52 protein-coding genes and 1 pseudogene (1 of these 53 running past the window's edge) are annotated in these 57671 nt (G+C 58.0%); 26 read left to right on the forward strand and 27 right to left on the reverse strand.

What is annotated here, in order from left to right:
* Positions 1-524: 524 nt before the first annotated feature.
* From BJ928_RS34985 to BJ928_RS35035, 10 genes are all read right to left on the reverse strand, one after another.
* A complete protein-coding gene (locus BJ928_RS34985; protein ID WP_063769482.1) occupies positions 525-941 on the reverse strand; it encodes a DUF2493 domain-containing protein in 417 nt (138 codons plus the stop codon).
* A gap of 2 nt (positions 942-943) precedes the next feature.
* Complete coding sequence (hisE, locus tag BJ928_RS34990) at positions 944-1426, reverse strand: phosphoribosyl-ATP diphosphatase (RefSeq protein WP_183079500.1); 483 nt, start codon at positions 1424-1426, stop codon at positions 944-946.
* A 1172-nt stretch (positions 1427-2598) separates the two neighbouring features.
* The gene (locus tag BJ928_RS35000; RefSeq protein ID WP_047636209.1) at positions 2599-3360 is read right to left on the reverse strand and encodes an ABC transporter ATP-binding protein; all 762 of its coding nucleotides are present in this window, start codon (positions 3358-3360) and stop codon (positions 2599-2601) included.
* Positions 3357-4397: an iron chelate uptake ABC transporter family permease subunit gene (locus tag BJ928_RS35005; RefSeq protein WP_047636208.1), complete on the reverse strand. Its 1041-nt coding sequence runs from the start codon at positions 4395-4397 to the stop codon at positions 3357-3359. Before BJ928_RS35005 ends, BJ928_RS35000 begins: the two co-directional genes overlap by 4 nt.
* The gene (locus tag BJ928_RS35010) at positions 4394-5419 is read right to left on the reverse strand and encodes an ABC transporter substrate-binding protein (protein WP_047636207.1); all 1026 of its coding nucleotides are present in this window, start codon (positions 5417-5419) and stop codon (positions 4394-4396) included. The genes BJ928_RS35005 and BJ928_RS35010 overlap by 4 nt, the downstream gene beginning before the upstream one ends.
* Positions 5420-5613: 194 nt before the next feature.
* A complete protein-coding gene (locus BJ928_RS35015; protein WP_047636206.1) occupies positions 5614-6534 on the reverse strand; it encodes a homocysteine S-methyltransferase family protein in 921 nt (306 codons plus the stop codon).
* A 63-nt stretch (positions 6535-6597) separates the two neighbouring features.
* Entirely contained in the window at positions 6598-7287 is a 690-nt protein-coding gene (locus BJ928_RS35020; protein ID WP_047636205.1) for an ABC transporter permease, read from the reverse strand.
* Between the two features lie 11 nt (positions 7288-7298).
* Complete coding sequence (locus tag BJ928_RS35025; RefSeq protein ID WP_047636204.1) at positions 7299-8024, reverse strand: ABC transporter permease subunit; 726 nt, start codon at positions 8022-8024, stop codon at positions 7299-7301.
* A 12-nt stretch (positions 8025-8036) separates the two neighbouring features.
* Complete coding sequence (locus BJ928_RS35030; RefSeq protein ID WP_047636203.1) at positions 8037-8810, reverse strand: transporter substrate-binding domain-containing protein; 774 nt, start codon at positions 8808-8810, stop codon at positions 8037-8039.
* A 43-nt stretch (positions 8811-8853) separates the two neighbouring features.
* Positions 8854-9633 carry an ATP-binding cassette domain-containing protein gene (locus BJ928_RS35035; protein WP_047636202.1) on the reverse strand — a complete coding sequence of 260 codons (780 nt, stop codon included), beginning with the start codon at positions 9631-9633 and terminating at the stop codon, positions 8854-8856.
* A 172-nt stretch (positions 9634-9805) separates the two neighbouring features.
* Here BJ928_RS35035 and BJ928_RS35040 point away from each other — a divergent pair, with 172 nt between their 5' ends.
* Complete coding sequence (locus tag BJ928_RS35040) at positions 9806-10291, forward strand: Lrp/AsnC family transcriptional regulator (RefSeq protein ID WP_047636201.1); 486 nt, start codon at positions 9806-9808, stop codon at positions 10289-10291.
* Positions 10292-10393: 102 nt separating this feature from the next.
* On the opposite strand, the gene BJ928_RS35045 is transcribed toward BJ928_RS35040, so the two are convergent.
* The gene (locus tag BJ928_RS35045; RefSeq protein WP_047636227.1) at positions 10394-11812 is read right to left on the reverse strand and encodes a M20 family metallopeptidase; all 1419 of its coding nucleotides are present in this window, start codon (positions 11810-11812) and stop codon (positions 10394-10396) included.
* A 540-nt stretch (positions 11813-12352) separates the two neighbouring features.
* On the opposite strand from BJ928_RS35045, the gene BJ928_RS35050 reads away from it, so the two are divergent.
* The 4 genes from BJ928_RS35050 to BJ928_RS35065 all read left to right on the forward strand — a co-directional run bounded on the left by BJ928_RS35050 (position 12353) and on the right by BJ928_RS35065 (position 17434).
* Positions 12353-13699: an MFS transporter gene (locus BJ928_RS35050; protein WP_047636200.1), complete on the forward strand. Its 1347-nt coding sequence runs from the start codon at positions 12353-12355 to the stop codon at positions 13697-13699.
* Between the two features lie 84 nt (positions 13700-13783).
* Entirely contained in the window at positions 13784-15670 is a 1887-nt protein-coding gene (locus BJ928_RS35055; protein ID WP_047636199.1) for a sugar phosphate isomerase/epimerase and 4-hydroxyphenylpyruvate domain-containing protein, read from the forward strand.
* A gap of 83 nt (positions 15671-15753) precedes the next feature.
* Positions 15754-16425 (forward strand): TetR family transcriptional regulator, encoded by a 672-nt coding sequence (locus tag BJ928_RS35060; RefSeq protein WP_047636198.1) that lies wholly within the window; start codon positions 15754-15756, stop codon positions 16423-16425.
* 139 nt (positions 16426-16564) lie between these two features.
* A complete protein-coding gene (locus BJ928_RS35065) occupies positions 16565-17434 on the forward strand; it encodes a shikimate dehydrogenase (RefSeq protein WP_047636197.1) in 870 nt (289 codons plus the stop codon).
* A 702-nt stretch (positions 17435-18136) separates the two neighbouring features.
* Here BJ928_RS35065 and BJ928_RS35070 read toward each other — a convergent pair.
* The 3 genes from BJ928_RS35070 to BJ928_RS35080 form a co-directional block, all read right to left on the reverse strand.
* Complete coding sequence (locus BJ928_RS35070; RefSeq protein WP_047636196.1) at positions 18137-18754, reverse strand: outer membrane protein; 618 nt, start codon at positions 18752-18754, stop codon at positions 18137-18139.
* Between the two features lie 252 nt (positions 18755-19006).
* A complete protein-coding gene (locus tag BJ928_RS35075; protein ID WP_047636195.1) occupies positions 19007-20350 on the reverse strand; it encodes an ATP-binding protein in 1344 nt (447 codons plus the stop codon).
* Positions 20347-21090, reverse strand: a complete 744-nt coding sequence (locus BJ928_RS35080) for a response regulator transcription factor (RefSeq protein ID WP_047636194.1) — start codon at positions 21088-21090, stop codon at positions 20347-20349. Before BJ928_RS35080 ends, BJ928_RS35075 begins: the two co-directional genes overlap by 4 nt.
* A gap of 272 nt (positions 21091-21362) precedes the next feature.
* On the opposite strand from BJ928_RS35080, the gene BJ928_RS35085 reads away from it, so the two are divergent.
* Together BJ928_RS35085 and BJ928_RS35090 are read left to right on the forward strand one after the other, a co-directional pair.
* A complete protein-coding gene (locus tag BJ928_RS35085; RefSeq protein WP_047636193.1) occupies positions 21363-21842 on the forward strand; it encodes a hypothetical protein in 480 nt (159 codons plus the stop codon).
* Between the two features lie 180 nt (positions 21843-22022).
* Positions 22023-22289 carry a hypothetical protein gene (locus BJ928_RS35090; protein WP_047636192.1) on the forward strand — a complete coding sequence of 89 codons (267 nt, stop codon included), beginning with the start codon at positions 22023-22025 and terminating at the stop codon, positions 22287-22289.
* Between the two features lie 692 nt (positions 22290-22981).
* Here the strand turns inward: BJ928_RS35090 and BJ928_RS35095 are convergent.
* Entirely contained in the window at positions 22982-23344 is a 363-nt protein-coding gene (locus BJ928_RS35095) for a hypothetical protein (protein ID WP_082012010.1), read from the reverse strand.
* A gap of 593 nt (positions 23345-23937) precedes the next feature.
* Between BJ928_RS35095 and BJ928_RS35105 the strand changes: the two genes are divergently transcribed.
* The 3 genes from BJ928_RS35105 to BJ928_RS35115 are packed head-to-tail and all read left to right on the forward strand — an operon-like array spanning position 23938 to position 26599.
* Positions 23938-24525: a hypothetical protein gene (locus BJ928_RS35105; protein WP_047636189.1), complete on the forward strand. Its 588-nt coding sequence runs from the start codon at positions 23938-23940 to the stop codon at positions 24523-24525.
* A 2-nt stretch (positions 24526-24527) separates the two neighbouring features.
* Positions 24528-24968, forward strand: a complete 441-nt coding sequence (locus tag BJ928_RS35110) for a hypothetical protein (RefSeq protein WP_047636188.1) — start codon at positions 24528-24530, stop codon at positions 24966-24968.
* Complete coding sequence (locus BJ928_RS35115) at positions 24968-26599, forward strand: DEAD/DEAH box helicase (protein ID WP_047636187.1); 1632 nt, start codon at positions 24968-24970, stop codon at positions 26597-26599. The genes BJ928_RS35110 and BJ928_RS35115 overlap by 1 nt, the downstream gene beginning before the upstream one ends.
* Positions 26600-26713: 114 nt before the next feature.
* Here the strand turns inward: BJ928_RS35115 and BJ928_RS35120 are convergent, their stop codons facing one another.
* The 9 genes from BJ928_RS35120 to BJ928_RS35160 all read right to left on the reverse strand — a co-directional run bounded on the left by BJ928_RS35120 (position 26714) and on the right by BJ928_RS35160 (position 36169).
* Positions 26714-27496 (reverse strand): ABC transporter ATP-binding protein, encoded by a 783-nt coding sequence (locus BJ928_RS35120; RefSeq protein ID WP_047636186.1) that lies wholly within the window; start codon positions 27494-27496, stop codon positions 26714-26716.
* A 1-nt stretch (position 27497) separates the two neighbouring features.
* Positions 27498-28358, reverse strand: a complete 861-nt coding sequence (locus BJ928_RS35125; protein WP_047636226.1) for an ABC transporter permease — start codon at positions 28356-28358, stop codon at positions 27498-27500.
* A 23-nt stretch (positions 28359-28381) separates the two neighbouring features.
* On the reverse strand, positions 28382-29398 hold the full coding sequence (locus BJ928_RS35130; protein ID WP_047636185.1) for an ABC transporter substrate-binding protein: 1017 nt from the start codon (positions 29396-29398) through the stop codon (positions 28382-28384).
* Positions 29399-29526: 128 nt separating this feature from the next.
* Complete coding sequence (locus BJ928_RS35135) at positions 29527-30684, reverse strand: alpha-hydroxy acid oxidase (RefSeq protein WP_047636184.1); 1158 nt, start codon at positions 30682-30684, stop codon at positions 29527-29529.
* A 4-nt stretch (positions 30685-30688) separates the two neighbouring features.
* Positions 30689-31978 (reverse strand): hypothetical protein, encoded by a 1290-nt coding sequence (locus BJ928_RS35140; protein ID WP_047636183.1) that lies wholly within the window; start codon positions 31976-31978, stop codon positions 30689-30691.
* 22 nt (positions 31979-32000) lie between these two features.
* Positions 32001-32732, reverse strand: a complete 732-nt coding sequence (hutC, locus tag BJ928_RS35145) for a histidine utilization repressor (RefSeq protein ID WP_047636182.1) — start codon at positions 32730-32732, stop codon at positions 32001-32003.
* A 33-nt stretch (positions 32733-32765) separates the two neighbouring features.
* Positions 32766-33779 carry an alcohol dehydrogenase catalytic domain-containing protein gene (locus BJ928_RS35150; RefSeq protein WP_047636181.1) on the reverse strand — a complete coding sequence of 338 codons (1014 nt, stop codon included), beginning with the start codon at positions 33777-33779 and terminating at the stop codon, positions 32766-32768.
* A 4-nt stretch (positions 33780-33783) separates the two neighbouring features.
* Positions 33784-35112 carry a histidinol dehydrogenase gene (gene hisD, locus BJ928_RS35155; protein ID WP_047636180.1) on the reverse strand — a complete coding sequence of 443 codons (1329 nt, stop codon included), beginning with the start codon at positions 35110-35112 and terminating at the stop codon, positions 33784-33786.
* Positions 35113-35398: 286 nt separating this feature from the next.
* Positions 35399-36169: a glucose 1-dehydrogenase gene (locus BJ928_RS35160; RefSeq protein ID WP_047636179.1), complete on the reverse strand. Its 771-nt coding sequence runs from the start codon at positions 36167-36169 to the stop codon at positions 35399-35401.
* Between the two features lie 120 nt (positions 36170-36289).
* Between BJ928_RS35160 and hisC the strand changes: the two genes are divergently transcribed.
* The 3 genes and pseudogenes from hisC to BJ928_RS35175 all read left to right on the forward strand — a co-directional run bounded on the left by hisC (position 36290) and on the right by BJ928_RS35175 (position 39073).
* Positions 36290-37405, forward strand: a complete 1116-nt coding sequence (gene hisC, locus BJ928_RS35165; protein WP_047636178.1) for a histidinol-phosphate transaminase — start codon at positions 36290-36292, stop codon at positions 37403-37405.
* Between the two features lie 93 nt (positions 37406-37498).
* Positions 37499-38091 (forward strand): annotated as a pseudogene (locus BJ928_RS35170) (IS481 family transposase); the annotation flags it as partial.
* Between the two features lie 22 nt (positions 38092-38113).
* Positions 38114-39073: a hypothetical protein gene (locus tag BJ928_RS35175; protein ID WP_147413972.1), complete on the forward strand. Its 960-nt coding sequence runs from the start codon at positions 38114-38116 to the stop codon at positions 39071-39073.
* A gap of 259 nt (positions 39074-39332) precedes the next feature.
* Here BJ928_RS35175 and BJ928_RS35180 read toward each other — a convergent pair whose 3' ends face one another.
* From BJ928_RS35180 to BJ928_RS35190, 3 genes are read right to left on the reverse strand one after another with little or no spacing between them, the layout of a single operon-like run.
* Complete coding sequence (locus BJ928_RS35180) at positions 39333-39923, reverse strand: HD domain-containing protein (protein ID WP_047636176.1); 591 nt, start codon at positions 39921-39923, stop codon at positions 39333-39335.
* On the reverse strand, positions 39917-40666 hold the full coding sequence (locus tag BJ928_RS35185; protein WP_047636225.1) for an SDR family oxidoreductase: 750 nt from the start codon (positions 40664-40666) through the stop codon (positions 39917-39919). The genes BJ928_RS35180 and BJ928_RS35185 overlap by 7 nt, the downstream gene beginning before the upstream one ends.
* A 7-nt stretch (positions 40667-40673) precedes the next feature.
* Complete coding sequence (locus tag BJ928_RS35190; RefSeq protein WP_052227980.1) at positions 40674-41450, reverse strand: GntR family transcriptional regulator; 777 nt, start codon at positions 41448-41450, stop codon at positions 40674-40676.
* 201 nt (positions 41451-41651) lie between these two features.
* Between BJ928_RS35190 and BJ928_RS35195 the strand changes: the two genes are divergently transcribed.
* From BJ928_RS35195 to BJ928_RS35255, 13 genes are all read left to right on the forward strand, one after another.
* The gene (locus BJ928_RS35195) at positions 41652-42626 is read left to right on the forward strand and encodes a nucleoside hydrolase (RefSeq protein ID WP_047636175.1); all 975 of its coding nucleotides are present in this window, start codon (positions 41652-41654) and stop codon (positions 42624-42626) included.
* A 111-nt stretch (positions 42627-42737) separates the two neighbouring features.
* Positions 42738-43775, forward strand: a complete 1038-nt coding sequence (locus BJ928_RS35200) for a BMP family ABC transporter substrate-binding protein (RefSeq protein ID WP_052227979.1) — start codon at positions 42738-42740, stop codon at positions 43773-43775.
* A 78-nt stretch (positions 43776-43853) separates the two neighbouring features.
* Positions 43854-45464 carry an ABC transporter ATP-binding protein gene (locus BJ928_RS35205; RefSeq protein ID WP_063769480.1) on the forward strand — a complete coding sequence of 537 codons (1611 nt, stop codon included), beginning with the start codon at positions 43854-43856 and terminating at the stop codon, positions 45462-45464.
* Positions 45465-45469: 5 nt separating this feature from the next.
* The gene (locus BJ928_RS35210) at positions 45470-46564 is read left to right on the forward strand and encodes an ABC transporter permease (RefSeq protein ID WP_147413973.1); all 1095 of its coding nucleotides are present in this window, start codon (positions 45470-45472) and stop codon (positions 46562-46564) included.
* A gap of 1 nt (position 46565) precedes the next feature.
* Positions 46566-47486: an ABC transporter permease gene (locus BJ928_RS35215; protein WP_047636174.1), complete on the forward strand. Its 921-nt coding sequence runs from the start codon at positions 46566-46568 to the stop codon at positions 47484-47486.
* Positions 47487-47535: 49 nt separating this feature from the next.
* Positions 47536-48462 carry an NAD(P)-dependent oxidoreductase gene (locus BJ928_RS35220; RefSeq protein WP_047636173.1) on the forward strand — a complete coding sequence of 309 codons (927 nt, stop codon included), beginning with the start codon at positions 47536-47538 and terminating at the stop codon, positions 48460-48462.
* 11 nt (positions 48463-48473) lie between these two features.
* Positions 48474-49457, forward strand: a complete 984-nt coding sequence (locus tag BJ928_RS35225; RefSeq protein WP_047636172.1) for a nucleoside hydrolase — start codon at positions 48474-48476, stop codon at positions 49455-49457.
* Between the two features lie 35 nt (positions 49458-49492).
* Positions 49493-50782: a styrene monooxygenase/indole monooxygenase family protein gene (locus tag BJ928_RS35230; protein WP_052227977.1), complete on the forward strand. Its 1290-nt coding sequence runs from the start codon at positions 49493-49495 to the stop codon at positions 50780-50782.
* Positions 50783-50787: 5 nt separating this feature from the next.
* Entirely contained in the window at positions 50788-51321 is a 534-nt protein-coding gene (locus tag BJ928_RS35235) for a flavin reductase (protein WP_047636171.1), read from the forward strand.
* Positions 51322-52734 (forward strand): dihydropyrimidinase, encoded by a 1413-nt coding sequence (gene hydA, locus BJ928_RS35240; protein WP_047636170.1) that lies wholly within the window; start codon positions 51322-51324, stop codon positions 52732-52734.
* Complete coding sequence (locus tag BJ928_RS35245; RefSeq protein WP_052227976.1) at positions 52715-53653, forward strand: ribokinase; 939 nt, start codon at positions 52715-52717, stop codon at positions 53651-53653. The genes hydA and BJ928_RS35245 overlap by 20 nt, the downstream gene beginning before the upstream one ends.
* Positions 53654-53744: 91 nt before the next feature.
* The gene (locus BJ928_RS35250; RefSeq protein WP_047636169.1) at positions 53745-55706 is read left to right on the forward strand and encodes a pyridoxamine 5'-phosphate oxidase family protein; all 1962 of its coding nucleotides are present in this window, start codon (positions 53745-53747) and stop codon (positions 55704-55706) included.
* A gap of 1173 nt (positions 55707-56879) precedes the next feature.
* Positions 56880-57671, forward strand: the 5' portion of a protein-coding gene (locus BJ928_RS35255) for a LysR family transcriptional regulator (protein ID WP_047636168.1). Its footprint extends 96 nt past the window's final position; 792 of the gene's 888 nt are visible here — the first part of the coding sequence; it begins with the start codon at positions 56880-56882; its stop codon lies off the right edge, out of view.

Genomic DNA, 57671 nt, shown 5'->3' on the forward strand with positions numbered 1-57671 from the left:
TCTCATCTTCGCTTCCTTTGATAGAGCTACGATGAGCCGAAAATCCTCTCTTCTCAATTAAACCAATTCTGTCTCAAGGGCGCTGATGTCGGACATTCGACATAGCGGCTACCTTCTCGCGACGTTTCGAATATGCTTTTCGGACGCCGACTGGTTTTGCGTTTAGGAGCCTTGCAGGCAACAGTGATCGGTGCGGAATTTATTTGCATCATCTGAAGCTCCTATTGTTCGTTAGGCGAGGATGCTGGCCATCCTCGGTCAAGCTGAAATCGCGGTCTCAATTGCATGTTCTGTCTTGCAAGGTCTCAAGGCAGATTGGCTTGACTGCGGTGAGCAGGGGCAATGTGCATATCCGCCAAGAGCTTAGCCATGAATGCCAGCTTTGATGCGTTCTGCAGGCCGATGGCTCGGATCGGCCAACCGCAGAGGAGGAGCGGTCGAGATAATTCGACGTCTTCCCCTTTGATGGGAGAAACTTCAGCGATTGAATGCCCCGTTTCTGCTTGCGCGGTAGGTCCAGGAGATCAGACCGTCGCGTAGGCAGCGCCGAGCAGTCCGTTGAGTTGTTGCAACGCGGGAAGCGGGTGGCCGTCATGGTTGGGGATCTCCAGAACCGCGATTTTAGCCTTCATAGCTTGCTGGACGAGGTCAGCCGTATTGCGGCCTCCGGGAAAAGCCATGACCAGTGTCGATCGGCTGTCATTCAGCATGAATTGGCTACGAAGGTGCTCGGCCTTACTGCCGTATAGTTCCCAATTTGGGGGATAGCGGACCACTGGAACGCCTGCTCGACGCGCCCATCCTTCGGCGATGATACCCGTTCCGGTCATATTGCCATGTATGAGAACCGAGATGGGGCTTCTCCAGTGCAAGGCGATAAGCGCCCGCTGTACTAGTTCGGCATCCTCATAGTGACGCCCTCCACAGACTAAAAGACGCATGGTTACTTCTTCTCTGAGCGGGTTGGATTGGTCTTCGATGCGATGTCGTGTTCCCCTAAGCCGCGATAATCGGCTCGGCTTCTTGAATCACAGCTCGCTATTGCGCCGCCTTTTTTGGGCAGCTTCCCGGTGATCCCTGTCACGGCACTCCGTCGCTGCATCTCAGCCCAAACATCTTCAGGCCGAATTCCCAGGCGATGCCAAAGAACAACGAGATGGTAGAGAAGATCTACACTTTCGCTAACCGTCGTATCCGTCCGCTTTCTCACCGCTTCCAGGGCGACTTCCGCCGCCTCCTCGACGACCTTTTGCGATAGTTTACGCAAGCTGGACTGCATCAGATGGGCGGTACGAGGGTTTTGCTTTGATGTTACATGATCCAGGGCGTCATAGAGTTGATCTAGCGCAGGAACGGGAGAAGCCGCTGGGCAAGCGCTGGCGTGGGTTGCCGAGGTAGCGGGTCGCAATGTTAGAATGGCGTTCATGACGCATGTCCTTGTTGATTGATTGTCACTGCGGACGATGACAACAGGTCGTACTCGCTGGCTCATCTGTCGGACAATCGACCGCGAACTGTTCTTGAGCGATCGAGTAGCCTGGCAGCCAACGTGCGACGAGGCGTCCATCCGGCGCCTTGCTCCAGCGCATCTCGAGTTTTGAAGCCGGCGAAGTTTCGGCAGACGACAGCAAATCTCCGGCAAACCGAAGCAGTCTTGGATAAGGACGGGCGAAAATAGGCGATGCGTCTCGCCAATAGGAAGTAAGAAGAGCGGCCACGGCCACCTCCTTCGGTTCAAGCGGTTGCTCAAACCCGGGTGGCCTGTCCAAACAAGCTCAGCAGCGTCGTGCTGGCCCTGTTACGGTATCAGAACCGACCCAGGCGACGAGATAACCCAGCCAAGCATGCATCGTAGGCAGGTTACGCCTACTGTCGCCCTCGGAGGGTTCGTTTCTAGATCGCGGGTTCATTTGATCCCTTGCTGTTAACAATCCTGGTTTGGTCTACAATCAGACTAGACCGCAAGCGGCCGCCGCAACGACTTACGCTGTGCGCCGCCAACATACATATCCCCGTGGGTGTGTTGCAATTATACTGAAGTATCGCGGACGTGGTTGCTGGTGCAGAAAGCTCGCGAAAATTGAAAATTGTTGCATAAGGGTGCCTCGCTGGAAGGGAAGGCTTGATACGCTCAGGCGGGAATTTGTCACCGATCGGGACCACAGAGATCTCAAACGTCTGAAGATGGCAGCCGGCGATAGGACTAACGGGATGATAATGGAGTTTCTGAATTAATTTGTATAAGACAAGCGTCCAATGTCGGCCTTCCGTCTTGCTTGCAGCGTCTGATGTGAACGGTTCAAGAAGCCGGAAAGGCGATACAGGAGGATAGCTCGCCTAACAGCTCTAACCCGCAGTAACTTATGATTGCCGTCGAAGAATTGTCTATTTCGCCCAGCAAAACGTAGCTCCACAATGAGGCCTTGTCTCGCCCCGATAACCAAGCAGCGGTCCATATCTCATCAAGGGCTTGTTTATTGAGTGATCGGAATAGGGGCTGCTTCAGCCTAATCTCCATGTCCTGAACGAGCGCCTCCATAGGATGGCGGCCGGTCTTGCGGGTAGCGGCTGACGGATTTTGGGCTAAGCCAGCGCGGGTTATCGCAGATAGTGAATATGGGGTCGGGAGTGATAAGGAGAGGTTTCGACCCTGGCCTCAACGGAAAATACGTTCCGCAGCAGATCCTCGCTCAAAACCGCTTCCGGTGTGCCGGAGGCGACGATCCTGCCTTGCTGCATGATGATCAATTCGTCGCAGAACATCGCGGCATGGTTGAGATCGTGAAGAGCGATGATGCTGGTGACGGGCAGGCTGGCAACCAGCCGCATCAGGCTGATCTGGTGCTGGATGTCGAGATGGTTGGTGGGCTCATCGAGGATCAGTTCCTTCGGCGCCTGCGCCAGGGCGCGCGCGATATGAGTGCGTTGTTTTTCGCCGCCCGACAGGCTCTGCCATCTATCATTGCGTTTCGCCCGCATGCCGGTGCGTTCTAGGGCGTCTTCGACCGCTGCGTCATCCACTGACGTCCAGCCGGAAAACATCGATCGATGTGGAAACCGGCCGAGCTTTACGACGTCGATGACCCTGAGATTGGCATTGGTGGTGCCGTGTTGCTCCACGAAGGCAACGCGGCTTGCGATTGAGCGACGGGGTATCCGCTGTAGATCTTTCTGTTCGAGGGTGACACGACCGGAATTCGGCCGTTTCAAACCGGCAAGCAGGCGCAGGAGCGAAGTCTTGCCGGAGCCGTTGGGCCCGAGCAGGCCTAGCATCTTGCCAGCCGGCACCTCGAACGAGACCCTGTCAAGTATGATCTTCGCGCCGATTTTCCAGCTTATATCGTCGGCCCTGATGCTCATGATGCCCGCTGGAACCGGTAAAGAATGATCGAGAAGAAGGGAACGCCCACCAACGCCGTGACCACGCCGATCGGCAGAACCTGCTGGGGGACGAGGGCGCGCGAAGCGATATCCGCCAGCACCATGAAAATCGCTCCGACGATGGCGCAGGCCGGCAACAGCCGAATATGGAGCGGCCCGACGAAGAAGCGCGCCGCATGCGGCACGACGAGGCCGACAAAGCCGATCGAACCGACCATACTGACGATCGTTGCCGTCATCATCGCGGTCAGCGCGAAGAGCCCGATCCGCGCCCGCCCGACGTTGACGCCGAGAGACGAGGCGGCCTCATCGCCAAAGGCGAAGGCATCGAGCACGCGTGCATAGAGCAGGCAGGCTGCGAGCCCGAAGCCGACGATGGCCGCCACGAGCATGAATTCCGGCCAGCGAACGCCTCCGAAACTGCCGAGCAGCCAGAACATCACATCCCGCGCCTGCTGTGCGTTTCCGGACGTCGTCACGACATAAGAGGTCGCTGCGTTGAAGAGCTGGGAGGCGGCAACGCCGGCAAGGATCGTGCGATCGGCACCGCCTCGCGTACCGTTTGAAAGCAGAGCGACGAAGAAAAAGGCTGCAAATGCGCCGGCAAAGGCCCCGGCCGAAAGGGAAACTGCGCCGGCACCGATGTTAAGTATGACGACGGCGACTGCGCCCGTCGACGCGCCAGCCGAAATGCCGAGCACATAGGGTTCGGCAAGCGGGTTGCGGAGGAGCGACTGCATGATTGCTCCCGAGAGTGCCAGTCCGGCACCGCAGAAAGCTGCGACCAATGCCCGGCTTAGGCGATAGTCCCAGATCACCGTCTCGTGGATGCGGTTGAGTTCGATTACAGTCCATCCCAGCCTGTTGGTGATGGCATAGAAGGTCGTCGAAAGCGGTATCGGCAGGTCGCCGATACCGACGCTGATACCGATGGTCAGACTGATCGCCGCAAAGGAGGCAAAAAGCAGCAGGCAGATGACGGCCAGCTGCTTCAGAGGTCGATAAGTGTCGGTCACTTCGCGAGACCAAGCGCCTTGAGCTGCTGGGCGACCTGTTCGGCGCCATAGATCGTCCGTATGGTCGGGTTCATGGCCTGTCCGTCCATCACGACAATGGCCTTATTCTTGACGGCGGGGAGCTGGCTGACGGCGGGATCTGTGGTGAGAAACTTGATCTTGGCTTCCGGTTTGTCGAGCTCCCAGCGATTGCGATCGAGGCTGGCAACGACGATGACATCCGGGTTGGCCGCGATGATGCTTTCCCAGCCAAGCGTCGGCCATTCCGCTTCCGCGGTAATCGCATTATGGCCGCCAAGCAGATCGGCGATGAAGCCCGATGCACTGTTCTTGCCGCCGAGATAGGCATCGGAAGAGGGTGACTGGCTGGAAAACCAGAAGACATAGGAGAGCTGCTTGCCGTCCTTTGACACCGTTGAGCGTAGCGCTGCTTCGCGCGCCTTGAAATCTGCAATCAGGGCCTGGCCGCGATCGGGTACATTGAAGATCTGCGAGAGTTCGTCGATCTCCTTGTAGAGGAGGTCCATATTCCAAAGCTGGGAGCGGCTGCCATACTGGTCCTTGACCACGGCGGTGCTGAGGCAAGTGCTCGGCGACAGATAGGTGGGGATGCCGAGCTTTTCAAAGTCCTCGCGCTTGGCGACCTTGCTGCTCGGCCCCATCAGGCTCGGCAGTGCGGCAGCGACGAAGTCGGGGTTTTGCGAAAGAACCGATTCAAAGGTCGGGAATTCGACGGTCAGCAGCTTGACCTTGGCGTTGGCCTCGGCGAGCTGCGGCAAAACCTTGCTCGGCCAAAACGCAGTGCCGGCCATCTTGTCCTCGAGACCGAGCAAAAGGAGGATCTCGGCGCTATTCTGTCCGAGCCCGATTGCGCGCTCCGGAGCCTTCTGGAAGGTGACCTTACTGCCGCAATTGTCGATGGTAAGAGGATAACTGGTCGAAGCGGCAGAGGCAGCCGTTGTGGCAAAGCCGAGTGCTGCGCAAACAGCTGAAATGGCCAAAACTGATTTCAATATGGTCACGGAAAATATCCTGGTGGTTCAGTGAATTCCATCGCATTAAAGCGTCTGCGGCCGTATAGCCTTGCTAGTCCGTCAAAAACAAGAGAAATAAAGTCATATTATATGACGACTTGAAAATGACGTGAAGAAGTCGCAGCAGCAGCTACTTCTTCAGCCAACATCATGTGCGAAATTCCGTGGCCCGTGGAATCACGTCACATTCCGCTCCTGTGTAGAAGCGTCCTTTTCAATCGGTGAATATGTCCGGCGCCGATGCCGCAGCAGCCGCCGACCATCGTCGCGCCAGCGTCAACCCAAGAGCAGGCGAAGCGCGAATAGGCGTCGTCGTTCAGATCCTCTCGGGTTGCGTGAAGGCCCTCGTTGGCGGCCGACTCGCCTTGTTCGCCTTCGAACGCATTGGCATAGACGCCGATCTGCAAGTTATTGCCGCTGCGCTTGAAAACGTCAGCTGCGGCATTGACGGCCTCGCGCATGACTTCCGGCTTACTGCAGTTGAACAGGAGTGCGCTCGCACCCGACGAGGCGGCCCATTGCGCCGCATCCTCTACGGCTTCGCCGGAGCGAAGCCTGGGCGAAGCGCCATTCTTTTGTGCGGCATCATCCGCCAGCGTGAAGGAGATCCAGAGCGGCTTGCCGGTTTCAGCGACTGCGGTGCGAACCGCCTCTGCCTCCGCGATCAGGCTGAGGGTTTCACCAAGCCAGACGTCGACGTGAGGATCAAGGTTTTCGACCAGGACCTTGAGATAATCCTGTACTCGTGAGGGATCGAAATTCTGCGGCTCATAGGAGCCGAAGATCGGGGGCAGCGAACCGGCGACCAAGATCTTTCGATCCCCGCAGGCGTCCGCGGCATTGCGCGCCAGCTGTCCCGAAAGGGCGATGAGATCGGCTCCTTCTTTCCAGAAACGCTCCTCGCCAATGTGGAAAGGGACGAGCGCGTAGCTGTTCGTTGTGATGACGTCCGAGCCGGCGGCGATGAATTCGTCATGGACCTGCCGGACGATCTCCGGCGAATTGACGAGCGCGAGCGCCGACCATTCCGGCTGCTTCAGTTCCGCGCCGAGACGCAGCAGTTCGCGGCTCATGCCGCCATCGAGGATCAAGAGTCTGCTCATGAATGGAATCTCCAGAATGGCTCGGATCTGCGGAGAGGTTTGTTCTCTCCTTCGTGCCGTGGGTTAGCGCCGCACCGGCACCTGAGCTTCGAGAAAACGGAAGCTTCGCGCGATGATGGCTGTAAGGATGAGATAGAAAACGGTGACAACGATCAGCGGTTCGTAGACGAGCAGCGTGTCCTGGCGAACTTTGGTGGCAACGGCGTAGAGATCCATGACCGTCACGGTGAAGGCGAGCGGCGTTGCCTTCAACTGCATGACGATTTCGCCGCCGATCGTCGGCAATGCGATGCGAATGGCGCGGGGCAGCCAGATGCGCCGGGTCAGCGTGAGGGGGCGCATGCCGAATGCGCGGCCCGCTTCCAGCTCGCCTTTCGGGACGGCAAGCAAGGCGCCGCGCAGAACCTCCGCTTCGTAGGCCGCATAATTCAGCGTGAAGCTGACGGCCGCAAAGAAGAAGCCTTCGCGCAGGACAGGCCAGAACAGGCTCTGCCGGATTCCCGGGATCATCGGCAGAAGGGAACCGACACCGTAGTAAAGCAGCCAGAGTTGTATCAGCAGCGGCGTGCCGCGAAAGAAGGTGCAGTAGCCGCGGGCAAGGGTTCGAAGAAGCGGGCCGCCACTGACCTGGGAAAAGGCAAGGCCGATTGCGATGACGAAGCCGAAGACGACGGAGATCGCAAGCAGCGACAGCGTCTGCACGGCTCCCGTCAACAGCAACGGCCAATAAGATGATATCCATGAGAAGGTCATGCCGGCACTCCTCACGCGGGCTTCGGTTGGCCGCGCCGCACCCGCCGCTCGACCAGATTGAACAGGGCATTCGAGACGAGGGTGAGGGTGAGATAGATGAGGGCGGATGCCAGGAAAAAGATGAAGTAGTGCTTGGTGCTCGCACCGGCGAGACGTGTGGCGAGAGCCAGTTCCTGATAGCCGACCACCGCGACGAGAGCGCTGTCCTTCGTGACCGACATCCACAGATTGGCAAGGCCCGGCAGCGCGTTCGGCAGCAAGGCAGGCAGGATGATGCGGCGGAAACGCAGGCGCGGCCCCATGCCGAAGGCCTTTGCCGCCTCGATCTGTCCGACGGGGATCGCAAGGATCGCGCCGCGCAGCACTTCCGTCATATAGGCGCCCTGCACGAAGCCGAGCACGGCGACCGCCACAGCAAAGCCGTTCAATTCGAAGGCGGGCAGATTGAGCATGACCAGGAGCCGATTGAGGCCATCCATCCCGGCATAATAGAGCCCGACGATCAGGATCAGCTCGGGAACGGCGCGAATGGCGGTCGTATAGAGCTCGAGTAGGAGGCGGAGCGGCCTTATGTCGGAAAGCTTGCCCAAGGCACCTCCGGTACCAAGGAGAAGGCCTATCAGAAACGCGCCGGCGGAGATGGCGACCGTAGAGACGGCACCGGTCAGGAGCACGCCACCCCATCCGGGTGGATAGGGGGAGAGCAGGTCCAGAATGCCTTGTTGGGAAGTCGCCATCGCCGCGATCGTTTACTTGGCGCCGTAGATGTCGAAATCGAAGTATTTCTTGCTGATTTCGTCGTATTTGCCGCTAGCGCGAACCGCGGCGATCGCGGCGTTGAGCTTTGCCTTGAGCGCGGTGTCTTCCTTGCGAAGGCCGCCGGAAACGCCGGCTCCGAGGATTTCCTTGTCGTCGGCTACGTCACCCATCTTGGCGCAGCAATCCTTGCCGCCATCGCTCTTCAGGAAGGCGTCGAGAGCAAGGGAATCGCCAAAGACATAGTCGATGCGACCGGCGGCAAGATCCTGAAATGCTTCGTCGAGCGTCTGGTAGGTCTTTTCTTCCGCGACCTTGGCAAAGTATTTCTTGTAATATTCCGACTGGATGGTCGACACCTGAATGCCGATGGTCTTGCCCTTGACGTCGTCTGCGGTTGCGCCTGGCCTCTGGTCCTTCGGACCGATCAGCGTGCTGGGCGTGTTGTAATATTTGTCGGTGAAATCGATGACCTTCGAGCGCTCGGCGGTATTCGACATCGATGACCAGATGACATCGAACTTCTTGCTCTGGAGAGCCGGGATAAGGCCATCCCAGGAAAGCTCAACGATCGAGCACTTCTCCTTCATCTCATCACAGACAGCGTTCATCATGTCGATTTCCCAGCCCTGCCATTTGCCGGAAGCGTCCTTGGCAAAGAATGGCGGATAGGATTCATTCATGATGCCGAAGCGAATTTCCGCATGGGCTGTCATGGAGGAGAGCGTAAGGGCAAGTCCGGCAAGCAAGGTGGACATAAGTCTCATGTAAGGGATTCTCCTAACGGTATTGTCTACGAGTGGGTATGGATCAGGCCGGCAGCAGGCCGGTGAATTCGCGGCAGCGGGCGCTGAGCGGGGCGTCGAAGACCTGCGCGGGCGGCCCTTCCTCCTCGATGCCTCCCTGATGCAGGAAAAGGACGTGGTTCGAGACATCGCGGGCAAAGCGCATCTCATGCGTGACCAGCAGCATGGTTCGGCCCTCCTCGGCGAGGTCACGGATGACCTTGAGGACTTCGCCGACCAGCTCGGGATCAAGTGCCGATGTCGGCTCGTCGAAGAGCATCACGGCGGGGTCGATGCAAAGTGCGCGAGCGATCGCTGCTCTTTGCTGCTGACCACCGGAGAGAAAGGCCGGATAGATGTCTCGCTTGTCGTAGAGCCCGACTTTGTTGAGAAGTGCCTCAGCCTTCTCGATCGCCTCGTGACGGGGAATGCCCAAGACATGCACCGGGGCCTCGATGATGTTTTCGAGGACGGTCATGTGGGCCCAGAGATTGAAGCTCTGGAATACCATGCCCAGCCCGCTGCGGATGCGCTCGATCTGCCGCCAGCTTTTCGGCTGCATCTGTCCATGACGTCCCCGCCTCAGGGCGACTTCCTCGCCATTGACGACGATGCGGCCGCGATCAGGCATCTCGAGCAGGTTTATGCACCGCAGAAACGTGCTTTTCCCGGAGCCGGACGAGCCGATGATGGAAATCACGTCCCCTTGATTGGCGGTGGTTGAAACGCCCTTGAGGACCTGATGTGACCCAAAGCTCTTGTGGAGATCTTCCACACAAAGCGCCTGGGAGGACAGCGCTGTCATATATAATTCCGATGAAAAACAATTTGCGGAGAATATCGCGAAGGTGAGCCGAATTTGCGCGCAATTTCAGATCATTTTGCACAAAAGATGCAAAAATATATTCCATACGCCTCTTTTGTGATAGAAAGGAGATGTCGTCAGGTGATTTCACCGGCCGGTCGAAGGAGTGGGAATGGAAAACCTGGATCGTTTTGATCGCGATATTCTCGATATCGTCCAGCGCAATTGCCAACTCACGGCCGAAGCCATCGCCGAGGAGGTCGGCCTTTCGACCTCCGCCGTGCAGCGGCGCGTGAAACGGCTGCGCGAGGATGGCATCATCAAGGCGGAAATTGCGGTCATCGACCGCAAGGCGAGCGGGACGCCGATGGTATTCATCGTCGGCATGGAGATCGAACGCGACAATTACGATGCGCTTGCCAAGTTTCGCGTTTGGGCGGAAAAGCAGGATCATGTCCAGCAGGTCTATTATGTCACGGGCGCAGTCGACCTCATTGCGATCGTAACCGCGCGGGATGTCGAACATTACGATGACATCGCCGCCGTGATCATGGCCGAGAATCCACAGATCCGGCGCATGCATACGAATGTGGTGCTGCGCGACGTCAAGCTTGGACTATTCGTGCCGCTGGCAGACGGGAACGATAGGAGTCGGTAAGGCGCCTGTCGCGGATCGCGCTCATGCTAATGATAAGTAGAGAAATAATTGACGGGCACGTCGCGCCCGTCTGCCATTCCTATGGGCGAAAGCGAAAGGGCGCTATCCCTTGGACATGTCCAGGGGTGGCATTACATCCGCGTTCAACGGGCTGACATAGGGGGTGCGGGCTGTCTGTTCGGACAAGGCGGCTTTTGCACTTTCCATCAGTATTGGATCGGTTATCGCAGCAAGTCCCGTTGCCGCCATTGCCTTTGCGGCATGCACCATCGCTTTATGCGCGGCCGGCATCTTGCCCTGAGTCACCACCTGCCACGTATGAAACGGCGTACCGATCGCAACCGTCGGCGCGTGAACCTGAACCGTCGGGACGACCCAGCTGACATCACCAATGTCCGTCGATCCGATCAATGGCTTGCGGTTCGTGTCTTGCGGCGTCAGGAAGGTCGCGAGCGGCTCGTCAGTTGCCGGCATTCCGATAGCCCGATATACAGCCGCGATATCGGCATCGGACAATGTGTCCTGAATTTTCCTCGCAAATGCCCGGTCTCCGTCGTCGAAAGACGGTACACCCAGTTCGTCCATCGCATTGTAAAGAGCCTGTTCGAGCGGTTTGTTGCCCAAGGTGTTGGAGACTGCGCTGACGATCTTCATCTCGACGCTGGTCTCGGTCATCAGGGCGGCTCCCTGGGCAATCTTGTGGACCCGTTGAACCAACTCGAGCATGTCCTGCAGTTCCATCGCGCGTATCGAGTAGCGGACGCGCGCATTGGCCTGGACTACGTTGGGAGCGATGCCGCCAGCGTCCAGTATGGCCGAATGAACGCGGGCATCGGAAGGCATATGTTCGCGCATGTAGTTCACGCCGACGCTCATCAGTTCGACGGCATCCAATGCGCTACGACCCAGATGCGGGGTGGCTGCTGCATGTGAGGCCCGCCCTTTAAAGATGAAATCGGCGCGCGTATTGGCCAATGACAATGGTGGCGCCACCTCCCAGAAGCTGTATGGATGCCAGGAGATAGCCACATCGACATCATCGAAAGCGCCCTCGCGCACCATGAAGGCCTTGGCCGCGCCGCCTTCCTCCGCCGGGCATCCATAGTAGCGCACGCGGGCCGTAATACCTTTTTCCTTCAAGAAGGCGGCCAACCCGACCGCTGCGAGCATGGCGCCGGAACCGAGCAGGTTATGACCGCAACCATGACCGTGTCCACCTGCCTCGACAGGCTTGTGCTCGGCAATTCCCGCCTCCTGGCTGAGGCCAGGCAACGCATCATATTCTCCGAGGAATGCAATGACAGGCCCGCTCTCGCCAATTTCTCCGACGAGGGATGTTGGAATTCCGGCCAAGCCTTCTTTCACGCGAAAGCCTTGATGCAGGAGCTCGGCCTTGTGTTCCGCGGCGGAACGCAGCTCGGTATAGCAAACCTCCGGCATCCCCCAAACGCGATCACTCAATTCGATGAGCCGCTGTTTGGCTCCATCGATTTTCGACCAAAGCTCCTGACGGTCATTCACACTCATTTGCAGCTCCGATTTTGTCAGTCCTCCGGATTGCCTGGCATCACGAAGGTACAGTTCGCGTAGCATCTTATGCTCGCGAGATTTTCGACATGCAATCGTTTTGAGCCGCTGGCTCCGGGCGGGTGGTGAGAATGCTTCCGTGGCAAAGGCCCCCTGGTTGCGAGATGCCGGCTTTCTCGACCGATCGGGTTTACCTTGCCAGACGCCGTCAATATCGAGCAAGCCGCGACGCAGTCTGCGGAGATGCGCATCGCCCAATCGCGAGTTCTTCACGTCATCGAGGGGCGTTGAGACAAGCGGGGCCGCACACATTGTTTCGGGTGCTCGCAACAATGCATCGCGTGAAGGCAAGTCGGTGGCGCTTTACAAAACGAACTAGTTCGTACATTATTGACAGTGAGGAGTGACGGGTGCTGCATCGTGCGGCATCGATGACTGTCGGGATGATCACGGATGCCTTGTAAGCGGGTGCAGGCGGAGGCCGGACGCATCTGGTTTCGGCACTCCTTTGACATTCGAATGCTCTGGGGAGGAATGACCATGAAAACACAAATCGAACATAAGACACCCAAGCGCGCGGCTCTTGCGAGCTGGTTGGGAAGTGCCGTCGAGTATTATGATTTCTTCGTATACGGCACGGCGGCGGCGCTCATTTTCCCAAAAATCTTCTTTTCGGCGGAAGACCCGCAAACGGCGGCGATCGCCTCCTTCGCGACCTTTGGCGTTGCCTATATCATGCGGCCGCTGGGCGCCGTCGTTCTCGGCCATGTCGGCGACAAGTTCGGCCGCAAGAAGGTGCTGACCTTCACGCTGCTTCTCATGGGATTTTCGACCTTCATCATCGGTTGCCTGCCGACCTATGATCAGGCCGGCATTCTGGCGCCGATCCTCCTGGTTCTGGCGCGATTGCTGCAGGGCATCTCGGCGGCCGGCGAGCAGGCCGGAGCTAGCTCGATGACGCTGGAGCATGCGCCTGAAAATCGGCGCGCCTTTTTTACCAGCTTCACATTGAGCGGGACGCAGGCGGGGCTGATCCTCGCAACATTGGTCTTCATCCCGCTTGGAAAGCTCGATGAAGCCGCGTTGATGTCGTGGGGCTGGCGCATTCCGTTCTTTCTGAGCTTTGTGGTTGTCATTGTCGGGTTCTGGGTTCGCCGCACGCTCGCCGAGACACCGGCTTTCCTGGAGGAGACAAAGAAGGGCGAGGTGGCAAAACTGCCGCTCGTCTCGCTTCTCACCAATTACTGGGCCGATGTCCTGCGCATCATCTTTGCAGCGTTGATTTCGGTTGTCAGCACGATCTTCAGCGTTTTCACGCTGTCCTATGCCGTCAACACCATGCACATCGATCGCTCGACGATGCTGACCGTTCTGGTGCTTGCCAATATCGTGGCGCTCGGCGCCATCCCGGCATGGGCGATCCTTGCGGATCGCATCGGCCGCAAGCCTGTGTTCATCTTCGGCGCCATCGGCTGCGCCGTGCTGATCTGGCCCTATATCTGGGCCATCAGCCAGAATAACCTCTTGCTCGTCTTCGTCCTCGGCATTCTGCTCTCGGGCGTGGTCTACAGCGCATCGAACGGCATCTGGCCGGCACTCTATGCGGAAATGTTCGATACCCGCGTGCGCCTGTCCGGCATGGCGGTAGGCACCCAGATCGGCTTTGCGCTGGGTGGTTTCGCACCGACGATCAGTGCGGCCGTGATGGGCACCGGCCCTATGGGATGGGTGCCGGTTGCCGTGTTTACCTCGATCACAGCCCTGATTGCTGCAGTTTCTGCGGCAACCGCAACGGAGACATACCAGACGCCGATCGATCGACTCGGCAGGGATGAGCGACGCTTGGCGGCGTCTGTTCGCCACGCTGATCGGACGGTCTAGCTGTCGCGTCTGATCTTGATGTCGATAACATGTCGTGATCGCGGATGAGTTTGTTGAAAATCGCCAAGTGGATGGGATAAAACGATGAAAGCCTCGATTGCGACTGTTTCGATCAGCGGCGACCTCAAGGAAAAGCTTCAGGCCATCGCCAATGCAGGCTTCGATGGCGTCGAGATCTTCGAGAATGATTTCCTCGCCTTTGATGAATCGCCGCGTCAGGTGGGTCGGATGGTCAGGGATCATGGGCTGGAGATCACGCTCTTTCAGCCCTTCCGGGACTTCGAAGGCATGCCTGAACCCTTGCGCGGTCGGACCTTCGATCGCGCCGAACGCAAGTTCGACCTGATGCAGGAGATGGGGACCGATCTCGTTCTCGTTTGTTCGAATGTTTCGGCCGTGGCGATGGGCGGGATCGACCGTGCCGCGGCCGATTTCTTCGAGCTCGGCGAAAGAGCGGCCCGGCGCGGCCTGCGTGTGGGCTATGAGGCGCTTGCCTGGGGACGACACATTCACGATCATCGCGACGCCTGGGAAATCGTCCGCCGTGCCGATCACCCGAATATCGGCCTCATTCTCGACAGCTTTCATACGCTTTCGCGCAAGATCGACGTCAATTCGATCCGGTCTATCCCGAAAGAGAAGATCTTCATCATCCAGCTTGCAGATGCTCCGTTGATCGACATGGACCTCCTCTATTGGAGCCGCCATTTCCGCAACATGCCGGGGGAGGGCGATCTTCCCATGCTCGAATTCATGAAGGCCGTGGCGGCGACCGGTTACGACGGCTATCTGTCGCTGGAGATTTTCAACGACCAGTTTCGTGGCGGCTCGCCGACCGCGATTGCCGTCGATGGCAGGCGTTCACTCATTTATCTCGGCGATCAGGTGCGTCGCGCGGAAAGCAGCAGCCTTACCTTACCGCCTATGCCTGCCCGCGCAGAAGTGGACGGTATTGCCTTCGTCGAATTTTCCGTCGACGAGGCGGAAACATCCGTTCTTTCCGATCGGTTGCGGTCCTTGGGCTTTCGCCATGTCTGGCGTCATAAGAGCAAGCGTGTCGATGTCTTCCGGCAAGGTGACATCAATCTCGTCGTTAATACCGATCCGGATGGGTTTGCGGCTGCCGCCTATGCTTTGCATGGGCAATCGGCCTATGCGATGGGATTATGGGTGGATGATGCCGAAGCGGCGGTTGCGCGGGCCGTGGCGCTCGGGGCTGAACGCTTTGAGCAAGCGCTCAATCCCGGCGAGATCGAAATGCCTGGTGTCAGGGGCGTTGGCGGCGGCATTCTGTATTTCCTAGATCATAAGAGCGCGCTCGCACGCATATGGGAGATAGAATTCGATCCGGTCAACGACGATGCAGATCTGCAGCTCGTCGCACTGACGGGCATAGATCACGTCGCGCAGACGATGAGATATGAGGAGTTGCTGACCTGGCTACTCTTCTACACGTCGATCTTGAACACGCATAAGACGCCGATGGTCGACATTATCGATCCCGCCGGTGTCGTTCGCAGCCAGGTCGTTGAAAGCGAAAGCGGCAGCTTGCGTATAACGCTGAACGGTGCGGAAAACCGCAATACCCTGGCCGGGCATTTCATCGCCGAGACTTTCGGCTCCGGCATTCAGCACTTGGCCTTTGCGACCGATGACATCTTTGCGGCTGCGTCCGCCTTGTCGGCGAACGGCTTCGCCACTTTGATGATCTCACCCAACTATTACGACGATCTGGAGGCGAGATTCGGCCTTGAGCCAGCATTCACGGATCGCCTGAAGGCGCACAACATTCTTTATGATCGCGACGACCATGGCGAATATTTCCAGCTTTACAGCCCGACCTACGGGGAAGGCTTCTTCTTTGAAATTGTCCAGCGCAGCGGCTATCGCGGCTATGGTGCGTCCAACGCCATCTTTCGCATAGCGGCGCTGCGACGGCATCTTAGGCCGATTGGCCTGCCGAAACTTTAGGCCCTCCCCATTGGCGTGAAGCCTGTGTTAAAGCTTTGATCTTCAATATTGGGTACGGACAGACCCAGGAAGACGGGCAAGGCATGACCAAAGCGCAAGCGGCAAAGATCGAGCGTCTTACGCGTAAGAACGATCCAGACGCGACCAAGGAAAATATTCTCAAAATCGCCACCGAGGAATTTGTCGCAGCCGGGTTTTCCGGTGCGCGCGTGGACGAGATTGCCGAACGTACCAAGACGTCGAAGCGGATGATCTACTATTATTTCGGCAGCAAGGAGGGGCTCTATCTTGCCGTTCTTGAGCAAGCCTATACGAAGATCCGCACGCTTGAGAGCGAGCTCGCCCTTGAAAACATGCCGCCCATTCAGGCGATGGCGCAATTGATCGCCAGTACCTTCGATCATGACGATCAAAACCCGGATTTCGTCCGCCTGGTCAGCATCGAGAACATCCATCGTGCCGAGAATATGAAACGTTCGGTTGTCCTGTCGCAGATGAACATCGCAGTCATCGACATCATCAAGGAAATCCTCGAACGAGGTTATGCCGATGGCAGCTTTGTGCGTCAGGTCGACCCGGTCGACCTACACATGATGATCAGCGCTCAGTGCTTCTTTCGCGTTTCCAACCGGCACACCTTCGGCGCGATCTTCGAGCGCGACCTTTCTTCAGAGGAATTGAAGAAGCGGCACAAGTCTTTGATAGTCGACGCCATTCTCGCCTTTCTAAGAAGCCCGCCATCCGAGATGCTCTGATCTTCCGTAAGACCCTCTGAATGTCGGCGGCGATTTGCGGTGGTACGAAAGCACGCTCCATATTGACTTTACGTACTAGTTAGTACATTCTTTTTGAAGGTCTGCGGCGTGGCTTTGTTTTGCCGCTCGGGAGGAAAAATTGAACACTCAAGCCGCCATTGTTCCTCGTCAACTTCATGTCGGATTGATCGGCGCGGGCATAGGCCGTTCGCTGACGCCGGCCATGCATATGCGTGAAGGCGAACACTGCGGGCTGTCTTATCGCTACGATCTTATCGATCTGGAGGTTCGAGGTCTTTCCGCGTTGGACCTTCCGGCTCTTGTCGATGAAGCCGAGACGCGGGGTTTTGCCGGCCTCAATATCACTCACCCCTGCAAGCAGGCGGCTGTTGCGCTGGTGGACGAGCTGTCGCCTGATGCGCAAACGCTGCGCTCGATCAATACAATCGTTTTTCAAGGGAAGCGCAGGATCGGCCACAATACCGATTGGTGGGGGTTTGCTGAAAGCTTCCGGCGCGGCTTGCCGGCTGTTTCGCTTGATCATGTCGTGCAACTGGGAGCCGGTGGCGCCGGCGTTGCCGTTGCCCATGCGGTGGCTGAGATGGGCGCGCAATCTATAGAGATATTCGACCTCGACTCCACGCGCGCCGAGGCGCTCGTCGATCAACTTCAACCGGCACACGGCTCCTGTCATTTCTCTATTGGTCATGATCTTGCGGCAGCGCTCGATGCGGCTGACGGTCTGGTGCACGCAACGCCGACCGGTATGGCTGCACATCCAGGGCTCCCACTCGATGCGCAACTTCTATCTGATCGCCTCTGGGTCGCCGAAATCGTCTATTTCCCGATCGAGACCGAATTGGTGAAACTTGCGAAGGCAAGAGGATGCCGCGTTCTCGATGGCGGCGGCATGGCGGTGTTTCAGGCGGTGAAGGCTTTCGAACTATTCACCGGCATCCGGCCGACGGCCGAGCGTATGATGCAACACTTCAATTCACTGCGTTCCTAGGCGCCGGACTGTGATTGAATAACCCAAGCTTCGGCACCGAACTCTATCCTCGGTGCCTGATATGTCATGGGCAGCGTCAGACCGGTTGCTCGATCACCATTACGTCGAAGCCAGTGAGTTCAGCCGAACCCTATAGCGCTATGCCGGTTAGCAGGTCGATACCTGTGCAGGCAGATTGACGATCCTTATTTCATGCTCCGTATTGAGCGCGGAGAACAGCTTGATGCCACTACCTTCGCGCAATGATACCCCAAATCATCAGTCCGATCCTGTACCAGCGGCAGCGCAACACCATCGCCGACACGAAGCTCGCAAACGACCTCTCTAAGCGGCGCAGTCGACGAGGCTTGTATCAATCGCGCTAAGGTCGGACAGCCCGTCACGATCGCGAGCGACGCGTTTTCGAGCAGAACGATTATGTGTCAATCGGCAAGGCGTTATCACACCACCCGGACTACAAGCCGTTGAAACTATGTTGGTGGTGGGGCGTCGTACGACGAAGCCGATTCACAAGCACGGATAAATGCGTGACGAGCGTAGGATGCGCTCGGACATTTTCCGGCAGCAAGGCCCGCCACTTGCTTGCTTACGTCGAATCTGGCCTTCTCGGCTTTGTCAAAGCAACGACCGGCCGGTGACGAGGGTTGTCAGCCGGCCGGTCCTGATCACAGGATTGGCGCTCCTGCCTGATCGCTTTGCAGATCAGAACTTGTAGCTTGCGCCGAGTACGACCTTGCTCTGCGTGGCGCTGAAATCGCCGATTTCAGAGCCGAAGTCTTTCTTGCCGAAATCCGAGTAGCGATATTCGCCACGCACAAGAATAGTGTCGGTAATGGCATGTTCGAGACCACCGCCGGCGGTCCAGCCGATGAGGATATCGTCCTTCTTGCCGACGCCGGCGATATTTACCTTTCCACCGGCCGCAGCAACGCCGGCTGTCGCGAAGATGAGCGTTCGGTCGAGTGCGTAACCGACACGCGCCCGCCCGGACGCGTCCCATTCCAGATTTGCTTCTTTCTTATTCTCGAAATTATAGTTGAAGTCGTTCTCGATGCCGTAGACGATGTTTCCCGACTGGAAATTATAGCCTGCATGTATGCCGGCCGCCCCGCTGTTGATATTCTTGTCCGATCCGAGATAGCTGCCCTGGTTCCAGGCATAGCCTCCTTGCGCGCCAATATAGAAGCCGGACCAGTTAAACGAGGAGGGGATTTTTTCAACGACCGGCGGTGCCGGTTCTTGATAGGTCAGGTCGGCGCAAAGGGCCGGCACTGCGGATGAAAGGGCAATAGCGGCAATCGCCAACAGTCTGATCTGCATAGTTGTTCCTTGTGGTTCATGTGTGTTGGAATCAAGTCAGCTGATCGGTTCGAACCCGATCCGCTTGCGACGTCGACCATGGCAGACGTCGGTGTTGCATGGTGTGTTTTCAGATTGCGATTTGTTGCGAGCGTGCCAATGTCGCATGCGTCGAAAGCGACGCACAATTGGCGGAGTCCTGCCTGGTGAGATGCCGCTCGACGGGGTGATCGGCGGCGAAGGCATATGTGACTTGTTACCAAGTTCAGGGGATTACGTTTGCGAGCTTTGCGGCCCTTGTTCGCGTACGATTGGGGGCGGTAGACGCATGATTATTGTAAGCCCATGCGGATTGCTGTTCCGAAGCTCGAATGTGCCGCCGTGGCCTTTGGTGACGATACCCCGAGCGATCGATAAGCCGAGCCCAAAACCGCCACCGCTTGTTGCGGATCTTGCTTTGTCCATCTTGAAGAACGGTTCCAAGACCCTGGACTTCAATTCTTCGCTGATGCCGGGGCCGTCGTCGGCCACTGAAATGATGATGGCGCCGTCCGGTGCCTGCTCAAGCTGTATCGCGATGTGAGACGCGTGTCGTGATGCATTGTCGATAAGATTTGAGACCACGCGCGATATGGCGCGGGGCTTGCAGTCGTAGATGAGCCGTCTCGGTCCCGTGAACTCGACCTCGACGCCGACATCCAGATAATCGGACGTCACCGTCTGCAGAAGGCTCGACAATTCGACCTTCTTGGTCGCTTCCAGGGTTCCATCCAGATAGGCAAGGCTCTCGTCGATCATCCCGCCGAGAATCTCGATATCCTTGAGCATTTTCTGACGCAGATCATCGTCTTCGCAGCGCTCGGCGCGCATGCGCAGCCGGGTCAGTGGCGTACGCAGGTCATGGCTGATCGACGTCAACATGGCGGTACGCCCATCCATAAGCTCCCGGACACGGCTTCTCATCACATTCAACGATCCTGCGAGGCTGCGCAATTCCGCCGTTCCATCGGACCGAAAAGGTTCGTCGAGGGCTTCATCTAGGGCAATGCGCTCTGCTGCGGCGGCAAATCTGACAATCGGGCGGCCTATGAGCCAGGCACTGATGAACGCAAGGACAACTGCGGGCACAACAATAAGCACCATGGTGCCGATGACGGCAGGGAGTACCCATCTTGAGGCGGCAAACAACGGAAGCTGGAAGGCCAGTCCCCGATCTCTGGAAACGGCAACGATCAGCTTGGCCCCATTCCGCACGCGGAAGAAATCGCCTGGCTCAAGGAAAAGATTGGGATCGAGGCGCTTGCGGATCGCGTCGGGTAGTTCAGCCTTTAGGAGCGGATCGTTGCGAAGCTGGTCAACACTTGCGCGCTCCACGTCGAGGCCACTGGCCTTGGCTTTGGCGACGACTTCATCCTCCTGGGCGCTGGTCTTTGCGTCGCGGAAGGCATCGACGACCAAGTCGATGCGCGCAGCAAGCCGACCGATCTCGATTCCCTTATCAAATCGTCCACGGAACAATGGCTCAGTGATTGCGCCGATCGAGGTCACGACGATAGCAAGAGCAATGGTCAGGACTGCGACCTGTGTTCGCACCGACGCTTGCAGGAATGCCTTCACGGCAGCTCTTCCACTTTTGCAGCGAACATGTAGCCGCCAAGTCTCACCGTCTTGATAAAGGAGGGCTCCTTGAGGTTCGGTTCGATCTTCTGGCGCAGGCGGCTTATATGGGCGTCAACGCTGCGCTCTATGGGGCCTGCCGAACCGGCGTGGGTCATCGCAAGCAGCTGTTCACGCGCGAGGATTCTGTTCGGATTCCGGCAGAAGGCCAGAAGAAGATCGAATTCAGCTGTTGTCATGAGAACCTCGGCGCCCTCCGGGTCGAGCACCTGTCTTGCCTTGGGGTCGATGATCCAGTCTGCGAATGTTAGCCGGGTGTTCGGGTCACCCGCGTCCGGTGTGTTTCCGTAGGAGGCCCTGCGTAGCAACGCCTTGACCCGTGCGATCAATTCGCGAGAGTTGAACGGCTTCGTCACATAGTCGTCAGCACCAAGCTCGAGGCCGATGATCCGATCGACATCCTCGCGAAGCGCAGTCAGCATCAAGATCGGCATTGGTCCTGCGGCGCGCAGGCGCCGGCATATGCTGAAACCGTCTTCACCAGGAAGCATCCCATCAAGTATGACCAGATCGAAGCGGCGTTGTCTGAGGGCTTTGTCCATGGCGCCACCGCTACCAACCGGCATCGCCTCAAAGCCGTTGTCACGAGCGAGCTCGACGAGCATCAAAGCAATTTCTACATCGTCTTCGACGATGAGAATGTGCGGACAGGCGGCGATCGCCCCACCTTGAATGGCCATGCCTGCGTCCTTTTGAGCTGTTGACGTTACGCCCAATTCTAACCTGCCCTTCATCTGCGGTACACGGCCTCGATCATGCGCAAGGCACAATCGAAACGCCGATATCAAAGGACAGTATGAAGTTGTGTGTGATTATATTGCAATATGTTGCGTCTTGTCGCTTACGGCGCGCGATGTGTTGGCATCACTCGCAACAAAAAGACATAAAACCGAACACACCGAAAGGCGTGCGAGGGCTAGCGTTCGTCATCAGCGTGATGAGGAAAATTGCAATGTCTCTCGAAATTACGGATACGAAAATACTCGTGTTTCTGCCGCCACCAGCTGCGGAGAAGGTCGTCGGCCACCTGTCGGGGCTTGGCTATGCCGCGATCGCCGCGTCGACATTCGCCGAAGCATTCGATGCGCTTCGATCGAACGAATTCTCCTTTGCAATCGCTACACGCCCGGACATCAGCCTTCTCAGACATATCCGCACGATACCCGTCATCAATATGGAAATTTTCTTCCATGCCGATCCCGCCTTCAAGACCATCGAGGCTGCGCCAAGGCACTTCGACAGCAAGGCATTCATGGCGCGTGTCGAGTTCCTGAGCCGTCCAGTTTCGTCGCGATTGAATGGCCATGAGGCCGACGGCGTTAAGGGGCTCCCTCCGGGCGATGACAGGATGACGTCGCGATGGTGGAACAAGGCCGCGACGTTTTGGCGGTTACGCCCAAAGCGCAAGGCCCAGTTCGATGTCCAGGGCTGACGAGCGGGCAGCGTCATGTTGGGGCGGAACTGGACACGCTCTCGCGGCAATCCGCGAGATGCTATCCCGCAGCAGCATCCAATCCGGATCTGTTGCCAGAGCAACAAGCAACTCGACTTGGATCGGGCTCTGCGAAATGCTGTTACACTGCCGGAGCTGCTGTTTCTTGGAGCAGGTCTGATGGCGTTCTGGTTGATGAATGCCGCATCGGTCGCGGGCTATGTCCTGTTGAGCCTCTTCGTCTTGATTACACTCGTACGTGCTCTTAGAAGCGCCATCGGCTCTCTTGCCGCGCAGTTGCCGCGGCGATCACAGCTTCGACGTTACCTTCTGTTTGGGACGTCGGCTGTGTTCTTCTGCCTTCTTGCGATGCGGGGCTGTTATATTGCCGCCGTGATTGTCGACACCCAGTTTCGTGCCGATCCGCTCAGGGCCGAGTCCTATTGACAAGGAAGGGCCAGCCTCGACATGCGACGGCGCCGAAGCTGCGCTGCAACATTTCGGAACAAATCCGAAAGAGGGACGAGCAAGCCAGCATTCCCGCCGAGATGAGAGGCTCATCCGATCCGCTCTGTAAGGCGATTTGCCTGCGGACAAGGGATGATAGCGGCGAGGCGGAGATTCTCCCTGTTGGCAACCTTAGCGATGGTTGTAGTGGCGTTCCAAACAGGCACATCGAAGCTGGTGAGGCCGCCCCGTCAGGCTGCACAGAGAGACTTTCGAGGAGGCAGGTGTCATCGGGCAGGGCCCAGCCGGGAGTGTCGGGATAGTCTCCGATGGCATGGTGAAATACGGGCGCTATCGGGTTTGTGACATCGCGGCCTATCTCCTGAGCGTCGAAGAGATGGCTCTCGAATTCCCCGAAAGGAGTAGTTGGAAACGGGGGTGTTTGCCAGCTGCCATGGCGAGCCGGAGATCTCCAAGGGAGCCATGCGCCAGGTTTTCGACACAGTGTTTGCCCCAAGCGCCCGCCGTGGGAAGCCTTCGATCTGCTTTAGTGCAATTCATCACCTTTTAAGGCCACTCTGGTGCGGAACAATAGACCAAGATGGTCCGGTCGCCTTCGTCGCGGGTCGATCCAAATTTGACGTGACGATCCGCTCGATTTTTGCGGCGGGATCGGATGCTCTCGGGCGGGATCAGTCATGCTCGTGGACCACGCCCATGATCTCCCCTTGCCGCGATACGCTGACGAGGAGGTTGTCGTCATCCCGGCGCGCATGCACAAGGAAACGGGGACCGACATCATCGACAGACCTGACCTCGTATCCCCGCCTTTCCAGGAGACGGATGGCGTCTCGTGGCCCGAAATTATCCTCCCACTCGCCATTAACCTCGTGGCGCTGGTTCCATCTGTGCAGGAACCGGCGTTCATCGCTTGCCGAATTCGACGTGTAAGATTGCTCCTGATCATCATTGAGGACGACTTGCGCTCTTGCATCGGTCACGGCAGTCAGGTTCAGGGCAAGAAGACATGCCGCCAACACAACATGTGCTTTCATCGTTTTTTCCTTTTCGATATGTGGTTGAAAGTCGACGACCTCGATCGTTGGAGGATACAAATTCAAAGATTGCCGTGTATTGTGACTTGTGAAGAAATATGAACGTGCATCATCCGTTGGCCGATAACCTCGAAGCCCCGCTGTCTGCCGGCGAAAATATGATTGCGACGAGGTGCGCGAGAATGGTCAGGCGTTGAGCGGCCCCGCAGGCGATGAGCTCGATTGGTGGGTTTCGAGCCGACAGAAGACCAAGGCGCAACTCCGGGCGCAGTCTCTACTTTCGAGGGTGACAAAGAACGCGCCGATGGCTGTCACTAAACTGTCAGAGGTCGTACTTATTGTCGTGATATGAAGTTTGCAGGTGCGATTTCGATGCGTTCTTCGTGTTCTCTTCCAGTATTTTTCTCTTGACCTGTAATGATAGCGATTGCGTGTCACTGTAATAGTCAGCCGCTTGCGTAGATTCTGGCTGGCATAGGCAAGATCGTCGATACGCATATGCTTTTAACCGCGCGAGGTCGCGAGGCTTGAAGGCTCGAAAATCCCTTGAAATGTGGTAGTTTTACTTGGATGGGTTAGGCTCAGGGGTTCACATGAAATTCGAAGCTGAAATTGACGACGCGCAGATCGATGCACTCGTCGCCTCCATCGGCGATCAGTTGAAGGGCGATCCTACCAAGCGAACGCTGCTGGCGGCCTTCGCCTTGGAACAGGTGCTTGGTTGGATGTCCGGCCGCGCTGTTCACCAGTCACTGACCGAGCAGCATACGGATTGGCTGACCGAGCTTTTACCGATCTTCTATCCCGACGATATTCCCTCGACCGTAAGGATCTTCAACAACTTCAAGGTTCCTTACGGTCGAGCCGCCTATATCTCGCGCGTGCTGCTCGAAAAGCAGCAGACGTCCTGGCGGCAAAAGGGCAGGGCAAACCTTTTGGCAGCTCTGAAGCTCAAGCAGGCCGAAGCACAAGGCAATATCGGCAAGGGCGATGCGTTGAAATATGTGCCTGTCTCGCTGGACAATATCAGCTATCGCGAGTTGACGGTCATTGTCGAAGAGCTGTTCCGCGACGACCCAACCCTGGCGCCGCCCGTCAACAAATCGGTGTCGCCGGGGCGTCGTACAATCGACATCCCCTCTCAACTTTTTCCGAAGCTCATCGCCAAGCTGGGAGCCTAGAAATGGAACCGACCACCCTCATATCCCTTTCAGGTTCGCTTATGGGCTTGTTCGGCCTGCTCGTCAGTCTGTTCTCCATCCATCTCGGAAACTGGCTTTCCAAGCTGCAGGGGCTGCGGACCAAATGGGATATCAACAACGGTTCGGATGACAAGGAGATCGCCGCCCGGCGCGAGTGCCGCTACACGATGGCCGAGGTCTATAACTGGCAGCCATTCGTGATGACCGTCATCATATTGGCTTTCGGAGCAGCTGTCTTGTACTTCTTCAACGATGTCCGCCACGCCAACACGGTCGTCTTTCCGAGCATCTTCGTCTATCTCTACAACGGCTTCTTCGGCATCATGTTCGTCCTTCAGGCATTCCTGCTCCTCAATGGCTGGTCTGTCGGTCAGGGTCTGAAGAATGACATCGACACCCAGTTTCCTAAGCCGAAGCGCTGATGCTGAAGAAGCCGGCGGCCCGGACATTCCTGGAAAGCGCGCTTAGGCGCGGCGCCGAAAACAACGCCTACGATGTTCGCTCCTACCAGATCACCGCGGCGACCAAGGCGGCCAACGAACTGCTTGCCGGCAGGAACGCGGTGTTGACCCTGCCGACGGGTACCGGCAAGACCGTCGTCTGCGGCATGACGGCAGCCCTCGTCATGGCAGAACAACCCGATGCACGCACATTGTTTACGGCTCCGCGACGTACCTTGCTCAGTCAGTTGTTCAACAGGTCTCGCTGGATCAATCCGACCGTCCCTTCCGTCGCGCTTGGATCCGACCCTCGTGAAACCGACCAGCATGTCTATGCCGCCGTTCACTACGGCCGATTGATCTTCGGCATGCCGGAATTCCTCGGTAATCGGCTTTTGAGCGACCTGCTGCCCAATGATCTGATCGCGCAACTCCGCTTTCTGATCATTGACGAGTTCGATCATTTTCTCACATTGCGATATAGAGCTCGCGATGTGACAGCCAGCTTCCATGATGCGCTCGAGACCCTTCTCACCTGCCTCGGTCCATCCTGCCGCCTGCTATTGGTCAGCGCGACAACACCCGAATTGCCGGCCGCCACCAAACCCGCCGAGGTCGAAGCTCAGGTGGATGCCACTGCCCAGGCCGCCTTCCGTCGCTTCCTAGACGCACGCCTGTCACCGAGCTACGTTTCGATTCCTCCACGCTACTATGCCGACTTCATCCCTCATGCCCGGATTATCGCCGTTGCCGTCGAGGACGGGCACGTGCAGGCGCTCGACTTTGCGATCGATGAAGAAATAGGCCTGATGCTCAACTGGATTTCCGGAACACTCGGCTTTCCCATCGATCCGGTTTACGTTCTTCCACGACTGAGCCAGATTCTCTCGGGACATCTTTCACTGGCGCCAGGCCTGCCGCGGAGCTTCCTGGCGGATGTCGCTGGCCTGCTCGGTCGCCTCCAATGGCTGAGCCATCTGTCGGATTTCGTCTACGAGGACATGGCACGCAACACTGATTGGCGCTTTGAGGATACCTTTCGCTACGACCGTGACCTGAAACGCCGCCTGCCAGCGCAGGTTCGCCGCATCAACGATCCGCCGGAGGAGGACGGACAGAAGGTGATGTATCCTGCCTTTCGAGGAAAGGCCGACGGCCTGCTTCAGATCCTCGCGCGCCACCGCGACGAAAAGGGTGTCATCTTCTTCCGTAACGTCCGGATTCTCGAACTCTTCGCATCACGATTGCGCGAGGAGGGCCGGTCGATTGCAATTGTCCACGGCGCCCAGCCGGCAAGCGACAACGACGCGGCGCTGGCAAGTTTTCGTGCCCGGGAAAATCTGCTGCTCTTGATTACGCGCGACACAGGAAAGAGAGGTCTCGATCTGCCGGAGGCGGATTTCGCCGTCTTCTACAGTCCGAAGTCGCGGGAGGACGTCACGTGGCAAGAGGTAAGCCGAATTCGCAGCACACTGCGTGACAGAAAGAATACCTACATTTTGTTTTATGCCGGGACGGGCGAAGCGGCGAAGATGGCAATGATGATCGCTGCCCTTGAGAAAACGACGCACTCCAAAGAGATTACCATCACGCATCTGGTCGCTTGTTCATGATAATCGTCTCTGTTCGAACCTTAAGCGAGCCCGCCGCGCCTCTCCGCCTGCCCTCGGGCATACCGATCAGAATCAATTCGCCTCGATCAGCTCCAACAGCGTCGCTTCCGTAGGTCAATGTTCCATTTCGCCCTGTGATCCCGCGCGTATGGCCGCCAGAACGTCCTTCTGAAGAGACATGAACTCTGAAGTGGCAATCATGTCCTGATTGCGAGGGCGGGCAAGGCCGACATGGAACGTCGCATTGATGCGACCGGGATTGATGCTCATCGCCACGATCCGGTCTGAGAGATATACGGCCTCTTCGACATCGTGTGTGACGAATAAGACGGTCAGTCGATGCTCTTCCCAGATTTGTGTCAGGAGTTCCTGCATCTGATGGCGTGTCAGGGCGTCGAGCGCGCCGAAGGGTTCGTCCATCAAGAGCATTCTTGGGCGATAGGAAAGGGCGCGTGCGATCGCAACGCGCTGCTTCATGCCGCCGGATAGTTGTGATGGGAACGCATCCGCAAACTTGGTGAGTTTGACGAGCTCTATATGGTGGCGCGCGACATCCCGGCATTCGGCCTTTGACAGTCCCGCAGCCTGAAGCGCAAATTCGACATTCTGCTGGGCGGTCAGCCAAGGAAGAAGCGTGTAGGATTGGAAAACGACACCGCGATCGAGGCCAGGCCCGACGATCGGTGCGCCATCCGTGAGCAGCACGCCATCGTCGAAACCCTGCAGGCCGGCAACGATCGACAGCAACGTGCTCTTGCCACAACCGGATGCCCCGACGAGCGAGACGAACTCGTTGTCCTGAAGTTCAAGATCGATGTTGCTCAGCGCATGCACACGGCTCTTTCTGCCGCGGTACCATTTATTGAGGCCCTCGATTTTGAGTTTGGATTCACTCATGTCAATGCCTCGAAGCATAGCGGAAGAAGACGCGCTCAAGAGCCTTCATGCTCTGGTCGGTGATGAGACCAAGCAAACCCAGAAGCAGGATGTAGCCGATGATTGTCTGCGTCTGGAAGTAGCGCTGGGAAACGACGATACGATAACCCAGGCCCGAGGTCGCAGCCACGAGCTCCGCCAGGACGAGCCAGGTCCAGGCCCAGCCGAGACTGATGCGCAGCGTGTCCCAGATTCCAGGCAGCGCAGAGGGCAGCACGATGCGACGGAGTATCCTGGTCTCAGACATACCAAGTGTCCGGCCGAGGCCGACGAAGTCAGACGGTACTCGCTTCACGCTATCCATCACCATCAGCACCTGCTGGAAGAAAGTCCCGATGAAAATAATGACGAATTTTTGCACATCGCTCGTTCCGGCCCACAGAATGGTCAGCGGCACGAATGCGACAACCGGCATATAGCGAACGAAATCGACGAAGGGTTCGATCGCCGCCTCCCAGGTCTTGAAGCAGCCGATCATGATGCCGATCGGGATCGCCAGCGCCGATGCAATGAGGAAGCCGACAAGCATGCGATAGATGCTGATCCCAGCATCCGTCCATAGCGTGCCATCCATGGCAAGTTCGACCATCTTGCTCCACACGGCTGTGGGTGAGGGCAGGAAGATCGGCTTCACCCAGCCGGTGGCGGTCGAAAGCCACCAAATCGCGAAGAGCACCAGGAAAACCGCAACGGCGATCAGAAAAAAGGTCTGGCCGCTCATCGGATCGCCGATGCGAAAGGCACTTGGCGGCCTGCCCACTCCCGCGCGCGTTGGCGCGCGGGATCTCTGTTTCGTTGTCGAGGACAAGTCGGAGCTAGACATCATAGTCCCATCGGAGCCTGAGATCACTTGTTGGCGGCATCGACGAAGGATGCGTCGATCATGCTGTCGGCGGAAACATCCTGGGTGACGAGGCCGGCTTGCTTGGCAGCCTTCAGCACATCGGCGAATGTCTTGGTCTTGAAGTCGCCGGCAAAGGCCTTGGAGGCTTCGGCAGAACTATAGTACTGAACGCCGTCGAAGGCGGTCTTCAGATCATCCGGGGTGGCCCCCACCGCCTTTGCGATGATGGCGCGGTCCGCGTCCGTGTTGGTCTTATAGTCGGCAAGTGCTGCATCCCAGGCCTTGATCATCGCGAGGACCTGTCCCGGCTTCTGCTTCAGCACGTCTTCGCGCACGACGAGGACGTCGGATACGAGACCCGGGTCTTTGCCGGCTTCAAACAGGAGCTTGATGTCCTTGTTCTGCGCAAGGGCGGTCGAAATATAAGGCTCATAGGTGACTGCGACCGGAACGCGGCCGGCAATCAATGCCGTTCCAGCGTCGGCTGCTGGCATCGGGACCTTGACGATGTCGTTGATGGTCATGCCATTGCTGGAGAGCGCGTAGTTCAAAAGAATATCGCTGGTGGTGCCTTCTTCGAAGGCGATGTTCTTGCCCTTCAGGTCAGCCACGCTCTTGACGTCGGTGCCTGCGAGGATCGCGTCGGCCTTGAGGCTGAAGTCGAGAAGGGAGATGATCTTCACCGGCAAGCCGGCGGCAACCATGCCCATGGCCGTATGTGTGGCGATGTTGGCGGCATCAAGCTGGCCACTTGCAAGAGCGGCGTTGATATCCTTGTCCTCGCTAAAATTGACAAGCTGGACGTCATCGAGCCCGAGCTTCTTGAAGAAGCCCTTGTCGGCGGCGACATGCCATTGACCATAGCCGAGCCAGGGCTCGATGCCGATCTTGAAGGCGCCTGCCTCGGGCTTGGACGGAATCTGCTCCTGGGCGTTTGCCTGGGTTGCGGCAAGGACGCCGACGATACCGAGCGCGAGTGCTGCGCGGGAAAACTGCTTGCTGATGGATTTGTAGTTCATTGGAACCCCTCATTTTGATTGTTCAGCGAATGGTTTAGCGTTGCATCATTCCAAGTTTCACGCCCGAGCATCAAGCTCTGCATTGGGCGCATCCGTCGTGGCCAGAACGTTTCGTAGCCGATTTCCTCTTATTCCGGTGTTCTCATTTTGGTGACGAAGTGCGGGCCTCTTCTTTTGAGTTCCTCGATCGATCCGCATCCCATGAGGGTAAGGGCAATCGAGATCTCTCGGCGAAGCGTGTCGATCGCCTGAGCGACGCCAGCCTGACCGGCTGCCGCCAGACCATAGGTATATGCGCGACCGAGCATGACACCGTCTGCGCCCGATCCGAGCGCCTTGATGATGTCGCTGCCCCTTCTAATGCCACCGTCGAGCATGAGCGAAAAGTCCGGCCCGACTGCAGCCCTTATCCCCGGCAGCGCCGATATGGTGCTCATCGCACCGTCGAGTTGCCGCCCACCGTGGTTTGAAATCACCACGCCGTCGACGCCGATGGCTTTCGCCTTTTCTGCATCGTCAGGCGACAAGATGCCCTTGATGACGAGCTTCCTTTTCCAGCGATCACGAAGACGGGCAATGTCGCTCCAAGCCAGACGCTTGTCGATCCGCCGGGAAAGATTGGCAGCCTGTTCAAGTGCTCCGGATCCAAAATCCGGACGATGCCTGACGGCCCTGACGGAAGGCATGCCGCCTTGGGCAATATCGAACAGCCATGCCGGCTTCCGACACAGGCTGGCAAGGAGGCGAGGCGTAAGCCGTGTCAGAGATCGAAAGCCGTTTCGCACGTCGCGTTCGCGGATCGCGGTGATCGCCGTATCTACGGTGACATGAAGCGCCTCGGCGTTTGCGTCGCGCGCCGCATGCAGGAGTTCCTCTGCGAATTCGCGATCGTCCAGCACATAGAGCTGGAAATGTAAGATCCCATTCGATGTCTCGCGCACATCTGAGAGCGATGCGATCGAGAAGGTGGAAAGGGCAAAGGGAATGCCTGCGGCTTCGGCCGCTCTTGCGGCTTTCTGCTCGCCGTTTCGCGAATAAAGGCCGAGGAAGCCAACCGGGCCCAGCATGAAGGGCAGTGCATGTTGCCTGCCGAGAAAGTCGGTGGAAAGATCCGGATCGGCGCTATTGGCAAGGATCGTCTGGCGCAGAGACAGATGCGAAAAATCCTCCCGGTTGCGGCGACAGGTCTCCTCGGCAAACGAGCCGCCGTCAATATAGTCGAAGAACAGCTTCGGCAAACGCCGGCTGGCAGCCTCTCGCAGATCATCGATATTGACGATCGTCATGGCCTCACCTCTCGGGATCGATGGCGTCGAAGAAGCGTGTCATCAGATCCGCGCCTGAAACCGGTTCAGAACCAACCATCGTCGAGACCGACAGGCCGATCAGCGACGATGTGGGATTATGGTTTGCGGCACCCGCCCTGAGGTTCATGACGAGCGTGGGGCACAGGAAAAATGCAAGCCGAACGACGCGTCGCCAATCCGATGGCAGCAGGCCCTTTTGATTGAGAGCCGCCAGGAGCGGCTTCCACATCGATTGCGCTTTCGTCTCGAAGAGCGCGGCCCGCACCGGGCTCAGCCTCCAGTCGAAATCCACCAGCAGGCGCCCGTCCGCAAATCTGGCCTGTGCCTTGAAGATTTGTTCGGCAAGGCTCGGGTCATAAAGCCAGTAGGGATGGGCAAGCATATTGTGGAAGGTGGTCTTGACCTCGGCCAGAAGGGTCGGGATGTGCTCGCCCGCGAAAGCGGGATCGAAGAAGGAAAGAGTTGCCCCATCCTGCTTTCGCTCGAACCAGACATTGGCATTATGCGCATCCCCATGTGCCGTTACACCACCGCCGTCGGCAAGTCGTGCCGGGGCCAATCGCGCGTGGGAGGCGTCGAACAGTTGACCGAGTGTTTCACTATATTCGATGCCGTTGATGACGAAATGAGCTTGCGAAAGCTCGCTCCAGGACAGGGTTACGCCCGGAAACTGGAAGTCCTTGCCGACGTAGTAACTTGCGAGGCGGCCGCCGGGATAGTTTCCCTGCGGTGCGGTTACGAGCCGATCGTAAAACAGCCGATGGACCGGCTCGCGCGCTACCTCTTCTTGCGTTACGGCATGCAGCGTCTTCAGATATACGGCCAGCACGGCCTCGTTGAGGTGGCGCTCTGCGGCCACCGCCTGAAGTGCGGTCTTCTCATCGTTGAGACCGTCAAGCTCTCTTAGAACATCGGAAAAACGCGGGTCTGTCCTGCGGCGGTAAACTAGGATCTGTTCTCCAGGGAGCGTCGACATCATGACCGGCTGATCGACGGGAAGGCCAGCCTTGGCGAGAATATCGGCCCGATAATATTCACCGCTCATCTCCTCCTCGTTTTCCTCCTGGTGGAACTTGAAGAAGTAGGGCTTGCCGTTGGCCTCGAAGAAGCCGTTCAGGGAGTTCAGACTATACTGGTCGTGGTTGATCGCCAGATTGTGGGCCGCAACCTGAAAGAGATCCCGCAAGAGATCGGTAAGCAACGCTTCGGCATTGCCGTCACGTCGCTTGGCGTATTCGCGGATCTCTGCCGTCCGACTGCTTTGCTGTGCCATCGTTTGATCCAATCCTGGCTCGTTACTTTGCGGGCGGCAAGTATCTGCTTCCGAGTGTGTAGCGGCTGCCGACATAGGTGAAGGTATTGACGGTTGCGATAGTCTGACCCGTCCAGGTCTTACGGTTGAGGACCAGACAACTGTCATGCTCGCGAATATGCAAAAGCTGCGCCTGACGTTGCGTGGCCGGAACGGCGCTGATCAGGTGCTCCACCTCGGTCAAAGGCGTGCTGTGCTGCAGGTAGTCGTAGGTCGCAGCCGATGTGAAGTCCTGATCGAGATAGTCCTTGACCAGTCCCGGATTGACGTAGCGTTCTTCCAACTGGACCGGTATGTCGTTTTCGTAGTGTACGATCAATGAGTGCTCCACCGGTTGCACCTTCTTGAATTCGAAGGCAGCAAGCAAACTCTGATCCGGCCGCTTGATCCGTTCGAGAGTGATCACCTCGGCGCGATGTCTGCTGCCGCGCGCCTTGATTTCGCTGACGATGTTGCTGATTTCGATCAGGGTCGACTGCGCCTTGGGAGGCGAAACGAATGTGCCGACGCCCTGGACTCGGCGCAGATGGCCCTCGGCGGTCAATTCGCGAAGTGCGCGATGGACCGTCATGCGAGAGACGCCGAGCGTTGCCATCAGCTCGTGCTCGGATGGCAACTTCTCGTTCTGTGGCCAGTTGCCGTTTCCGATATTATCGAGGACAAAGTCCTTGATCTTTTCGTAAAGCGGTAGCGCGGTATTGGAAAGACCGGGCAATTCTTTCTCCGTGTCACGCATGGCGTGTGCTGATCAATCGGCGACCCGAATGATTGTTTTCAATTTGTTCGAACGACCGTCGATCAGGCGACGATAGGCGTCAGGAATCTCGTCCAGCGAGGCCAAGACTTCGCTGAATTGCAGCAGCGAAGACTGCAGCCTGGGCAAGAGTGCGATAGCGTCGGTGAGTTCGCCTTCGAAAGCGTGACAGCCGATGAGGCTTATTTCCCGCTCGACGAAAAGATTGGGATCGAGTTCGATTGTTCCGTGGCTGATGCCGACGAGGGCGAGTGCGCCGCCGCCGTCGAGGATCTCCAGGCCCTTCTTGATGGCGGCAATGCTTCCTGTTGCATCCACCGCATAGCGAAGTCGCGCGCCGTCGAGTGCCGCTTTCGCCTGCAATTTGTTCAGGTCGATTGCCGAGCCGCCGCAGATCCGTGCCACCATCGTGGCGCGATCAAGGTTGAGGTCGCAAAATAGGAGTTTGCCGTCGTGAAGATGTGAGAGCAACAATCCGCAGAGGCCGCCGATCGTTCCGCAACCGATGAGGAGGACGGGTTCGCCAGGCGACGGACGAAGCCGGCGCACAGCGTGAAGAGCGACAGCCAAGGGCTCCGCCATCGCTGCTGTGGCAGGGTCGAGCGAAGGGTCGTGCTTATGCAGCAGCCGCGCTGGAAGGTTTGCCCGTTCTGCGAAACCGCCGTCACAGACCTCTCCCACGAAGCCGAGATGGTCGCAAACATTGCTATGGCCTGATAGGCATGCTTCACACCGGCCGCAATAAAAACGAGAGTCGACGGCGACAAGATCACCGACCTTCAGATCTTCCACATCGTCGCCGACTGCTGCGACACGTCCGCAGAATTCATGGCCCGCCGTCGACGGGCGCCTGCTGATCCATTGGCCGGTCCGGAAGTTATGAAGGTCGGAACCACAGATTCCTGCGGCACGAACGTCGACCGTCGCGTAGCCTGCGGGCGGCGGCCCTGGGTCGCCGACGTCCTCCACTCTCAGGTCGAGCGCATCATGGAGCCGCACGGCCTTCATGGGGCTAGCTCCGCTTCGAAAGGTAGGCTTCGCGAACGGGCGAGACGGCATGCGCATGCGACGAGAAGCCCTCATATTCGGCGAGCTTGTGTGCCCGCTTGGCAAATTCAGGATAGGCTCGAGCCGTCACGTAGCCGATCGAGCTGCGCTTGACAAAGTCGGTGACCGACAGCGGACCGAAGGTGCGCGCCCACCTGCTGGTCGGCAGCACCGCATTCGGGCCAAGGCAGAAATTGGCGATGCTGACAGGCGTATGCGGTCCCATGAGAATTTCCGCCGCCTCGGTGATTTGGCCCAGATGGGCAAAGGCATCCTGGGACAGGATTTCGAGGTGCTCCGGCGCGTAGGCGTTGACGAAATCGTAGCTCTCTTCAATCGATGAGGTCAGCACGATACCACCCGATTTGCCCGAGAGAACAGCGCTTGAGAATTGGACACGCTGTTCGGTCATCCGTGACCAATGGTCTGGCAGAGCGGCGAGCGCCTCTTCCGCGACCCGACGGCTGTGGGTGACGAGATAGGCCGATGAATCCGGCCCATGCTCGGCCTCGATCAGCAGATCGAGCGCCGCCAGGCCACCGTGTACAGTGTCATCGGCAAAGATGATCGCTTCCGACGGCCCGGCAGGAAGGCCGGTGTCGATGATCCCGGCCAACATGCGCTTGGCTGCGACGACCCAGGGGCTTCCAGGTCCCACGATTTTAAGAGCCGGCTTGATCGTTTCCGTACCATAGGTGACAGCGGCGACGGCTTGAGCACCGCCAACCTTATAGACTGTTTCGACACCGGCAAGGCGCGCTGCAACGAGGGTTGCCGCATCGACGCCTCCATTCGGGGCAGGAGGCGTGACGATCGCAAGGTTGGGAACACCGGCGACCACGGCTGGAACCGCTGTCATCATCGTCACTGACGGGAAGGAGCCCTTTCCGCGTGGGACGTAAAGCGCGACCGATTTGATCGGTGTGAAGCGATCGCCCGCAAATGCGCCGGGCTTGATTTCCTTCAGCCACATTGCCTCCGGCTTCTGCTCCTCATGGAAATGGCGGATATTCTCGATGCCAAAGGTGATGGCTTCGATGACCTCTTCGCTCACGGGCTTGAACGCTTCGTCGAACTCGGCCTCGGTTACTTTCAGGGTCGCTTCCGTGATGTTCGCCTTGTCGAGCTCGCGGCCGAAGCGGGCGACAGCGCGGTCGCCTTCTTTCTTCACCGCCTCAAGGATTGGCGCCACTTTCTCCATGAAGCCGGAAATATCCGTTTCCGAACGTCGCAGCAGCGCGGCTCTCTCGTCCGTTCCGAGCTTGGAATAGTCGTGGAAGGTGACGTTGGTCATTGCTCACATCCTAGTTGGCGCGCGAAAGGCGCAGATAGCCGCAACCGTCCGCGCGTCGATGGCGCGACGATAAATGTGTTCCTTGCGAGCATCCCATTCGGCACCACAATCGCTGGTCGCCTAGGCGTTTTCCCGCAGACTATATGCATTGAGGATGCCGGATGGTTATTCCGGCAAAATCCCAGGAAGTCTAAGACTTCGTTCCCGTTTTTTATTTGTCTATAGATGTCTATACATTTATAGACAATAACATCGTGGCCGCGCTGTCAAGCCTCATCTGGTCTTTTCAGATTGAAGCCAGGAAGCCACCATCGACAGGAATGCACTGACCGGTAATGTAAGCGGATGCGCTGCTTGCAAGAAAGACAACCGCACCGCCGATATCGGTCTCCTTGCCGAACCGCTTCTGCGGGATTTTGTCGAGCATTTTCGCCGACCAGTTCTCATCCTGGTAGAAACCCTCGGTCATCGTCGTGCGGAAATAGCCTGGCGCGACCGCATTGACCCTAATTCCATACTGGGCCCATTCCGCTGAAAGCGCCCGCGTCATGCCGAGCAACCCGGATTTTGAAGAGCCATAGGGCACGGCCGTCGGTATGCCGACGTAGGAGGTCAAAGAGCAAAGGTTGATGATGCTGCCCCCGTCCTGCTGCTTGGCCATCTTGCGGGCTGCCGCCTGCGACCAGAAGAAGGCTCCCTTGAGATTGGTGCCGATGATCTTGTCCCAAAGTTGCTCGTCGACATCGAACGACGGTGAAACCTCTTCATAGCCGGCGTTGTTGACGAGTATATCGATAGTCCCGGCCCGGGAGGCGAAGCCTTTTAGGGTATCATCGATGGAGGCAATATCGGTCACGTCCTGAGCGCTTGTGAGGCAGGATCGGCCGAGAGACTCGATCTTCCGTTTCGTCTCGGACAGGGACGTCTCGTCACGCGAGGTGATGCAAATGTCGGCACCGGCTTCTGCCAGAGAAAGGGCGATCCATTGCCCCAACCCGCGGCTTGCACCGGTTACTACGGCCACTCTTTTCGAAAGATCGAATATTGATTTTGCCATTGTGATCCCCTTGCTTTTCGGTGATCAAACCACGCCCGATTGATATTGTCTATACATGTATCGACAAAGTGACCTTTCCTTCCTATGCTTCCTGCCATCGCAACAAGAAGGGGGTTGAGAATGTCCGATAGCAGAAGACACATTCGCGACGAGGTTGTTGGTATACCTCCTTACAATTCCGGCCTGACGCTTAGGGAAGTGCAAGAGCGCTATCACCCGGCGGCAATCGCGAAACTGGGCTCGAACGAAAACCCGCTCGGCGCATCCGAGCATGCGATGGTCTCAAGCACGGAGCTGCGCGATCTTTTCCGGCTCTATCCTGATCCTAAGGGACGAGCACTCTGTGAGGCCCTTGCCGAGCGTTTTGGCAGCAAGGCGCCCGACATCATCCTTGGCAACGGTTCTGAAGATTTGATCGCGGTCGTCTGCAGGGCTGTCGTGCGGCCAGGCGATGTTGTCACGACCCTCTATCCATCCTTCCCGCTGCATGAGGACTATGCTGTCTTGATGGGTGGCAAGGTCGAGCGGATCGAAATCCTGCCGGACTTTTCTGTCGACATGGCTGCACTTGAGGCAGCTGCCAGGCGCAAGCCACGCATGATCCTGTTCGCAAATCCGATGAATCCGGTTGGAACATGGATCGGCAAGGGCGATTTCGAACTGTTTCTCGATGCCGTCGACCCGGATACGCTGCTTGTTATCGACGAAGCCTATGCCGAATATGCCTATGGTGAAGACTATCCCGCGACGCTCGACATATTGCGAGCAAGCAACAAGAGCTGGATCGTCTTGCGCACCTTCTCAAAAGCCTATGGGCTCGCCGGGCTGCGGATCGGCTTTGGCATTGCCTCCAGCCCCGAACTGCTCGACTTCCTGAACCGCGTGCGAACGCCGTTTAACACCAACGCGATCGCACAAGCCGCCGCTATTGCAGCACTTGGAGACGAAGAACATCTCAAGCGGACAGTCACGCTTGCCCTATCCGAAAGAGCTCGTGTCAGTGATGCGCTAAAGCTGCGAGATATCAAAGTTGCCCCATCTAAAGGAAACTTCGTTTTCTTTGATTGCGGGATGGATGCCTCCGTCTTCGCCGAGAAACTTCTGATCGCCGGCGTTATTGTGAAGCCCTGGAAGCAGGCCGGGTACACAAGGTTCGTTCGCGTGAGCATTGGGTCTGTTGTGGAGAATGATCAGTTTCTCAGTGCCTTGGATACGAACGCGAGGGGTCGAGACTAGCTGTCTGGTTGCAGAACGTCATTGGGATCAGGTAGGTTGAGCTATCGCGAAGAATGCGTAGCGCTTTACCTCTGTCAGCGATGAGATGCCGTGATGATGCAAATCTATCCCCAGGCGCGCACCACCTCGCCGGTGTGGGTGGAGATCGCGAGTCCCACCGAACCGACAAGCGTCGTCGCCGAGTGCTATGGCATCAGCCGATGAGACAGTGCGCAAATGGCACAAGCGCGGCGAGCAGGGATGCCAGGACCGGTCGAGCCGACCAAAGCGGCTGACATGGCGTATCACCGAGGAGGAACGCACGATCATTTGTGCCGTCCGACGAGCGACGGACTTCCCAGTGGATGACCTGACCTTCATGCTTCGCCATTTCCCGGCCGGCCATCGACACTATCCCTCAAAGGGCGTGGGCGGTTTCGGGAATGTGACCTCGGCTATGTCCATATAGATATCAAACACGTGTCAAAAGCGAGCTGCCGGGTTGGAAAATTCAGCTAAGGCGATCACCTTCCTGGCAGCAGCGCAAAAGGCCTTCCGCTTTCGCATCACTCATGTGTCGACAGATCGAGGATCCTGCTTCATCGCCGATGACTTCGAACGCGCCTGCGCAAAGCTCAAGGTCACCCGCCGCGTGACAAAAGCCCTGCACGCCATGAACTAATGGTACGGTCGAACGCTTCAATGGCTGAGTCGCAAGCGAGGTGAAAATTGGACTATCTACGCTTTCGGGAGGGGTTTGCCAAATATCCCCATCTGGCCATGTTCCTGGCTCATGCTGGCGACAGCGATCCATTCGAGCCGCCAACCAAGATCATCGTACTTAAAGACATTGGCACACCCGATGGCCAATGGGGACTGGAGAATTTGCAGGACGTCTTCATAGACATCTGCACGTTCAAGTCGGATGACATGGACCGTCCGGCATTTGTCTGCGTTTCTGAAGAGGGGAAGGTCTGGTTTCATCTCCCGACGCGTATCGAGGAAGACATAGCTGACGCCGGCCTGTTTAAGCCCACCTCCCTGGGTCTTGGCTATCTCGGCGGAATCAAGCAGCTCAACGGTGACCTTTTCGCATTTGGTTTCCGTGGTCAGATCTATCGGCGTGCTGCTCCCGGGAAATGGGAACACTTCGACGAAGGGCTGCTCGGGTCCACTGATGACGAGTTCGACCTAACCGACATGTGTATATCAGGCGGCTCGTTCTACGCAGTGACCGCATTGGGCAGCGGAGGCCGGATTTGCTCCAGAAGTAATGGCATCTGGGTGGACGAATTCAACCCGTCGGGCGATTGGCTCAACGCGGTCGCGGCCCATCCCGCCTCCGGGACGGTGTGGGTCTGCGGTCGAAATGGCGCCCTTCTTCACGGCGACGCCAAAAGCGGTTTTACCAGTGCTGGCAACCTGGGCTGCTATGAGGAATTCCTCTCCATCGCCTTTTTCAAGGGGCAAGTCTGGCTGAACTCGGCAAACGCGATTTACACCTTTGCTTCGGGGGCGTTGTCCAAGGTCGACACCGGGCTCGTTCCGAAATTGCAGAATGCGCATCGTTTGCAGGTTGTCGGCGATGTGCTGTGGTCCTTTGGCTATGATGACGTCGCCCGTTTTGACGGTGAGAAATGGACGCGCTTCGTGTGCCCAGGCACGAAGCTGTTCACGCCTAAAGCATAATCCCGAAAAGTTGCGATCTTTCGGGATTATGTGGAAAAGCGATGAGCAGAGCTTGGTGACGTTCAGCTTGATTACATCTGGTCCAGGGTGTTCATTTGCGTCACGGTTTCACCCCGTTTTACATTTCGCCGTGACCGTATTTCGATATAGATATAGCAGATTCATCAACGGGTTCCTCGTGACTGAATGGATCAACCTCAAGTGAAAATCCGGATTAAACCGTCCTGAAACTCGACAGCGCTGCGGTCAGATCACTACCTTAGCCTAAGGTCATCGTTGGCCGGCGTTCAGTGAAATGGCGTCGCACCATCTGCTCAATGGCGGGCCAAACATCAGGCAGACCCGCCGATATTACAGGTCCATACCGCGCCATGACCGCCTGCTCGCTTACGCTGTTCTCTACCCAGGTTCCACCCTCGTTGGCGAGATTCAAGAGGAGGGGCTGCAGTCGATCTATCCCTCGCGCGAAAATAGCTTCAGCGCTGCTGCCCGCCTCGAACTCGTCCCACAGTGCAAGGTATTCCGCGCCATCCTCAGATGGCAGAAGACCAAAGATCCGCTTCGCTGCTGCGTTTTCCGCTTCCAGCTTGTCTTGCCGATCGCCTGAATGAAGCGGCGTGTCGCCTGCATCGATTTCCACCATATCGTGAATGAGCAGCATCGTCACTGTCTTCAGAAGGTCGATTGGCCGATCCTTGCCGAGCATAAGTGCGAAGAGCGCCAGATGCCAGGAATGTTCCGCGGAGTTTTCGCGCCGCCAGCCGCTTGCCACTTTGGATTGACGCTCGACCAACTTAAGCCGATCGACCTCCAGGAGAAAGGCAAGGCGTTGGTGCAAATCATCTACCACATAACGTCTCCGCCGTTGGGCGAGATGCTCTGACCGACGAAGAACCCAGCCAAGTCAGAGGCCAGATAGACATAGGCCGATGCGATCTCCTCCGGTTCCCCGGCACGTCCAATCGGCAAGGCAGCAAGCTTTGCATTGACAAACTCGGTTCCCCCGACCCATAGCATCGCAGTGTTGGTCATGCCGGGGCAAACGCAGTTCACGGTGATGCCGGATCCCGCAACCTCCTGCGCCACACTTGCGGTGAGAGCGGTCACCGCTGCCTTTGATGCGCAATAGGCGCCATGGTTGGCGACCGGCTTGTGGGCGAGCTGCGAGGAGGTATTGATGATCCGGCCGTAGCCACGCTCCAGCATGTGCGGGATCACATGCTTCATACCATAGGCGACGCCCTTGAGGTTGACGTCGAAAATTGCTGACCAGACGCCCCAGTCCTGTTGGTGGATCGGAGCACCCGCGCTGGTGACACCAGCATTATTCACGAGGATATCAATATGACCAAAGCTTTCACGTGTTCGTCGGATTGTTTCGACCACCGACATTTCGTCAGTTACATCAACGTCAAGCGCAATGGCATCGACCCCCATGCACTTGAGTTCGGTCAACAGAGACGTCTTATCATCTTGCTTGCCAAGGTCGGCGAAAGCGACGTTGGCGCCCGCCTGCGCAAAGGCGATGCACACCGCCCGACCTATCCCGACCGCACCACCTATCACCAGCGCGTTCCGACTTCTCAATGTCATGATGCGTTCATCCTTTGACGGCAACCGACTTCTTCAGGGTGGAAGGGACGGCGGATCTGGAATATTTGGTCAATACGCTTTCAAGGCTCGGCTTTTCTTCTAGCTTCTCGTCCTGGAGAAGGTCACGTTCGATGTCGTCGAGGTGCCGCTCCATCTGCTTCATGGCGGCAGGTGCATCGCGTGCCATGAGGAGCTGGACCAGTTGACGGTGGTCATGAGCCTTGCAGCAGGCCGTGACGTCACTATAGGTCGCTATGACCAGGGCGGAACGGCAGATGAGGTTGCTCAGGTACACGGCGAGCACGCCGTTGTCGGCGAGTTCGCTCAAGAGGATATGAAATTGCCCCGACAGCCTCAGGGCTTCGCGTTGGTCATTCCGATGATACGCGGAATCCTCGGCATCGACATGGGACTTCAATGCGGCGACATCGTTGTCGGTGGCGACCTCAACCAGACGTCGGATAATGTACGGCTCGATTGCCTTGCGCGCGGCAATGATGTCCCTTGCCTCCTTGAGGTCTGGAACCACCACGAAACATCCCTTGTAGGGCTGGACGTCGACAAGGCGATCCTGCTGAAGTCGCTGGATCGCAACCCTGACGATCGTCCGGCTTACGCCGTAGTGGTTGCAGAATACGTCTTCAGGGAGTTTCGTGCCGGGATCGAGAGCCCTGTCCAAGATTGCGTGCACGACCGTGTCGTAGATTTCGTCAGGAACACGATCTATCGACGCGGTCTCTGGCGCCTCGGCGGCGGATGACCCGGTTTGTGGCTTTTTCGGCATGAGATGACCCCCTGGTGTCGATATGTCTGATATAGCCGACGATTGAACTGACCTCAACACAAAAGCAAAACTGTCGGAGTAATTTGATACGAAATAATTTAATTTCGTATTGACTGAGAAGGAAATCCGTTCTCCTATTGTCGCGCAAAGCCCGGCTTTTCCGATCCGGGTTCATCATCGAAAGCCATGCGGAGGAAATATATGCGCAAGAAACTCATCCTCGACGTCGACACCGGGACGGACGACGCTGTCGCCATCATGCTCGCGGGCTTGCACCCAGATCTCGATCTCGTCGCCGTCACCGTCGTCAACGGCAACGTTCCAGTCGAAAACTGCACGGACAACACGCTCAGGACACTGGATTGGATTGGCCGCAGCGATATCCCGGTCTATCAGGGCCTCAGCCATCCAATTGTGCGTGAAGATTTTCCGACGCCGCGGGCAACGAAACGGGATCCGAAAGTTCACATGGCAGTCCTGCCGCTACCTGCGGCGACGTCAGCCAAGCAAGACCTGCCGGCACCTATCTTCCTCAGTCAAGCATTTGCCGAGCAGGCCGGCGAGATCACGCTCATCGCCGTCGGCCCGCTGTCAAATCTGGCGGCCACAATCGCGATTGACCCGCGTTTCCCGGAGAACTGCGCGGAACTAATCATCATGGGCGGGGCCGTAAACAAGTCAAACATCACGCCGTCCGCGGAATTCAACATCTGGGCTGACCCCGAGGCGGCCGCCCAGGTATTCCGTGCGCCATTCCGCAAGATCACACTCGTTCCCCTCGATGCGACGCATGAAGCGCTCGTTTCTAAGGACCAGTGCGACATGCTGCGCGCTCACGGAACGCCTGCATCCACGGCCTCCGCCGATATTATCGAGCATCGGATCAAGGGGTACGAGGCTAACCAGCCAACCGGCACCCCGCAATCGGCTCCGGTCCACGACGCGGTCTGTGTCGCAGCCCTTGTCGATCCGCAAATCATCGAGACGCAGCATGTAAACGTCGTCATCGAAACCTTGGGGGAATACACGATTGGCCGCACGGTGGTGGACCACGAGCGCCGCACGACCCGCGTGCCGAATTGCCATGTGGCCTTCCACGCAAAGCGCGAACCCTTTGTTGCGATGCTTTCGCAAACTTTCGCGCCAGCGACGCCCAGCCAGGTGAAGGCAAGTTGATGTATTGACATTTCAATACGATTGTTTTTAAAATCGTATCAACTTGCATGTCAATTTTAACAATCGACAATGGAACACCTGCAAGTTTCCAAATCGAACTGGGGACCAACAATGAAACTTTTCAAGACCGTAATCTTGTGCGCTGCCCTGTCTCTCGGAGCAATGACGGCTATCGCCGAGGCCGCCACGCGTGTCGCCTTTGTCACAGCTGAAGGCGGCCTGGGCGACCATTCCTTCAACGACATGATCAATGAGGGGCTCAAAAAGGCCAAGACCGACCTGGGGATCGAGTTTGTCGTCATCCAGCCGCGCGCGGTGTCTGACATGCAATCGTCGCTGATCCGCGCCGCCGGCCAGAGGTTCGATCTGGTCCTCGGCGCTTCCTTCGACATGATCGAGCCGATGAAGGCAGCGGCCAAGGCGTTTCCAGACCAGAAGTTCGGGATCATCGACGTCGGTTCCGATCCGATTGCCCCAAATGTCGTCGGCGCGGTCGCTAAGGACTGGGAAGGCTCGTTCATCGTCGGCATCGCGGCCGCGATGACATCGAAGACGGGCACGATCGGCTTTGTCGGCGGCAAGGACATCCCCGTCATCCACCGTTTCTTCAACGGCTATTACTACGGTGCCAAGATGGCGAGGCCCGACATCAACGTTCTGGAGCGATATTCGGGCTCCTTCACAGATCCCGCCGCTGGCAAGGAATATGCGCTAGCCCTGGTTAACGCGAAGTCCGATGTCAATTTCGCGGTCGCCAACTTGACCGGTGCCGGCGTAATCGACGCGGCCAAGAGCACCAAGACATTCGCGATCGGCGTTGACTCCAACCAGAATGGGATGGCGCCGGGCACGGTTTTGACCTCGATGATGAAACGCGTCGACGTTCTTGCCTATGATATCGTAAAGTCGGTCGTCGACGGCACCTTCAAGGGTGGTGTCAACAAGCAATACGGCCTGAAGGAGGGCGGCGTCGAGGCCGCCATGGACAACAACAACAAGGGCCTGATTTCTGACGCCACCCTCAAAAAGATGGATGAGCTGAAGGCCAAGGTCATCTCAGGCGAGATCGTCGTGCCGAACTATATCGAGCTTGATCCGGCCGCAAAGCAGATGGGCACGCCGCCGATCGACCGTCCGGCTGCGAATTGATCCGAAACTCCTCCCCGCCGACCCGGGGCGCCGTCATGGCGTCCCGGGCACAAATGATACCAGCCAGAGGAGGGTGACATGTCACAGGCCCAGACGAAAAGCAGATCTACTCCAGCAGAGGATATTCTTGCCCTCGAGGGGATCAACAAGACTTTCGGTGATCTCGTCGCCATCGAAAATGCCACGCTGACCGTTCGTAAGGGGGAGATTCACGCGCTGGTCGGAGAGAACGGCGCCGGCAAGTCGACGCTTATGAACATTCTCTACGGAATCCACGCGCGTGATGGCGGCGACATGCGGCTGCGCGGCCAGAATGTTCGCTTCAACGGTCCTGCCGAAGCGATCCGCGCCGGCATCGGCATGGTCCACCAGCATTTCAAGCTCTCACCATCCTTTACGGTCGCTGAGAATATCATTCTTGGCTCGGAACCGATGAAGGGCGCAGGCAGGGTAGACTTCGCTAGGGCCGAGGCTGAAACCCGCGAACTCGGCCGGCGATTCGATCTGGAACTCGATCCGAAAGCCATTGTCGCCAAGCTCCCTGTCGGCTTGCGCCAGCGGGTGGAGATCCTGAAGGCACTATATCGCAGCGCTGACATTCTCATTCTTGATGAGCCAACGGCGGTGCTGACGCCCAACGAGACGCGTGAGCTGTTCAATACCATGCGCTCGCTAGCAGCCAGTGGCTGTACCATCATCTTCATCAGCCACAAGCTGCGCGAAGTGCTCGCTGTGTCTGACCGGATATCCGTCATGCGTCGCGGCAAGATTATGCGTACCTTCGACAATGACAATGTCACGGCGCAGGACGTCGCCAATGAAATGGTCGGCCGCTCCGTACTGTTGCGCGTCGATAAATCCGCTGCGCGCGACATCGGCAAGCCGGTGCTCGAGGTCAGAAACCTTGTTGCCGTCGGCGATCGTGGCGAAAGGGCGGTTGATGAGCTGTCACTCGTTGTGCGTGCTGGGGAGATCGTCGGCGTTGCCGGTGTCCAGGGCAATGGCCAGGATGAGCTGGTCGAGTGCATCGCGGGTCTCCGGAGAGCAGCCGAGGGGACTGTCCTGATCGATGGCATTGCTGACTCTGCCGATCCGCGATCCGCCCGGGAATCGGGGCTTGCCTATATTCCGGCCGACCGCGGTGGTCTCGGCCTTTCGCTGGAGAGCCCGCTTTGGGAGAATCTCAGTATCGGTCACCTGCCTGCGGTCTCGAAAGGCCCATTTCTTTCGGCGCGCCGCGCACAGGCGCGTGCGGGCAAGCTGATAGAGGCCTATGATGTGCGCGGCGGCGGAATGTTCGCTCCCGCCGGTTCGCTGTCAGGCGGTAACCAGCAGAAGATTCAGATCGCCCGCGAACTCAGCCGCGAGGCCCGGCTCATCGTTGCCGAACAACCGTCGCAGGGTGTCGATATCGGCGCGATCGAATCCATCCACAAGATACTGGTTGCCATGCGCAACGCCGGCAAGGCTGTCCTTGTCATCTCAGCCGATCTCGATGAAGTCATGGCGCTCTCCGACCGCATCATCGTCATGTATCGCGGCCGTGCGGTTGCGGATTTGGCGAGTGACGAGACCAGCTATGAAGAGATCGGACGCTACATGGGCGGTCTCCATGAAGACGCACATCCCGACCAGGCTGCTACGGAATCACAGCCGGCTGGCCAGACTGCAAACGGAATCGACGGGTGAGCGAAATGGAAAATCAAAGGAGCCTGATGAAAAAGCTGGCGATGCCTCTGGTCGCACCGGTGATTGCCATCGCCATCGCTTTCGTGATTGGCGCGATCCTGATCACCCTTCTCGGACATAATCCGGTCGAGGTATACCAGACGCTGCTTGAGGGTGGGTTATCTGGCTGGCCGAACCTATCCGTCACCTTGCAGATGACAACGCCGCTGCTGTTCACCGGCCTTTCGGTCGCAATCGCCTTTCGTGCAGGCCTCTGGAACATCGGCGCAGAAGGCCAGATGCTGATTGGAGCAATGTTTGCCGGTATCGCGGGCTATGCCCTGACGGGTCTGCCGGCGGTTATCCACCTGCCACTCTGCATTCTGCTGGGCTTCCTTGGCGGCCTGTTGTGGGCCTCGATCCCCGCGCTGCTGCGCGTCTATCTTGGTGTCAACGAGCTTGTCGTCTGCCTGATGCTGAATCCGATCGCCCTTCTGCTGACCAGCTACATCTCGACCAAGCCACTGAAAGCTCCCGGCCCGACGAACAAGCTGCCGGATATTGCCGAGAGCGCCTACCTGCCATCCTTCTCGATCTATTCGCAGCTCAATGCCGGCATCATCCTGGGGATTGCTGTCTGCCTCTTCTTCCTCATTTTCAACGCCACCACGGTGCGTGGGTTCATCTGGAAGCTGATCGGCCTCAATCCGCGCTTCGCGCATTATGGCGGCGTCGACGTCAAGACAAATGCGCTTTGGGTCATGCTCGTCAGCGGCGGCGTCGCGGGACTTGCCGGCGTCGAACAAGTGCTTGGTCAATACCACTCGTTCTATGACAACTTCTCTCCTGGCTTCGGCTTCGATGGGATCGCGGTTGCCATGCTCGCCAACTCCAACCCGCTTGGCGTGATTGCCGCCTCCTTCCTCTTTGGTACTCTGAACGGCGGTAGTGCCGTGCTGCAGATGACCACAGGTTTGAGCAAATACTTCGTCCAGGTGCTGCAGTTCATCGTTGTTCTGGTTCTTGCCGCCAAGTTTGTCTGGCGCCGCAAGCCGGATCGGCTCAAACGAAAACTTGCTGCGACATCCAATCAGCCGCAACCCGCAATAAAGGAAGCTTGACATGATCGAGGAACTCGCCTTTTCCGCCCTGCGCATCTCCGCGCCGCTGGTACTCGCCGCGCTCGGTGGGCTGCTCACCTTTCAGGCCGGAATTCTCAACATCGCGCTCGATGGCTTCATGATCATCGCAGCCTTCGCGGCCGTGTCTTTCGCCTATGCAACCGGCAGCCTGACCGTTGGCATACTTGCGGCGGTTGTCTGTTCGATGCTGCTGGCGGCGCTGCTGGTCACATTCAATTTGCGGTTCAAGGCGCATATCTTCATTGCTGGCATTGCCGTGACGTTCATTGCATATGGCCTGACGGCGCTGCTTCTCGAAGGTATTTTTGGCCAGGATGGCATGTTTACGTCGAACCAGATCCCGACGTTCCCGTCGATCGATATTCCGTTCATCAAGGATATTCCCTTCATAGGCCCGGTCGTCAGCGGGCATACTCTACTGGTTTACGTCGCCTACTTGGCCGTCCCAGCAGTCTACTGGGTGCTCTACAAGACGCGCTGGGGCCTCAGGGTGCGCGTCGTCGGCGAAGCTGAGGCGGCGGCCGCCGCTGCGGGCGTCAATGTCGATCGCATCAAGATCGAGACGATGCTTGCGTCAGGCTTTTTCTGTGGGCTTGCAGGTGCCTATCTGTCGCTCGGCTATGTATCGCTCTTCGCCAAGCAGATGACCAATGACCGGGGCTTGATCGCCATTGCCGCCATCATCTTTGCCAAGGGCAATCCCTTCGCAACGGCGGTCATCGCGTTGCTGTTCGGTCTTGCCTCGGCGCTGTCGATCCGTCTTCCGGAGGTAACCGGGATCGCGCCACAGTTGTTGCAGCTCATCCCCTATGTCGTCACCATCCTGGCTCTGGTCGTCGTTGGTATCCGCAGCGCGCGGGCACGAAACAAGCACGGCAGCTGGAATTTCTACGTCGCCTGATTCTGGAACATCAGTTCGGCTGATGCCGACATAGTGGGAGCTACATCAAATGCGTAAGTCGGTCCTTGTCACGGGCGCAAACGGTCTCATCGGCTACGAAGTGGTGAAACGGCTTGTCGACGCGGGGCGCGAGGTCGTTGCCGTGGACAGGACGTTGTCCGACGTCGCCATGCTGACCGACCACGCCTTTGCTCTGGAGATCGGCGATCAGCACCGGCTGCACGAACTTGCGGCCCGCTTCGGGATTGACGCCATCATCCATTGCGGTGGCGTCTCCGGTCCGATGCTCGGCCGCGACAATCCGGCAGCCCTGTTCAACATCAATGTTGGCGGAACGATTGACGTGGCGGAAGTCGCCCGTCAACGAACCGCACTCGGCCATCCTTGCCGCCTGCTATTCTGCTCTTCGCTCACCGTTTACGGCAACCAACCACAGGACGACATCCGGGAAAGCAATCCGCTGCTGACGCGTCAGTGCTACGCATCGAGCAAGGTCGCGGGCGAGGCCATCGTCCTGTCCTACGCGGAGGAGCATGATCTCGACGCAATAGTGCTGCGCATCGCCGGCGTCTATGGCCCTCGGCGCAGGACCGCCTGCGTGCTGCGGCTGATGATTGAGAATGCACTAGAGGGAAAGCCGACGCATTTGCCCTATGGCCATGGCTTTCCGCGTCAGTGGGTGCATGCCGACGACATCGCAAGCGGCCTGATCCTGGCGCTCGATGTCGAGGCGCCCTTAGAGCGGGTGTTCAACCTCAGTGGTGGCATCAACCCGACAATCGACGAGGCTGCCGGGATCGTCCGTGCAGCAATCCCAGGCGCCGATATCCGTCTCGACGAAGGCGCCGACCCGGAGGACATTACGCTCGGCTTGCTCAGCATCGACGCCGCCCGGCGGGTGCTTGGTTATGAGCCGGCGGTGACGCTCAAGGACGGGATACACCGTCTGATCCAAACCATAAAAAACGATAGGTAAAGGAAACACTCATGGAAAAAATCATTTTGGATTGCGATCCTGGGCACGACGATGCCATCGCCATCCTGCTGGCGGCGGCCAATCCGGCGATCAACCTGCTCGGGATCACGACCGTATCCGGCAACCACAATGTGGACAACACGACGCGCAATGCGCTGTCTACCTGCACCGCGTACGGCATCAAGGTGCCCGTGGCCAAAGGCTCGCACGGTCCAATCGTCGCCGAGCAGGTTCTGGCCATCGAGATCCATGGCGAAACCGGTCTCGACGGCCCGGAACTGCCGCCGGCTTCCTTCGACCTGGACAAGCGACATGCCGTCGACTTCATCATCGACACTGTGATGGAGCACGAAGCAAAAACGGTCACGCTCGTGCCGGTCGGTCCCTGGACCAATATCGCGCTCGCGATCCGTAAGGAACCACGTATCGTCGAGCGGGTGAAGCGGGTGGTCGGAATGGGCGGAGCCTATACCCGCGGCAACATCACGCCGACGGCGGAGTTCAACATCTATGCCGATGCCGAAGCCGCCGATGTCGTGTTCCGCGCCAATTGGGACGTGACCATGGTCGGGCTGGATCTCACGCAGACACAGGCACTGGCCACACCGGATCTTCAGGACAGAGTGCGCGCGATCGGAGGCTCGATTAGCACGTTCATCCTGGATATCTGGGCGTTCATCGCCACCACGCATGGCGGCCTGCTGCAGATCGCCTATCCCGCGATCCATGACGCAGTCTGCGTCGCCGCCTTGATCGACCCCACTATTCTCACCACCGAAAAGGCCGACATACGCGTCGAAACCTCGGGGCGCTGGACCAGGGGTATGACCGTCTGCAACTTCGAGAAGATGGGTGGCATGCGTCATTTCGGGGGTACGGCCGCAGAGCAGGTCGATTTCCGCCACAGCGTTGCAATGACGCTCGACCATCCAAGGTTCTGCGACATGATCGTCGATGCCGTCGAACGGTTGACCAGGCTTAAAAACTCAAGCTGAAAAGGCCATCAAGGCCGCAATAAGGGGAACTATGCATGAGAAAGATTGCGATCATCGGCTCCGGGCAGGCGGGATGCATCCTGGCCTACACGCTTGTGAAGCAGGACTATGACGTCACCCTTTACTCCGACAAGACGCCGGACCAGTGGCTGCACCATTCAGCGCCAACCGGAACCGCCTGCCTCTATGCCGAAGTCATCGAAATCGAGCGGGAACTCGGCATGGATTTCTGGTCGGATGGCATGTTCCCGGCGGAAGGGGTGCTGCTCGAAAGTGCCCGCTTCCCGAGCGATCCCGAGGCGACCGTCATGAAGGGCCGGATCGAATATGGTCGCAGCGGCGGCGCAATAGACCAGCGCATGCGTATACATCGCTGGCTCGAGGATTTCGAAAGCGTTGGCGGCACGCTGGTGATTGAAAGCGTTACTCCGGAACGCGCTGACAGGATCGCGTTGGACAATGACCTCACTGTTCTGGCCGCAGGCAAGGCGGATCTCGGCAGGCTCATTCCGCGCGATCCGCATCGGAGCGTCTATGACCGTCCACAGCGAAACCTGGCTATGACCATCGTGCGCAGCAAGTCCGGCCGCCATGTGCGCGAGTGGTTTTCCGGGCGTACGCCCTACAGTTCGACAAAGTTTGATTTCTTCGCCGATTCCGGTGAGTATTTCTGGGTTCCGTACAACCACAAGACGTCCGGTCCGACCTACGGGATCCTCTTCGAAGCGCGCGAAGGAAGCCGCATGGACCGGTTCGCCGGCTCGGCCTCGGGGCAGGAAGTGACCGAACATGCGCGCAACATCATCCGCGAGTTCGCGCCTTGGGAACATGACATGGTCGACGACATGGAATATGTCGACGAGGATCCGCATGGCTGGCTTGTCGGCCGGTTTCCGCCAACCGTTCGCAAGGCCTTTGGGCGGCTCCCGTCCGGTGGACTGATCATGCCTGTTGGCGATACCGCGATCACCTTCGACCCGATCTGTGGCCAGGGTGGCAACTTCGCCAGCCGTAGTGCCAAATACCTCGCCCAGGAGATCGCCCGCCATGGCGACGCGGCCTTCGACGAGATCTGGATGACGGAAGTCAATCTTGGCATGTGGGAGAAATACGGCCGCGGCGGTTGCGATCTCACGCGCATTTTTCTGGAGCCGGCCTCGGAGGCGACGCAGATCGTGCTCGACACAGCACGAGCCGACGAGCGTGCCGCGGACGCCTATTATTACGGCTTCCCGCATCCCGAAAGCATTGTGCCGGCCCTGACCGATATCAACGTCGCCAAGGCCTTCGCAGCGCGTTACGGCATCACCCAGCCGGGATACTGACGGCGATGTCCCGATCCGGCCATTTTACCGAACTGCACGAGGACGTGACGGTTTCCCTGCAGGCATTCCGGGACGGCATGAGCCGTCTCGGTGCGGCCGTCAACATCGTCACATCCAATGGACCAATGGGCCGGTTTGGCTTCACCGCGACCGCCGTCTGCAGCATCAGTGATACGCCCCCATCTCTGCTCGTCTGCATGAACCGTGGCAGCCTGCAGAACCAACCGTTCAGACAGAATGGCGTCTTCTGTGTCAACACACTGTCGGCCGGCCAGCAGGGGCTCTCTGGCGTGTTTTCCGGAGTCGGGAAGCTGGAGATGGAAGACCGCTTTCGGCATGGCAGCTGGGTGGTCCTGGAAACTGGCTCACCTGTGCTGCGCGATGCGATCGTGTCCTTCGACTGCCGGATCGTCCAGGCGCTGGAGGTCAACACCCATACGATCATGATCGCCGAAGTGCTGGCGATCAAAAACAACGCGCGGGTGACCAGCCTGATCTATCTGAACCGGCAATATCACGAGCTACACGAGGAGCCCTAAATGGAGCCGCAATTCGATCTTGTCATTCGGGGCGGAACGGTCGCCACGGCGGCAGATATTTTCTCCTGCGACATCGGGATAGCAGGCGCCAAGGTTGTCGCGCTCGCACGCGACCTGCCGCGCGGCACCGACGAGATCGATGCAACGGGCCTCCTCGTGCTTCCCGGTGGCATCGATAGCCATGTTCATCTCGACCAGTACCAAGGCGAGGGGATCGTCATGGCCGACGGTTTCGAGACCGGCAGCCGCAGTGCGGCGGCAGGCGGCAATACCTGCATCGTGCCCTATGCCCTGCAGAGGAAGGGCCAGTCGCTGCGCGAGGCGGTTGCCGATTATCATGTCAAGGCTGCTGGCAACTCGCTGCTCGACTACGGATTTCACCTGATCATAAGTGATCCGACGCCGGCGGTGCTGGGTCAGGAACTCCCGGCCTTGATTGCCGACGGCTATACCTCCGTGAAGATCTTCATGACCTACGACGACCTCGTGCTCAAGGACCGCGAGATCCTGGAGGTTTTGAGCATCGCCCGGCAGTATGGCGCGATGGTCATGATCCATGCCGAAGGTTACGACCAGATCAAATTTATGACCGACAAGCTTGAGCAGGCCGGCAAGACCGCTCCCTATTATCACGCTGCGTCTCGCCCCCAGCTGGTCGAGCGGGAGGCCACCCATCGCGCCATTGCCCATGCTGAATTGGTCGACGTCCCCGTCATGATCGTCCACGTTTCGGGCGGGGAGGCGATGGAGCAGATCGAATGGGCGCGATCCAAGGGCATCAGGGTCTATGCGGAGACCTGCCCGCAATATCTCGTGCTTACGGCGGATCACCTGAAGGGTCTCAACATGGACCATGCGGGCACGAAATACGTCTGCTCGCCGCCGCCGCGCGATCGCGCCTCGCAGGAGGCCATCTGGCGAGGCATCGTCAACGGCACCTTCCAGACCTTTTCCTCGGACCATTGCCCATTCCGCTACGAAGACACGGCGGGCAAGTCCAATCCGAAGAGCAAAACATCGTTTCGCTGGGTCCCGAACGGCATTCCGGGTGTTGCCGCCCGCATGCCGATCCTATTTTCTGAAGGCGTCACCAAGGGTCGTATTTCGCTGCAGCGATTTGTAGAGCTTACGTCGACCAACCACGCCAAACTGTTCGGCATGTATCCGGCGAAGGGGACAATCGCGATCGGGTCGGATGCCGATATTACGCTCTGGGATCCGAGTAGGAAGGTGACGATGACGCAATCGCTCATGCACCATGGCAGTGACTACACGCCTTACGAAGGCATGGAGGTAAGGGGCTGGCCGGTGACGACCATCCTACGCGGTAAAGTCATCTTCGATGAGGGTGTGGCACTCGTGGAAAGGGGCTTCGGCCAATTTCTTACCCGCGATGCCGCTGGACGGATTTAGGTGTTTCATGATTGTTGTCTTGGGATCCATCAATCTCGACATTCGCCTTGAGGTGGATAGCTTGCCGCTGGCTGGCGAGACCATCCATGCGCACAATAGACAGTATTTCGGTGGCGGTAAGGGTGCCAATCAAGCGCTTGCGGCAAAGCGGGCCGGTGGAGACGTCAGCTTCTTCGGTGCCGTAGGTAGTGACACACTCGCCGAGAGGGCGCTTGCCGAACTAGTCGAGGCAGACGTGCCGATCTTGGACATCGCCGTTGTTCGGGAGGAAACCGGCTCAGCGAACATATATGTCGATCGACATGGCGAAAATTGCATTGTGATAACCGCCGGCGCCAACGGGCTTGTCGATGTCGACATGGCCGCCGCCGCCGTTGCCAGTGCCAGCGCCAGTGCGAAGCGTGGCCTTCTCGTCTTCCAGCAGGAGATCCCATTCGAAACGAACAAGGCAGCGCTGGAGCTTGCTAGGCTTCACGGCGTCAGGACGATTCTTAACGTTTCACCCTTTGATGTAACGTCTGCGGAGTTGTCACGGCTGGCTGATATCATCATCGCAAACCAGCACGAATGGGCAAAGTTGAGCAACGGCGCAGACGACCCCGATGCAATGCGGGAGTGGAGCGGTCGTAATGATCAGACACTCGTCGTGACAAGAGGCGCGGGGGGCGTGGTTGTCTCAACACCCATGGAGTATTTTGAGGTCGCAGCTCCCGTAATCCAGCCGATCGATACGGTCGGCGCCGGCGATACTTTCTGCGGATATTTCGCGGCTGAACTTGATTGTGGTCGCTCGCTGAAAGAGGCGGCAGGGATCGCGGTCGTCGCAGCGAGCGTCGCATGTCTGCGGGCGGGTGCGCAGCCTTCCATCCCCCTCAGGTTCGACGTGCTTGGCCTGCTGGCAAAAAATAAGTTCGCCTGATCCAAAACACATGCCGCATGCCGGTCTCTCGTTCGCGTGAGGCGGGATCGGTCATCGCCTCGTTGCTAGCGGCTCTACAAGGAAACTTGACATGGATGCAGACATACGCCGGTTCATCGAGAATTCGACGCTCCTTTTCATCGCGTCCCGTAATGCTGAAGGTGCGATGGATGTTTCACCCAGGGGCGGGCAACCGAGCGTCCTCAAGGTCACCGAAAGCGGGACGCTTCTCCTTCCCGACTACAATGGAAATCGACGGCTCGACACGATCGGCAACATCCTTGCCAACCGGCGCGTGGCTTTAGTGATCTTGAACCGGAGATGCGCCCGCTTCCTACGTGTCGGCGCGGATGCGACAGTCTCGTTTCTCGCTGAGGACCTGCTTCGTTTTCCAGTCGATGAAAGCCCGCCGATCAGCGTGCTCGTCTTGACACCGAGCTCGCTCGAATTCGTTGAAACCCCGGCTTTTGACCAAGCAGATTTCTGGATTGATCCATCGCGGCGCCTGCCGCCGCTCGATCTCGGCGCTGTCATCAACGGTGATAAGATAGCGCAAGCTGCCAAAGGCTTTTTTCCGGTTGCAAGAAGCATGGCTGAAGAAAGAGATCTCAAGGCGGCTGGCGTGCGCGACATCTACGGTCCCCCGATAGAAGGCGTCGACCAGAAGATCAGCGGTTTCGCGGGGCCAGGGGCGCTGCGCTTCATGGAGGGTGCGATCTTCACCGTCTTGGCCCGCGAAGGCGAGAACGCGGATATAACAATCGACATCACGGCTGAAGCGCCGCTAACAGTCATTCCCTTCGACAATGAGCATGCCTACCGGCTACGCATGCCGAGCGACATGGTTACGGTGCGGGAAGGGGAGTGCGCGCTCCTGACGATAATACCGGGCCAGAACGAGTTGCTCCGGATAAACGGTCGCCTAGAACAGCAAACGAACACGCTAAGAATCGCGCCACGCGAGGTATTCTTCCATTGTTCCGCGGCATTGTCACGGTCGCGCATTTGGCAACAGGACCGTCGCAGCTTCTGGTCAGGAAAGCGACGATTCATTTGCACCGAGCGCCACGTTGAGAGTCCCGACGTCACGTCGTTCATTCTGGAGCCTTGCGACAACGCGCCGATAGGTCTTGCTCTTCCAGGGCAATACGTAACGGTGTCCGTACCTGCCGCCTCGGGTGCGCGGCGGCAACGCTCCTATTCCGTATCCCGCCGCTCTGATGGCCAGAGCTTGCGGATTTCCGTGCGACGCCTTGGGTGCGGCGGCGTATCGGATCTCCTGCACGATACGATCCAACCAGGGATGGAACTGCAAGTCGGCGTTCCAGCCGGGCGCTTCGTCTTGTCGAGTCTGCCAGGCCGCAGGATCGTGCTGGTCAGCGCCGGTGTTGGCGTCACGCCCCTTCTTCCCATGCTGGAGGCACTGGCAATGGAAGAAGGCGGTCGAGAGGTTTGGTTCATTCACGCTGCCCGTTGCGCGGACTATCACTTGTTCGAGAAAGAGGTGCGTGCCATCGCCGCCCAAGCCAAAAATGGCAACCTCAAGCTGGTCAGCTGCTATTCGCGACCACGTGAAGGAGATCTCTGTGACTTCGTAGGCCGGGTAGATGCCGATCTGATTTCTGGGCTACTTCCAGTCGATGCGGCCGACTTCTATATCTGCGGACCCGACATATTTATGACGTCACTTCGCGATGGACTGATTGCAAGTGGTGCGGATCCGGGATCCATCCGCTACGAGGTATTCGAAACCTCATCGAGCCCGGTGCTCGATCTTTCAGGCAAGGATGCCCTTCCTGGCAGCAAGGTTACCTTTGCCAGATCCGGGAAGTCGGTGACATGGTCGCCGAGCGAAGGCACGTTGCTTGACCTTGCACTCAACCACGATATCCACGTTGCCTATTCATGCCGGCTCGGGGACTGTCAGTCCTGCATCCAGAACGTCATCAACGGCGTCGTTGTTCATCTCGGGGATGACGTGCCGTTGCTTTCCATCAACCAGGCACTTCTGTGTCTTGGGGTGCCCCGCGGTGATCTCGAACTCGACTGCTGAGTCCAAACGTGCTCAGGCTATTACAGCAAAATCAAATCACAATTCGGGCGATACCTGGCGGGATTTCTAGTTGTGCCTTACCTTTTTGGGCGCCGGGGCGGGATGGAGCAAAGAAGATCATGATGTACCTGTCGAAAGCAACGTTGCGACGGATGGCCGATCCCCACAATCATTTCGTGAGCGCGGAGAAATGGCCGGAGGATAGCGAGAGAGACACGCCCTCGGGGAGCATCAACGAAAAGACGAGTCTAGAACGCCTTCTTGCAAGGATAATGACTATAGTGAGCAAGAAGTGACTAGATCGGGCGAACCAAACGCTCATCCAAGAGCGCTCAGCGGCGATCCGCAGGCGATCGCCAAATCGGTACAGATCCCCTCTTATTCTGTGGTCTGGAACAGCCAGCTTGAGTGGCCCTCATCCGGAGCGTAACATTTTGAGCGCCTGGTGGGCTTGCCGGTGCTTGAAACTCCGGCTTGCCGGTTCTGATCCCAGTAAGAGCGGGGGCTTAGCCGAAAAATTACGTTGCAGTTCGGTTGGCCAGCGGTGCTTTGACGCAGGCAATTCAATAGTCGGCAGGTCGCGGAGGCGGTCGACCATGCTCCATTGTGCATTCAGGTAAAACGAAGCGCGCCATTTTTTCGAGCGTAGCAGGCTAGATTCTATACTTGCGTGAGGGCAAGAAGCGACCTTTATCGTTCCCCAGCAACAGATGTGCCGTGCGCTGTGGGCGGATGGACCACTCATGTGCTCGAAGAGTTCCCGCGGAGGACAGTTGTCAGCGATATTGGCGGACCATTGATAATAGCGACGCCAGCTGTCCTTGGAATTTTACGCAATCTAACGATGCTCTCATTCGGAGGTGAAGCTCTCCAGGTTGAACCTGCCGGGAAGAATTAGTTTCCGCTTCGGGCGTTATCTAGGACGCTGAAATATAGTAAAGCCATTGTGCCTCTATCCAGAGTCTAGTACGTCGAGGAAGATACTTGTATTCAGTCAGCCAGTGTTGGGTTCCCCAACGCGATGTATATGGGAGATACACAGGGTAATTTGAATAACCCGGCGCTTGGGGACATTGAGACCGTTGTCGGGTCGGTTCTTCGCCAAGGACATGAGGCGAAGTCACAAAAGGCAAACACATTGAACTGGACTGTCCACGAATAGCGAGTTTCCCGATGAACCTAAGACAGCTTGCCTATTTCCGTGCGGTTGTAGAGCACCGCTCCCTAGCCGCCGCGGCGGAAGTTCTTCGGATTGCCCAGCCCAATTTGAGCGTTGCAATCAAGCAGCTGGAAGAAGAATGGGGGGTGTCGCTGTTCGAGCGAGCCGGCCGGGGGCTTACCGTGACCGAGACGGGCAGGATGTTGTACGAACGTGCAGCCGAGCTGCTGAGTGGCGCTTCTGCGCTTGAGCAAGACATGCGGGCGATCGGGCGCGGCTTTACCGCGCGGCTAAGGGTTGGATTTACGCAGGTCTCGCTGGAGATCATCACAACCATGGTCGCCCAGATCCGCGAGGAAGGTGCCGCGGTCAGTTTCTCGCTGCAGCAGGGGGAGCCTCAGCTTCTCGAAACGATGGTCGAAATGCGCCAGCTGGATTTCGCGGTTACCCATATGCCCGTCGCGAATTTCGGATTGGGAGTTGAAGCATTGGCGCCACTGACGGTCGTCCTTCTGTGCCGGGAGAGCGACAACAGATGGGAACGAGGTGCCGAAATTCGACCGGAGGCTCTCACGAACGTTCCGCTTATCTTGCTCCGTCGCCGATCCGGTATTGGCATCTATGAGCGGATCATGGATGCCTTTGCTAGTGCTGGTGTTTCCTGTTCCGTCGTGGCCGACAGCACGGACATTTCGGCAATCTATACGCTGGTCGAGAGAAATATGGGCCTTGGCCTCCTGCCGATCCATACCCTGCATGTGCCTCGGCCCGGATTTTCGATGCACCCCGTGGCGCTGCTGCCCACG

The organism is Rhizobium sp. WW_1, from assembly GCF_003610155.1.
Taxonomy (GTDB): Bacteria; Pseudomonadota; Alphaproteobacteria; order Rhizobiales; family Rhizobiaceae; genus Rhizobium; species Rhizobium tropici_A.

Excerpts from the sequence above, each read along its gene's own strand:
- BJ928_RS34985 (WP_063769482.1), bottom strand. The coding sequence starts at position 941 with ATGCGTCTTTTAGTCTGTGGAGGGCGTCACTATGAGGATGCCGAACTA.
- hisD (WP_047636180.1), bottom strand. The coding sequence starts at position 35,112 with ATGACCAACGTCACCTTCCACGACTATTCCAAGCTCGGAACGGACGAG.
- BJ928_RS35250 (WP_047636169.1), top strand. The coding sequence starts at position 53,745 with ATGGATGCAGACATACGCCGGTTCATCGAGAATTCGACGCTCCTTTTC.
- BJ928_RS35245 (WP_052227976.1), top strand. The coding sequence starts at position 52,715 with ATGCCGCTGGACGGATTTAGGTGTTTCATGATTGTTGTCTTGGGATCC.
- BJ928_RS35015 (WP_047636206.1), bottom strand. The coding sequence starts at position 6,534 with ATGAGCAGACTCTTGATCCTCGATGGCGGCATGAGCCGCGAACTGCTG.
- BJ928_RS35130 (WP_047636185.1), bottom strand. The coding sequence starts at position 29,398 with ATGAACTACAAATCCATCAGCAAGCAGTTTTCCCGCGCAGCACTCGCG.
- BJ928_RS35060 (WP_047636198.1), top strand. The coding sequence starts at position 15,754 with ATGACCAAAGCGCAAGCGGCAAAGATCGAGCGTCTTACGCGTAAGAAC.
- BJ928_RS35050 (WP_047636200.1), top strand. The coding sequence starts at position 12,353 with ATGACCATGAAAACACAAATCGAACATAAGACACCCAAGCGCGCGGCT.
- BJ928_RS35040 (WP_047636201.1), top strand. The coding sequence starts at position 9,806 with ATGGAAAACCTGGATCGTTTTGATCGCGATATTCTCGATATCGTCCAG.
- BJ928_RS35140 (WP_047636183.1), bottom strand. The coding sequence starts at position 31,978 with ATGGCACAGCAAAGCAGTCGGACGGCAGAGATCCGCGAATACGCCAAG.
- hisE (WP_183079500.1), bottom strand. The coding sequence starts at position 1,426 with ATGAACGCCATTCTAACATTGCGACCCGCTACCTCGGCAACCCACGCC.
- BJ928_RS35135 (WP_047636184.1), bottom strand. The coding sequence starts at position 30,684 with ATGACGATCGTCAATATCGATGATCTGCGAGAGGCTGCCAGCCGGCGT.
- BJ928_RS35030 (WP_047636203.1), bottom strand. The coding sequence starts at position 8,810 with ATGAGACTTATGTCCACCTTGCTTGCCGGACTTGCCCTTACGCTCTCC.
- BJ928_RS35230 (WP_052227977.1), top strand. The coding sequence starts at position 49,493 with ATGAGAAAGATTGCGATCATCGGCTCCGGGCAGGCGGGATGCATCCTG.
- BJ928_RS35205 (WP_063769480.1), top strand. The coding sequence starts at position 43,854 with ATGTCACAGGCCCAGACGAAAAGCAGATCTACTCCAGCAGAGGATATT.
- BJ928_RS35090 (WP_047636192.1), top strand. The coding sequence starts at position 22,023 with ATGGCGTTCTGGTTGATGAATGCCGCATCGGTCGCGGGCTATGTCCTG.
- BJ928_RS35085 (WP_047636193.1), top strand. The coding sequence starts at position 21,363 with ATGTCTCTCGAAATTACGGATACGAAAATACTCGTGTTTCTGCCGCCA.
- BJ928_RS35195 (WP_047636175.1), top strand. The coding sequence starts at position 41,652 with ATGCGCAAGAAACTCATCCTCGACGTCGACACCGGGACGGACGACGCT.
- BJ928_RS35225 (WP_047636172.1), top strand. The coding sequence starts at position 48,474 with ATGGAAAAAATCATTTTGGATTGCGATCCTGGGCACGACGATGCCATC.
- BJ928_RS35215 (WP_047636174.1), top strand. The coding sequence starts at position 46,566 with ATGATCGAGGAACTCGCCTTTTCCGCCCTGCGCATCTCCGCGCCGCTG.
- BJ928_RS35220 (WP_047636173.1), top strand. The coding sequence starts at position 47,536 with ATGCGTAAGTCGGTCCTTGTCACGGGCGCAAACGGTCTCATCGGCTAC.
- BJ928_RS35080 (WP_047636194.1), bottom strand. The coding sequence starts at position 21,090 with ATGGCCATTCAAGGTGGGGCGATCGCCGCCTGTCCGCACATTCTCATC.
- BJ928_RS35235 (WP_047636171.1), top strand. The coding sequence starts at position 50,788 with ATGTCCCGATCCGGCCATTTTACCGAACTGCACGAGGACGTGACGGTT.
- BJ928_RS35020 (WP_047636205.1), bottom strand. The coding sequence starts at position 7,287 with ATGACCTTCTCATGGATATCATCTTATTGGCCGTTGCTGTTGACGGGA.
- BJ928_RS35190 (WP_052227980.1), bottom strand. The coding sequence starts at position 41,450 with ATGCCGAAAAAGCCACAAACCGGGTCATCCGCCGCCGAGGCGCCAGAG.
- BJ928_RS35070 (WP_047636196.1), bottom strand. The coding sequence starts at position 18,754 with ATGCAGATCAGACTGTTGGCGATTGCCGCTATTGCCCTTTCATCCGCA.
- BJ928_RS35120 (WP_047636186.1), bottom strand. The coding sequence starts at position 27,496 with ATGAGTGAATCCAAACTCAAAATCGAGGGCCTCAATAAATGGTACCGC.
- hydA (WP_047636170.1), top strand. The coding sequence starts at position 51,322 with ATGGAGCCGCAATTCGATCTTGTCATTCGGGGCGGAACGGTCGCCACG.
- BJ928_RS35160 (WP_047636179.1), bottom strand. The coding sequence starts at position 36,169 with ATGGCAAAATCAATATTCGATCTTTCGAAAAGAGTGGCCGTAGTAACC.
- BJ928_RS35105 (WP_047636189.1), top strand. The coding sequence starts at position 23,938 with ATGAAATTCGAAGCTGAAATTGACGACGCGCAGATCGATGCACTCGTC.
- BJ928_RS35025 (WP_047636204.1), bottom strand. The coding sequence starts at position 8,024 with ATGGCGACTTCCCAACAAGGCATTCTGGACCTGCTCTCCCCCTATCCA.
- BJ928_RS35110 (WP_047636188.1), top strand. The coding sequence starts at position 24,528 with ATGGAACCGACCACCCTCATATCCCTTTCAGGTTCGCTTATGGGCTTG.
- BJ928_RS35150 (WP_047636181.1), bottom strand. The coding sequence starts at position 33,779 with ATGAAGGCCGTGCGGCTCCATGATGCGCTCGACCTGAGAGTGGAGGAC.
- BJ928_RS35200 (WP_052227979.1), top strand. The coding sequence starts at position 42,738 with ATGAAACTTTTCAAGACCGTAATCTTGTGCGCTGCCCTGTCTCTCGGA.
- BJ928_RS35210 (WP_147413973.1), top strand. The coding sequence starts at position 45,470 with ATGGAAAATCAAAGGAGCCTGATGAAAAAGCTGGCGATGCCTCTGGTC.
- BJ928_RS35000 (WP_047636209.1), bottom strand. The coding sequence starts at position 3,360 with ATGAGCATCAGGGCCGACGATATAAGCTGGAAAATCGGCGCGAAGATC.
- BJ928_RS35115 (WP_047636187.1), top strand. The coding sequence starts at position 24,968 with ATGCTGAAGAAGCCGGCGGCCCGGACATTCCTGGAAAGCGCGCTTAGG.
- BJ928_RS35095 (WP_082012010.1), bottom strand. The coding sequence starts at position 23,344 with ATGAAAGCACATGTTGTGTTGGCGGCATGTCTTCTTGCCCTGAACCTG.
- hisC (WP_047636178.1), top strand. The coding sequence starts at position 36,290 with ATGTCCGATAGCAGAAGACACATTCGCGACGAGGTTGTTGGTATACCT.
- BJ928_RS35185 (WP_047636225.1), bottom strand. The coding sequence starts at position 40,666 with ATGACATTGAGAAGTCGGAACGCGCTGGTGATAGGTGGTGCGGTCGGG.
- BJ928_RS35125 (WP_047636226.1), bottom strand. The coding sequence starts at position 28,358 with ATGTCTAGCTCCGACTTGTCCTCGACAACGAAACAGAGATCCCGCGCG.
- BJ928_RS35055 (WP_047636199.1), top strand. The coding sequence starts at position 13,784 with ATGAAAGCCTCGATTGCGACTGTTTCGATCAGCGGCGACCTCAAGGAA.
- BJ928_RS35035 (WP_047636202.1), bottom strand. The coding sequence starts at position 9,633 with ATGACAGCGCTGTCCTCCCAGGCGCTTTGTGTGGAAGATCTCCACAAG.